General features: G+C 61.7%; 62 protein-coding genes and 1 tRNA gene (2 of these 63 only partly in view). 35 read left to right on the top strand and 28 right to left on the bottom strand.

Going from position 1 to position 54,328, the window contains the following annotated elements:
* Window positions 1-389, bottom strand: the 5' portion of a protein-coding gene (locus HZR20_RS08605) for a hypothetical protein (protein WP_181686180.1). The gene continues 109 nt to the left of window position 1, outside the view; 389 of the gene's 498 nt are visible here — the first part of the coding sequence; the start codon lies at window positions 387-389; its stop codon lies beyond the left edge, outside the window.
* Window positions 390-515: 126 nt separating this feature from the next.
* Here HZR20_RS08605 and HZR20_RS08600 point away from each other — a divergent pair, with 126 nt between their 5' ends.
* The 4 genes from HZR20_RS08600 to HZR20_RS08585 are packed head-to-tail and all read left to right on the top strand — an operon-like array spanning window position 516 to window position 5,744.
* Window positions 516-1,772: a Glu/Leu/Phe/Val family dehydrogenase gene (locus HZR20_RS08600; RefSeq protein WP_181686179.1), complete on the top strand. Its 1,257-nt coding sequence runs from the start codon at window positions 516-518 to the stop codon at window positions 1,770-1,772.
* Window positions 1,773-1,813: 41 nt separating this feature from the next.
* Complete coding sequence (locus tag HZR20_RS08595) at window positions 1,814-2,293, top strand: SRPBCC family protein (protein ID WP_181686178.1); 480 nt, start codon at window positions 1,814-1,816, stop codon at window positions 2,291-2,293.
* A 60-nt stretch (window positions 2,294-2,353) separates the two neighbouring features.
* Entirely contained in the window at window positions 2,354-4,786 is a 2,433-nt protein-coding gene (locus HZR20_RS08590) for a hypothetical protein (protein WP_181686177.1), read from the top strand.
* Between the two features lie 43 nt (window positions 4,787-4,829).
* Window positions 4,830-5,744, top strand: a complete 915-nt coding sequence (locus tag HZR20_RS08585; RefSeq protein WP_309484915.1) for a DMT family transporter — start codon at window positions 4,830-4,832, stop codon at window positions 5,742-5,744.
* Window positions 5,745-5,747: 3 nt separating this feature from the next.
* Here the strand turns inward: HZR20_RS08585 and HZR20_RS08580 are convergent, their stop codons facing one another.
* Window positions 5,748-6,545 carry an RIO1 family regulatory kinase/ATPase domain-containing protein gene (locus HZR20_RS08580; RefSeq protein WP_181686176.1) on the bottom strand — a complete coding sequence of 266 codons (798 nt, stop codon included), beginning with the start codon at window positions 6,543-6,545 and terminating at the stop codon, window positions 5,748-5,750.
* A gap of 97 nt (window positions 6,546-6,642) precedes the next feature.
* Window positions 6,643-7,176: a GNAT family N-acetyltransferase gene (locus HZR20_RS08575; RefSeq protein WP_181686175.1), complete on the bottom strand. Its 534-nt coding sequence runs from the start codon at window positions 7,174-7,176 to the stop codon at window positions 6,643-6,645.
* Between the two features lie 77 nt (window positions 7,177-7,253).
* Between HZR20_RS08575 and nth the strand changes: the two genes are divergently transcribed.
* Window positions 7,254-7,943, top strand: a complete 690-nt coding sequence (nth, locus tag HZR20_RS08570; protein ID WP_181686174.1) for an endonuclease III — start codon at window positions 7,254-7,256, stop codon at window positions 7,941-7,943.
* A 52-nt stretch (window positions 7,944-7,995) separates the two neighbouring features.
* Here nth and HZR20_RS08565 read toward each other — a convergent pair whose 3' ends face one another.
* Window positions 7,996-8,490, bottom strand: a complete 495-nt coding sequence (locus tag HZR20_RS08565; RefSeq protein ID WP_181686173.1) for a DUF7321 family protein — start codon at window positions 8,488-8,490, stop codon at window positions 7,996-7,998.
* A gap of 155 nt (window positions 8,491-8,645) precedes the next feature.
* Here HZR20_RS08565 and HZR20_RS08560 point away from each other — a divergent pair, with 155 nt between their 5' ends.
* From HZR20_RS08560 to HZR20_RS08525, 8 genes are all read left to right on the top strand, one after another.
* A complete protein-coding gene (locus HZR20_RS08560) occupies window positions 8,646-9,512 on the top strand; it encodes a DUF7319 domain-containing protein (protein ID WP_181686172.1) in 867 nt (288 codons plus the stop codon).
* Between the two features lie 119 nt (window positions 9,513-9,631).
* Window positions 9,632-10,273 (top strand): halocyanin domain-containing protein, encoded by a 642-nt coding sequence (locus HZR20_RS08555; RefSeq protein WP_181686171.1) that lies wholly within the window; start codon window positions 9,632-9,634, stop codon window positions 10,271-10,273.
* Window positions 10,273-10,671 (top strand): DUF7318 family protein, encoded by a 399-nt coding sequence (locus HZR20_RS08550; RefSeq protein ID WP_181686170.1) that lies wholly within the window; start codon window positions 10,273-10,275, stop codon window positions 10,669-10,671. Before HZR20_RS08555 ends, HZR20_RS08550 begins: the two co-directional genes overlap by 1 nt.
* Window positions 10,672-10,673: 2 nt before the next feature.
* On the top strand, window positions 10,674-11,543 hold the full coding sequence (locus HZR20_RS08545; protein WP_181686169.1) for a ubiquinol-cytochrome c reductase iron-sulfur subunit: 870 nt from the start codon (window positions 10,674-10,676) through the stop codon (window positions 11,541-11,543).
* 3 nt (window positions 11,544-11,546) lie between these two features.
* The gene (locus tag HZR20_RS08540) at window positions 11,547-12,350 is read left to right on the top strand and encodes a cytochrome b (RefSeq protein WP_181686168.1); all 804 of its coding nucleotides are present in this window, start codon (window positions 11,547-11,549) and stop codon (window positions 12,348-12,350) included.
* 3 nt (window positions 12,351-12,353) lie between these two features.
* Entirely contained in the window at window positions 12,354-13,121 is a 768-nt protein-coding gene (locus tag HZR20_RS08535; RefSeq protein WP_181686167.1) for a cytochrome bc complex cytochrome b subunit, read from the top strand.
* Window positions 13,122-13,123: 2 nt separating this feature from the next.
* Window positions 13,124-13,486 carry a DUF7315 family membrane protein gene (locus HZR20_RS08530; RefSeq protein ID WP_258560402.1) on the top strand — a complete coding sequence of 121 codons (363 nt, stop codon included), beginning with the start codon at window positions 13,124-13,126 and terminating at the stop codon, window positions 13,484-13,486.
* Complete coding sequence (locus tag HZR20_RS08525) at window positions 13,479-13,742, top strand: DUF7314 family protein (RefSeq protein WP_181686166.1); 264 nt, start codon at window positions 13,479-13,481, stop codon at window positions 13,740-13,742. The genes HZR20_RS08530 and HZR20_RS08525 overlap by 8 nt, the downstream gene beginning before the upstream one ends.
* A gap of 199 nt (window positions 13,743-13,941) precedes the next feature.
* Here the strand turns inward: HZR20_RS08525 and HZR20_RS08520 are convergent, their stop codons facing one another.
* Entirely contained in the window at window positions 13,942-14,379 is a 438-nt protein-coding gene (locus tag HZR20_RS08520) for a DUF7313 family protein (RefSeq protein ID WP_181686165.1), read from the bottom strand.
* Between the two features lie 65 nt (window positions 14,380-14,444).
* The gene (locus HZR20_RS08515; RefSeq protein ID WP_181686164.1) at window positions 14,445-15,329 is read right to left on the bottom strand and encodes an NAD(+)/NADH kinase; all 885 of its coding nucleotides are present in this window, start codon (window positions 15,327-15,329) and stop codon (window positions 14,445-14,447) included.
* Window positions 15,330-15,425: 96 nt separating this feature from the next.
* Between HZR20_RS08515 and HZR20_RS08510 the strand changes: the two genes are divergently transcribed.
* From HZR20_RS08510 to coaBC, 5 genes are all read left to right on the top strand, one after another.
* Window positions 15,426-16,490, top strand: coding sequence for a polyprenyl synthetase family protein (locus HZR20_RS08510; RefSeq protein WP_181686163.1), 1,065 nt, complete (start codon window positions 15,426-15,428; stop codon window positions 16,488-16,490).
* A 96-nt stretch (window positions 16,491-16,586) separates the two neighbouring features.
* Window positions 16,587-17,222 (top strand): halocyanin domain-containing protein, encoded by a 636-nt coding sequence (locus HZR20_RS08505; RefSeq protein WP_181686162.1) that lies wholly within the window; start codon window positions 16,587-16,589, stop codon window positions 17,220-17,222.
* Between the two features lie 227 nt (window positions 17,223-17,449).
* The gene (locus HZR20_RS08500; protein ID WP_181686161.1) at window positions 17,450-17,857 is read left to right on the top strand and encodes a type IV pilin; all 408 of its coding nucleotides are present in this window, start codon (window positions 17,450-17,452) and stop codon (window positions 17,855-17,857) included.
* 135 nt (window positions 17,858-17,992) lie between these two features.
* A complete protein-coding gene (gene trpB / locus HZR20_RS08495; protein ID WP_181686160.1) occupies window positions 17,993-19,147 on the top strand; it encodes a tryptophan synthase subunit beta in 1,155 nt (384 codons plus the stop codon).
* Between the two features lie 57 nt (window positions 19,148-19,204).
* Window positions 19,205-20,359, top strand: a complete 1,155-nt coding sequence (coaBC, locus tag HZR20_RS08490; RefSeq protein WP_181686159.1) for a bifunctional phosphopantothenoylcysteine decarboxylase/phosphopantothenate--cysteine ligase CoaBC — start codon at window positions 19,205-19,207, stop codon at window positions 20,357-20,359.
* Window positions 20,360-20,368: 9 nt separating this feature from the next.
* Here coaBC and mnhG read toward each other — a convergent pair whose 3' ends face one another.
* The 7 genes from mnhG to mbhE are packed head-to-tail and all read right to left on the bottom strand — an operon-like array spanning window position 20,369 to window position 26,562.
* Window positions 20,369-20,728, bottom strand: coding sequence for a monovalent cation/H(+) antiporter subunit G (gene mnhG, locus HZR20_RS08485; protein ID WP_181686158.1), 360 nt, complete (start codon window positions 20,726-20,728; stop codon window positions 20,369-20,371).
* Complete coding sequence (locus HZR20_RS08480; protein WP_181686157.1) at window positions 20,725-21,015, bottom strand: monovalent cation/H+ antiporter complex subunit F; 291 nt, start codon at window positions 21,013-21,015, stop codon at window positions 20,725-20,727. The genes mnhG and HZR20_RS08480 overlap by 4 nt, the downstream gene beginning before the upstream one ends.
* Window positions 21,005-21,631 (bottom strand): Na+/H+ antiporter subunit E, encoded by a 627-nt coding sequence (locus HZR20_RS08475; protein ID WP_181686156.1) that lies wholly within the window; start codon window positions 21,629-21,631, stop codon window positions 21,005-21,007. Before HZR20_RS08475 ends, HZR20_RS08480 begins: the two co-directional genes overlap by 11 nt.
* Window positions 21,628-23,244 carry a complex I subunit 5 family protein gene (locus HZR20_RS08470; protein WP_181686155.1) on the bottom strand — a complete coding sequence of 539 codons (1,617 nt, stop codon included), beginning with the start codon at window positions 23,242-23,244 and terminating at the stop codon, window positions 21,628-21,630. The genes HZR20_RS08475 and HZR20_RS08470 overlap by 4 nt, the downstream gene beginning before the upstream one ends.
* Entirely contained in the window at window positions 23,241-23,648 is a 408-nt protein-coding gene (locus HZR20_RS08465) for a sodium:proton antiporter (RefSeq protein WP_181686154.1), read from the bottom strand. The genes HZR20_RS08470 and HZR20_RS08465 overlap by 4 nt, the downstream gene beginning before the upstream one ends.
* Entirely contained in the window at window positions 23,645-24,160 is a 516-nt protein-coding gene (locus tag HZR20_RS08460; RefSeq protein WP_181686153.1) for an MnhB domain-containing protein, read from the bottom strand. Before HZR20_RS08460 ends, HZR20_RS08465 begins: the two co-directional genes overlap by 4 nt.
* Window positions 24,157-26,562, bottom strand: coding sequence for a hydrogen gas-evolving membrane-bound hydrogenase subunit E (mbhE, locus tag HZR20_RS08455; RefSeq protein WP_181686152.1), 2,406 nt, complete (start codon window positions 26,560-26,562; stop codon window positions 24,157-24,159). Before mbhE ends, HZR20_RS08460 begins: the two co-directional genes overlap by 4 nt.
* A gap of 145 nt (window positions 26,563-26,707) precedes the next feature.
* Here mbhE and hpt point away from each other — a divergent pair, with 145 nt between their 5' ends.
* Complete coding sequence (hpt, locus tag HZR20_RS08450) at window positions 26,708-27,277, top strand: hypoxanthine/guanine phosphoribosyltransferase (RefSeq protein ID WP_181686151.1); 570 nt, start codon at window positions 26,708-26,710, stop codon at window positions 27,275-27,277.
* A 499-nt stretch (window positions 27,278-27,776) separates the two neighbouring features.
* Here hpt and HZR20_RS08445 read toward each other — a convergent pair.
* From HZR20_RS08445 to HZR20_RS08435, 3 genes are all read right to left on the bottom strand, one after another.
* A tRNA-Met gene (locus HZR20_RS08445) sits at window positions 27,777-27,851 on the bottom strand.
* A gap of 53 nt (window positions 27,852-27,904) precedes the next feature.
* On the bottom strand, window positions 27,905-28,402 hold the full coding sequence (locus HZR20_RS08440) for a GtrA family protein (protein ID WP_181686150.1): 498 nt from the start codon (window positions 28,400-28,402) through the stop codon (window positions 27,905-27,907).
* Complete coding sequence (locus HZR20_RS08435) at window positions 28,399-29,169, bottom strand: glycosyltransferase (protein WP_181686149.1); 771 nt, start codon at window positions 29,167-29,169, stop codon at window positions 28,399-28,401. Before HZR20_RS08435 ends, HZR20_RS08440 begins: the two co-directional genes overlap by 4 nt.
* 103 nt (window positions 29,170-29,272) lie before the next feature.
* On the opposite strand from HZR20_RS08435, the gene HZR20_RS08430 reads away from it, so the two are divergent.
* Window positions 29,273-31,531, top strand: coding sequence for a DUF2298 domain-containing protein (locus HZR20_RS08430; protein ID WP_181686148.1), 2,259 nt, complete (start codon window positions 29,273-29,275; stop codon window positions 31,529-31,531).
* A gap of 8 nt (window positions 31,532-31,539) precedes the next feature.
* On the opposite strand, the gene HZR20_RS08425 is transcribed toward HZR20_RS08430, so the two are convergent.
* Window positions 31,540-31,791, bottom strand: a complete 252-nt coding sequence (locus HZR20_RS08425) for an HAH_0734 family protein (protein WP_181686147.1) — start codon at window positions 31,789-31,791, stop codon at window positions 31,540-31,542.
* A gap of 171 nt (window positions 31,792-31,962) precedes the next feature.
* Between HZR20_RS08425 and HZR20_RS08420 the strand changes: the two genes are divergently transcribed.
* Genes HZR20_RS08420 through HZR20_RS08400 form a run of 5 tightly spaced genes read left to right on the top strand, consistent with a single transcriptional unit; the run spans window position 31,963 to window position 34,157 of the window.
* Window positions 31,963-32,244: a 50S ribosomal protein L44e gene (locus HZR20_RS08420; protein ID WP_158854290.1), complete on the top strand. Its 282-nt coding sequence runs from the start codon at window positions 31,963-31,965 to the stop codon at window positions 32,242-32,244.
* 2 nt (window positions 32,245-32,246) lie between these two features.
* Window positions 32,247-32,420, top strand: a complete 174-nt coding sequence (locus HZR20_RS08415) for a 30S ribosomal protein S27e (RefSeq protein ID WP_181686146.1) — start codon at window positions 32,247-32,249, stop codon at window positions 32,418-32,420.
* Window positions 32,417-33,217, top strand: a complete 801-nt coding sequence (locus HZR20_RS08410) for a translation initiation factor IF-2 subunit alpha (protein ID WP_181686145.1) — start codon at window positions 32,417-32,419, stop codon at window positions 33,215-33,217. Before HZR20_RS08415 ends, HZR20_RS08410 begins: the two co-directional genes overlap by 4 nt.
* A complete protein-coding gene (locus HZR20_RS08405; protein WP_181686144.1) occupies window positions 33,214-33,396 on the top strand; it encodes an RNA-protein complex protein Nop10 in 183 nt (60 codons plus the stop codon). The genes HZR20_RS08410 and HZR20_RS08405 overlap by 4 nt, the downstream gene beginning before the upstream one ends.
* A gap of 5 nt (window positions 33,397-33,401) precedes the next feature.
* Entirely contained in the window at window positions 33,402-34,157 is a 756-nt protein-coding gene (locus tag HZR20_RS08400) for a proteasome assembly chaperone family protein (protein ID WP_181686143.1), read from the top strand.
* Between the two features lie 39 nt (window positions 34,158-34,196).
* Here the strand turns inward: HZR20_RS08400 and HZR20_RS08395 are convergent, their stop codons facing one another.
* The gene (locus HZR20_RS08395) at window positions 34,197-35,372 is read right to left on the bottom strand and encodes a pyridoxal-phosphate dependent enzyme (protein ID WP_181686142.1); all 1,176 of its coding nucleotides are present in this window, start codon (window positions 35,370-35,372) and stop codon (window positions 34,197-34,199) included.
* Window positions 35,373-35,477: 105 nt separating this feature from the next.
* Here HZR20_RS08395 and HZR20_RS08390 point away from each other — a divergent pair, with 105 nt between their 5' ends.
* Window positions 35,478-36,746, top strand: coding sequence for an NAD(P)/FAD-dependent oxidoreductase (locus HZR20_RS08390; RefSeq protein WP_181686141.1), 1,269 nt, complete (start codon window positions 35,478-35,480; stop codon window positions 36,744-36,746).
* Here HZR20_RS08390 and HZR20_RS14545 read toward each other — a convergent pair.
* Both HZR20_RS14545 and HZR20_RS08385 read right to left on the bottom strand, forming a co-directional pair.
* Window positions 36,740-36,862 (bottom strand): hypothetical protein, encoded by a 123-nt coding sequence (locus HZR20_RS14545; RefSeq protein ID WP_258560401.1) that lies wholly within the window; start codon window positions 36,860-36,862, stop codon window positions 36,740-36,742. The genes HZR20_RS08390 and HZR20_RS14545 overlap by 7 nt on opposite strands.
* Before the next feature lie 40 nt (window positions 36,863-36,902).
* Window positions 36,903-37,589: a metallophosphoesterase gene (locus HZR20_RS08385; RefSeq protein ID WP_181686140.1), complete on the bottom strand. Its 687-nt coding sequence runs from the start codon at window positions 37,587-37,589 to the stop codon at window positions 36,903-36,905.
* A 101-nt stretch (window positions 37,590-37,690) separates the two neighbouring features.
* Between HZR20_RS08385 and HZR20_RS08380 the strand changes: the two genes are divergently transcribed.
* The 5 genes from HZR20_RS08380 to HZR20_RS08360 all read left to right on the top strand — a co-directional run bounded on the left by HZR20_RS08380 (window position 37,691) and on the right by HZR20_RS08360 (window position 40,860).
* On the top strand, window positions 37,691-38,455 hold the full coding sequence (locus HZR20_RS08380) for a DUF7839 domain-containing protein (protein ID WP_181686139.1): 765 nt from the start codon (window positions 37,691-37,693) through the stop codon (window positions 38,453-38,455).
* A 79-nt stretch (window positions 38,456-38,534) separates the two neighbouring features.
* On the top strand, window positions 38,535-38,681 hold the full coding sequence (locus tag HZR20_RS08375) for a hypothetical protein (RefSeq protein ID WP_181686138.1): 147 nt from the start codon (window positions 38,535-38,537) through the stop codon (window positions 38,679-38,681).
* Window positions 38,682-38,780: 99 nt separating this feature from the next.
* On the top strand, window positions 38,781-39,830 hold the full coding sequence (dph2, locus tag HZR20_RS08370) for a diphthamide biosynthesis enzyme Dph2 (RefSeq protein ID WP_181686137.1): 1,050 nt from the start codon (window positions 38,781-38,783) through the stop codon (window positions 39,828-39,830).
* A gap of 138 nt (window positions 39,831-39,968) precedes the next feature.
* A complete protein-coding gene (locus HZR20_RS08365; RefSeq protein WP_154551609.1) occupies window positions 39,969-40,106 on the top strand; it encodes a hypothetical protein in 138 nt (45 codons plus the stop codon).
* Between the two features lie 130 nt (window positions 40,107-40,236).
* Window positions 40,237-40,860 carry an METTL5 family protein gene (locus HZR20_RS08360; protein ID WP_181686136.1) on the top strand — a complete coding sequence of 208 codons (624 nt, stop codon included), beginning with the start codon at window positions 40,237-40,239 and terminating at the stop codon, window positions 40,858-40,860.
* A gap of 23 nt (window positions 40,861-40,883) precedes the next feature.
* On the opposite strand, the gene HZR20_RS08355 is transcribed toward HZR20_RS08360, so the two are convergent.
* Window positions 40,884-42,608, bottom strand: a complete 1,725-nt coding sequence (locus HZR20_RS08355; protein WP_181686135.1) for a rhomboid family intramembrane serine protease — start codon at window positions 42,606-42,608, stop codon at window positions 40,884-40,886.
* A gap of 80 nt (window positions 42,609-42,688) precedes the next feature.
* The gene (locus tag HZR20_RS08350) at window positions 42,689-44,032 is read right to left on the bottom strand and encodes an FAD-dependent oxidoreductase (protein WP_181686134.1); all 1,344 of its coding nucleotides are present in this window, start codon (window positions 44,030-44,032) and stop codon (window positions 42,689-42,691) included.
* Between the two features lie 123 nt (window positions 44,033-44,155).
* Between HZR20_RS08350 and HZR20_RS08345 the strand changes: the two genes are divergently transcribed.
* Entirely contained in the window at window positions 44,156-44,368 is a 213-nt protein-coding gene (locus HZR20_RS08345; RefSeq protein WP_181686133.1) for a hypothetical protein, read from the top strand.
* Window positions 44,369-44,442: 74 nt separating this feature from the next.
* Window positions 44,443-45,423: an oxidoreductase gene (locus HZR20_RS08340; RefSeq protein ID WP_181686132.1), complete on the top strand. Its 981-nt coding sequence runs from the start codon at window positions 44,443-44,445 to the stop codon at window positions 45,421-45,423.
* 29 nt (window positions 45,424-45,452) lie between these two features.
* Here HZR20_RS08340 and HZR20_RS08335 read toward each other — a convergent pair whose 3' ends face one another.
* The 4 genes from HZR20_RS08335 to HZR20_RS08320 all read right to left on the bottom strand — a co-directional run bounded on the left by HZR20_RS08335 (window position 45,453) and on the right by HZR20_RS08320 (window position 50,682).
* Complete coding sequence (locus HZR20_RS08335) at window positions 45,453-46,670, bottom strand: radical SAM protein (RefSeq protein WP_220132718.1); 1,218 nt, start codon at window positions 46,668-46,670, stop codon at window positions 45,453-45,455.
* A gap of 82 nt (window positions 46,671-46,752) precedes the next feature.
* Window positions 46,753-47,793, bottom strand: a complete 1,041-nt coding sequence (locus HZR20_RS08330; RefSeq protein ID WP_309484919.1) for an ABC transporter permease — start codon at window positions 47,791-47,793, stop codon at window positions 46,753-46,755.
* A gap of 106 nt (window positions 47,794-47,899) precedes the next feature.
* Window positions 47,900-49,759: an ABC transporter permease subunit gene (locus HZR20_RS08325; RefSeq protein ID WP_181686131.1), complete on the bottom strand. Its 1,860-nt coding sequence runs from the start codon at window positions 49,757-49,759 to the stop codon at window positions 47,900-47,902.
* Window positions 49,760-49,761: 2 nt separating this feature from the next.
* The gene (locus HZR20_RS08320; RefSeq protein WP_181686130.1) at window positions 49,762-50,682 is read right to left on the bottom strand and encodes an ABC transporter ATP-binding protein; all 921 of its coding nucleotides are present in this window, start codon (window positions 50,680-50,682) and stop codon (window positions 49,762-49,764) included.
* A 99-nt stretch (window positions 50,683-50,781) separates the two neighbouring features.
* Here HZR20_RS08320 and HZR20_RS08315 point away from each other — a divergent pair, with 99 nt between their 5' ends.
* Window positions 50,782-51,495: an SDR family oxidoreductase gene (locus HZR20_RS08315; RefSeq protein WP_181686129.1), complete on the top strand. Its 714-nt coding sequence runs from the start codon at window positions 50,782-50,784 to the stop codon at window positions 51,493-51,495.
* A gap of 170 nt (window positions 51,496-51,665) precedes the next feature.
* Complete coding sequence (locus tag HZR20_RS08310; RefSeq protein ID WP_181686128.1) at window positions 51,666-53,048, top strand: sodium-dependent transporter; 1,383 nt, start codon at window positions 51,666-51,668, stop codon at window positions 53,046-53,048.
* 61 nt (window positions 53,049-53,109) lie between these two features.
* Here the strand turns inward: HZR20_RS08310 and HZR20_RS08305 are convergent, their stop codons facing one another.
* Together HZR20_RS08305 and HZR20_RS08300 are read right to left on the bottom strand one after the other, a co-directional pair.
* Window positions 53,110-53,736: a uracil-DNA glycosylase family protein gene (locus tag HZR20_RS08305; protein WP_181686127.1), complete on the bottom strand. Its 627-nt coding sequence runs from the start codon at window positions 53,734-53,736 to the stop codon at window positions 53,110-53,112.
* Between the two features lie 49 nt (window positions 53,737-53,785).
* Window positions 53,786-54,328 carry the 3' portion of a DUF5784 family protein gene (locus tag HZR20_RS08300; RefSeq protein WP_181686126.1) on the bottom strand. The gene runs 459 nt beyond the window's last position, so the window shows 543 of its 1,002 coding nt (coding positions 460-1,002); its start codon lies off the right edge, out of view; the stop codon is at window positions 53,786-53,788.

Here is a 54,328-nt window from a genome sequence, read left to right as displayed (position 1 = left end):
TCGATTGAGATCGCGAATGCTGGCAGCGACACGATAGCCATCCCGAGATACCCGATAGCGATCGCGGCACCACGGGCAAAGCCGTCACGCCCAGAGTGGGTCTCAGCCCGAATCGCTGCACGGAAGCCAGCCCAGAACAGCACCAGCATCGCGACGGGGGCGAAGACGGCGGCACTCGCACTCAAATCGGCAGGAACCAGAATGAGTGGCCACAGGTGAAACGTGTAGTAGAACACGACGCTGGTGGCAAACAGGTCCAGAAAGCCCCCATCGATCGTCGAGAACAGAGCCAGGAAGACGAGCGCGATGACCACGCCGAGAATCCAGGCGAGCGCGCCAGTAGCGGTTCCGTCCCGCACAGTTCGTGAGTCGTCGATCGCATCCGCCATAGCGTGGGTCTGGTTCCCGTGCGCAAAATTATTTGGATCCGGTTCGATCAACCGTGACCGATTGCGTGCGTGATATGTGGTATCTATCCCGATGGGCTTAATAAAGGGCAGGGTGAGACTGGACGCATGTCAGATTCGGTCAATCCCTTCGAGAGTCTGCAAGACCAGATCGACGACGCATCAGCGTCGATTTCGGCCAGCGATGACGTAATTGAAGCGCTGAAACGGCCACAGCGAGTGCTTGAAACGAACATCACCGTCGAGATGGACGACGGCTCCTACGAGACGTTCAAGGCGTTCCGCTCGCAGTTCGACGATGCGCGCGGGCCATACAAGGGAGGGATTCGGTATCACCCGGGTGTCTCTCGCGACGAAGTCAAGGCACTCTCGGGCTGGATGGTCTACAAATGTGCGACCGTCGGCATCCCGCTGGGTGGCGGCAAGGGCGGCATCGTGATCGACCCAGCCGAGTACTCAGAGTCGGAACTCGAACGGATCACCCGTGCGTTCGCGACCGAACTCCGGCCGCTGATCGGCGAGGACCGTGACGTCCCGGCTCCCGACGTAAACACCGGCCAGCGGGAGATGAACTGGATCAAAGACACCTACGAGACCTTAGAGAACACGACCGAACCCGGCGTCGTGACGGGTAAATCACTCGCCAGCGGTGGCAGCGAGGGCCGCGTCGAGGCTACGGGTCGGTCCTCAATGCTCGTCGCCCGCGAAGCCTTCGAGTATCTCGGCCGGGACATTTCCGAGGCGACCGTCGCAGTCCAGGGCTATGGCAACGCCGGCTGGATCACGGCCGACCTGCTCGATGACTTGGGCGCGTCAGTGGTTGCCGTCTCGGACTCCTCGGGTGCAATCGAGGCTGGGGACGGATTCGATCCGCGCGACGTCAAAGAGCACAAACGTGAGACGGGCAGCGTCGTCGGTTACAGCGGGGCCGACAGCGAGCTCACGAACGACGAGTTGCTGACCCTCGACGTCGACATTCTGGTCCCGGCAGCCCTCGAGAACGCGATCGACGGCGACCTTGCCAAAGACGTCAGTGCCGACGTGATTGTCGAAGCGGCCAACGGCCCACTGACGCCCGAGGCTGACGATGTCCTCGCGAAGACCGACACGCTGGTTATTCCGGACATCCTCGCCAATGCCGGCGGCGTCACCGTCTCGTACTTCGAGTGGGTCCAGAACCGCACCCGGAACTACTGGGGCGAACAGCGCGTCAACGAGGAACTCGAGACAGTCATCACCGACGCGTTCGACGATCTCGTCACCGCCTACGAGGACGAGGGCCTCGCGACGCTCCGCATTGCCGCCTACGTCGTCGCCCTCCGCCGGGTCATCGAGACGCGCCAGCAGGCCGATAGCTGGCACTGAGAGCCCGCGTCGTTTTGTCGGACGAGTCCCTAGACTGGCGTATGGCTACCTACAAGCGATCGGTCCAGATCGACGCTCCGTTCGAGGACGTCTGGGCGTTTCACTCCTCGATCGACGGGCTTGAGGCACTGACGCCGGACTGGCTCAAGCTCCGTGTTGAGACAGTTCGGGGGCCGGACGGCGAGACCGACCCCGACGTGATGGATGCGGGCGCGACAGCCAACGCCTCGATCCGGCCGTTCGGCGTTGGACCGCGCCAGCAAATGACGACGACGATTCTCGAGCGGGAACGCGACGGAGACACTGGCTACTTCGTCGACGAAATGTCGGGCGGCCCCTTTGCCCACTGGCGACATACTCACAAGTTCGATGCCGTTGCGGGCGGGACGCAAATAACGGATTACGTCGAGTATCGACTCGCCGGCGGTTCCCTCGGCCGTCTCGCCGGGCCGTTGGCCGTCGTCGGCTTCGCGCCGATGTTTCGCTACCGCCACCGACGAACGAAGGCCGAGCTCGAGTGATCGCCTGGCGGATCCCGGAACCGGGGCAGAATTTTTGGCACTTTCCCGATAAAGCTAACCATGGCCAGCGAGCGACTCCGCGAGTGTGTCGGCGACATGGACGACGCGACGCTCGCTGAGGTCGTTCGCGCCGTACGCCGGGCAGACGGTGACGATGCAGCTGTCCAGACGCGTGGGTCGCACGTTTTCGTGCTATTCAAAGGGGACGACGAATCGAAAGGCATCGCCTGGATTTGTGCGGAGGAGGCCCCGACGACCGACCGCCTCGAGAAGTTCCCCGCGCTCGTCGAGGACCTTGGTGCTGACCAGGGGATCGTCACAAACGCGACCGGTGAACCGATCGATAATATTCCAGACGAGGTCGAGTATCTCGATTTCGACGGCATCGTCAACGCCATCGAGGCAGCGGGATTGACCGAGACAGTGCTCGCGACTCACGGCGAGTCCGTGCCCGACGACGGTGCTACAGCGGCTGCCGACGACGAACAGACCGACACACCACCAAGCGATACGCCGCGGACAGACAACCATGTCAACGAGCAGCCCGCGACACACCAGCCACCGACTGAGGGACGATTGTCCGACAGCCAGGAGCACAGACAGCCCCCGCAGGAACAGCAAGCGGAGACGCCACAGCCAGACAGTCCACAGACGGACCAACGAACACGAACTGAGCAACCGAGCGCGAGTAGACAGGCCAAACACGGAGGCCGGCCACCACAGCAGAATCAGCCCCAACGCGAGGACTATCAGCCCCAGGGAAGACAACCACAGCAAGGTGGGCAGCCACCGCGACAAGGACAACCACAACAAGGCGGCCAACCATCACGACAGGGGCAACCACAGCAGGGTGGGCAGCCACCGCAAAAAGAGCCAGCACCCGAACAGCCACCGCCGGGCCAGGTCGCACAGGGACAGCCACAGCAGGGCGGACAGGCCGGCGGTGGGCCGCCAGATCCAGGGCCGAGTGGGCGGCGAGGCCCACCCGGCTCTGACGATCAAACCGGACCAGGCAGGACGTTCGACAGGCTCCGCCACTCGGCGCTCCCACTCGTCGTCTTGGTACTCGTCGTCGGCGGGGCGGCAGCCGCCGGTGCCTGGCAACTCGGGTTGATCGGTGGCGATGATGACAGTGGACCTGCGAGCACCCTCGACGTCGACGCGGTGGGATCGGTTCCGTCAGACGTCGACTTCGTGCTTGCAGTGGACGGCAGACTCGCAGACGACGAGACGACACGGACACTCGTCGACGCCGCGCTCGACTCCCCGGATACCCGGTTCGACACGGTATCCGGCAGCCTCGACCGACTGGAGTCGACCTGGGGGATCGAACCATCACGGATCGAACAGATCCTCATGTTCGGACGGCAAGCCGAAACTGTCCAGGGAGTGGCCTACCAGTTGCAAGTGTCAGGATCCGTCTCGGCGGAATCGATCGCCGACACGATGGCGACCGATACTGTCGAACAAACAGTGTACGCGGAGACGACAGCGTACCGTGTCGGAGTCGAAAGAACAGCCCAGGAGGAACAGTGGGTTGCAGCCCCCGAAAATGGGACGGTCTTGGTGGGTTCGCCAGCGGTCGTGAAGGACGCTCTCGCCGTCCGGAACGGTGATACCTCTGCGTGGAATGATCGCCTGCGCGAGCGGTTCAAAGCGATCGACGGTGGCTCGATCCGCCTGGCGACCCGCATCCCCGGCGAAGGAAGTAGCGTTCCAGGGATCGACCGTGCTCGGATGCTGACCGGTGTCTACGAGACTGCGGGGTCTGAGATAACCGTCCGTGCGACACTGTATGCCGGAAGTACGGACACGGCCGAGGCGGTCGCGACATCCCTCGACGGAACGATCGGGTCACTACTGCAGGAACTGCGTGGGTCGGAGCGGTATAGCGACGCAACTGACGTGCTCACAGGTGTGAGTGTTCGAACCGACGGTTCGGCGGTCGTGATTCGGACGACGGCCGAGCCGTCGGCGACGGGCACGCTTGCGAGCATCTTCCTCCGGGACGGCGGGTTCATCGGGACCGACCCACCAGTTGTGACTGAGCCGACGCCGACCCAATCACCGACCGACCGGGTGGTCGAGGTTGCCACCGTCGGATCCGATATCCGGAACGGAACGATCGGGTCCGTCAACATGACGGTCAGACTGGCACCCGATTCTGAGTCAGTCGACCTGCGTGACGCTGTCGTCGAATGGGTCGAATCCGACGGCAGGTACCAGCTCACTTCCCAAGACGCGGCCGGTGCTGACGGACGCTTCACTGTCCACGCGCTTCGGGATGACGACGATTCGATTCGGGAGGCGACGACACTCAACGGCCCCGAGGATCGGGCGGTGTTGCATTTCGAACCTGGGACGACGTTCGGCCGACGACTGGCGGCAGGCGAGGCCGTCGAACTACAGCTCAACACTCAGTCCGGTGGTGAAACGACCGTAACCCTGGTCGTCCCGGATTCACTTTCGGGCAAAGAGTCGGTCTCGCTGTGAGGAGAGGGGAACGCTCAAGCCGTCCGGCCGCCAGTCGGGAGACGTGGCCGCCCGGATCGATCGGCTCCCGAAGACGGTTTCCCCACTGGTGGGATTGACAGTAGCGATCGTTGCCGTCAGCACCAGTGCGATCCTCGTCCGCTGGAGCCAGGCCCCCTCTATCGTCGCGGCGTTCTATCGAGTCCTCTTCACGACGCTGCTGCTCGCTCCGTTCGCCTTTGTTCGCCATCGCAACCCGTTCGCCGGCCTCCAGCGGCGTCACCTGCTCGGGGCGACGCTCGCCGGCCTGGCACTGTCGATCCACTTTGCCGCCTGGTTCGAGAGTCTCGCTTGGACGAGCGTGGCCGCCTCCGTGACGATCGTCCAGTCACAGCCGCTATTTGTCGCTGTCGGCGCGGCGCTGTTCCTCGAGGAACGCGTTACCGGCGGCATCATCGTCGGCATTCTCGTGGCGATGCTTGGCATCGCTGTGATGTCGGTCCCGGACTTGCTCGGCGGGCCTGCTGTCGGAGCGGACCCAACCTATGGAAACGGACTGGCGCTCCTGGGGGCAGTCGCCGCCGCAGTGTACGTCCTCGCCGGCCGGTCGATCCGCCAGCGGGTGGCCCTGCTGCCGTACGTCCTCGTCGTCTATGTCGTCTGTTCGATCGGATTACTTGCTGTGGTCGGGTTTCAGGGCGCACCGCTAGGGGGGTACCCGCCCCGGGAGTGGGTCCTGTTCCTGGCGATGGCCATCGGTCCGGGCGTGTTCGGGCACACCGTCCTCAATTGGGCACTGGCCCACGTCGAGTCAAGCGTCGTCAGCGTCTCGTTGCTGGGCGAACCGATCGGTGCTACCGTCCTTGCACTGGTGTTGCTGGCCGAAGTTCCAGATACCGTGACGGTCGTCGGCGGTGTCGTCGTCCTGGCCGGGATTTACCTCACGGCAAGGGCGCGCCCCTCCGGAGATGGACGCTAACGCTCAGCGGGTCGCCCGGTTCTCGATCTCGGCTTTCACCGCGCCGGCGTCGAAATCGTGATCCGGACGGATCGTGACGAAATCCAGAAAGTCCCTGGCTTGAAGCAGTGTTTCCATCTCGAAGTGCTCTGTCGCCAGGGAAACGGCGTCCCGAGAGCCGATCAACGGTGCGAGAACACCGAGCGCGCAGGCGAGATCGTAGGCTCTGGCTTCACCGATGCCGTCCCTGACGCTGGTTGCGTCGATAAAGTACAACTCGCCACGGGAGATCAAGACGTTCTCGCTGCGGAGGTCTCCGTGTGCGAGTTCGGCCTCGTGCATACGATCGAGTGCGGAAAAAAGGCTCGGAGCCAGCGGTCTGACGGCAGATTCGTCGAGTTTGTCGAGTGTTCGAAACTCTGGTAGATACTCGAGAACGAGCACACCCAACCCATCGACTTCGAACGCCTCCAGCGGTTCGGGGACGTTGAGGCCGACAGCCTGCATCTCTCTCGTGGCGTCACGTTCGTGTTCAGCCATCTGCAGCGGTGTCCCAAAGTGCTCGAAAAACCCCTCCGTCCCGCTGGTAAAGGCCCCAATGTTGCGACCCGTGGTGAGCAGCGCGTGGACCAGCGAATGCTGCTCGGAGATGACCTTCACGAAGTACCGATCGTTGATGACCATCGGCGTCGACAGCCAGTTGTTCGCGTCCAGAAACTCGACGCGACCCGCCGGCTCGTCGTAGCGCTCCAGGACGGCTCTGGCGACGGCTTCCAGCCGCGGCCAGGCGATCTGTCCGCCCAATAACTGGCGAAGCGCCATATACAGGAGGGGGCGACGGGGCCGGTAAAGGTTTTCTGTCAGCCGACGAGACGCGCCAGCCACCCCAGCGCCGTGTCGGTCGACGCGTCTCCTCGAATTACTCGCCGGGTTCGAACTCGCTTTCCAGCAGCCCGTACCGGACCACGTCGACGCGTTCACCTTGTGCGTAGGCGTGCTCGCGGAACGTCCCCTCTTGCTCGAAGCCGACAGATTCGAGCACCCGCCGGGAAGCCTCGTTACCGGCCAGGACGTTGGCGTACACCTTCTCCAGGCGACGGGCATCGAAACTGTACCGGACGATCCGCGCAGTGGCGTCAGTCGCGTAGCCGTTACCCTGCTCGTCGGGGTGGATATAGTAGCCCAGTTCGGCGATGCCCCAGACGTCGTTGAGTTGATTGAGCCCGATCGTTCCGACGGGATCGCCGTCAGCGCAGATCAGCAGATGGACGTCCTCACTGTCGCCGATGGTTTCGATCCACGCCTGTTCCTCGTCCGTGTTTTTCGGAGCGTAGGCCGACAGCATCGGCCAGACGTCAGGATGGTTGATCGTCTCGGCGAGGAACGATGCGTCCTCGGCTTCGATCGGTCGCAGCGTCACGCGGTCGCCCCGAAGGAACGTCGGCCCTGGCATGCGAAGTCATCCAATACGGAGCGACACAAATCTACCGGACCCGACACGCCAAAGGGCAGGCCCCACTGAAGATAGCTATGGGCACGCGACTCGATTCCCGTGAAGACCAAGCCGAAACTGTGACCGATCAGCTCCAAGAGGCCTATCCCGACGCGACGATCTCACTGAACTTCTCGAATCGCCTCGAATTGCTCGTCGCAGTCGTCCTCTCAGCCCAATGTACCGACGAGCGCGTCAACGAGACGACGCCGGACCTCTTTGAGACATACCAGACGCCAGCGGACTATGCTGGTGCTGACGAAGAACAATTGGCCGAAGATATCTACGGGATCACGTTCCACAACAACAAAGCCGGATACCTGAAAGGGATCGGGGAAATCCTCGTCGACGACCACGACGGCCAGGTCCCAGATACGATGGACGCGCTGACGGACCTGCCAGGCGTGGGCCGGAAAACAGCAAACGTCGTCCTCCAGCACGGCCACGACGTCGTCGAGGGTGTCGTCGTGGACACGCACGTCCAGCGACTTTCCCGGCGACTCGGGTTGACTGACAACGAACGCCCGGAAGCCATCGAAGAAGACCTCCAAGAGCTTGTCCCTCAGGAAGCATGGCAAGAAATTACACACCTGTTTATCAGCCACGGCCGGGCGGTGTGTACAGCCAGATCGCCCGACTGTACGGACTGCTGCCTCGAAGATCGCTGTCCGTCCTCCCAATTAGATAGCGACATTGATCTCGCCAGTGGCGAGCAGTGGGACGCCTGAGTTGGTTCGGCAAGCAGTGTGACGCGAACTTCTCTGCAACGAACTGGGATCGTTAGCCCAAGAAATCAGTGTATTTGAACACGTATCGAGCGACGCCGGTGACGTAGGCCAGCAGCCACAACACCGTGTAGCCGACCACACCGATCCGCAGCCGCGCACGCCAGTGCCCGAGGTCCTGCTCTGCATCATCCAGGGCTGCGAGGTCGAAATCGTCCGCCTGGCGAAATTCCGTCGAGGTCCACTTCGCTCGCAAGATCCGGACGATCCCGGTCGCTGCCAGGAGGAAGAACGCGTAGGCCTGGACGCCGAGGAACGCGTGGACGACAGCCAGACCAGTGAACTGACTCCAGAATTTCGGAATCATCCAGCCCACGAGCGGGACCGTCGTCAGCAGGAGACCCATCCCGACGACGATGAGGTGTCGTTTGAGGATACGCCAGGTGATCGGCTCACTGACGATCATCAACCAGGCACCGTATAGAAAGCAGGGGAGACTGAGCGACACGGAAATGACAACCAGTCCCGCGATCGTGCTGGATCCGACCATCGGCGGCCTTTCGGCGGGCAGTCGCTAAAACGTGCCGAAGCCGGGGACCGTCGATGCGGCCGGACAGTCGATCGGCGGCTCGACCCACAAGCTGGCCCCAAACTGGCCGACGACGACCAGAACCGGTAAGCCGACGGGGGCCTAATTCCCGCCCAATGACCCCCGCCGAGTCCGCTGATGACGAGCGCGGCGGCGACGAGCGGCTAGCAAGCGAGGGGGCCGCCGGGAACGGGACCGGCAGCGATGACACCGAGGGGAACGAGACAGCGACGGGAGCCGGCAACGACGCAGATCCGTCGCTCGCAGCCCTTCGCGAACAGGTCGAAGCCGAGTACGATTTCGACTCCTTTGGCCCGGCGGAGATGGCTGACATGGAGGCCCAGGAGTGGGAAGCCGCGTTCGATCCGGATACCTGGATCACGGGCGAGGCACTCCTCGATCGGCTCGAAGCCGATCTCCGTCAGCGGGTCGCCGATCGGGACGTTTTCGCCCGGATCGAACGCGAGGAATCCAGGCTGGTGGCCTACTCGGACGAGAGCTACGCGGTCGTCCATCCCGATGGGACCGTCGAGGGGGACGGGACGGTGCTCCGGGACGTCAAGCCGTCCGTGGCGCTGTGTTCGATGGTGTCCTACGATGTACCAGAACCACCGGAAGGTGACCTGCTACCGGCCCCGGAAGACGTCCGGGAAGGCGACGGCGAACTCGGGAATATCGTGGTGCAACTGCTGGCGATCGCCCAGTTACTCGCCGGACTCGCGCTGTTGGGATTTGGCGTGACAGGTGGCAACGCCATCGCGTTCGTCGCCGGTCTCGGCTTCCTCGTAATCGGCCTCCTTCTGCTTGCTGTCGTCGCCAACGCACGGCTGTCGGACGCATTCCGGGCCGAACAGTACCGTGAACGCCTTCGTGCTATGAGGGCAGACGACGGCGAACGGCCAGCGTTCGTCCCCGATAGGGGCGAGACACTACCGGACCGTTCATCGGGTGAAGGCGGCGACACGGCCGCTGATGACGCCTGAGAATACCGTTCGAACCAGCCCGCTAAATCGAAGAGAAATCCGGCGATATAACCGGCAAAAGGCACCGAGATTGGGGCTTCCGGTGGGTTTATACAAATACGCCTCTCAGCATAGCCCATATGCACAGGCGGGACTTTCTGCGATCGGCGGGGACGGTCGCCGGCGGGACGGCGGCCGCCGGCGCAGCTGGCTCCGCCGCCGCCCAGGAGGGTGAAAGCGGCGGTGGCGGCCAGCCGGATTACGGCGGCTGGCTGTCCGATACGAGCAACTTCTCGACGACGGAGGACTTCCGCGGCCAGGAGGAAGTGACGGTGGAAGTCGGCGTCGAGGGCAACGGGAATGACTGGGCGTTTGGCCCGCCAGCCATCCACGTCGATTCAGGCACCACCGTCGTCTGGGAGTGGACGGGCCGCGGTGGCGGCCACAACGTCGTCGGTGAAAACGACGATTATTCCTCAGGTCCGTCGACGGGCGAGGCCGGAACCACCTTCAAGCAGACCTTCGAGGCGGCCGGGATTCACAAGTACTACTGTGATCCGCATCTCTCGGTCGGCATGAAAGGCGCCGTCGTCGTCGGTGACGACTATCCGACGAAATCGGCGGGAGCCTCGACGCCGGTCAATCCCGAGCACATGGGGGTCCCAATCCAGGCCCACTACGTCGGTATCGCAACGGTGCTGGGTATTTCAGCGTCACTTGCGTTCACGTTTTACCTGGTGAAATACGGCGAATCACCCCATTCCAACGGAGGGTCGAACTGATGTCCTCGTCCGGAAGTACGTACGGCGACATCCACCGCTATGAACCGCCCCGCGAAAGTACAGCGGCGGCCGTCGCGATTGTGTTGCTCACGGTCGTCGAAATCATCTTCGTGGGCGTATTCACCTACGGCCTGATCAAGGGTTGGGGCATTGCCTCCCTCGACGGTGGCTTCGGGAACATGTTCCTCGGCACAGTCATGGCGGCGATGTTCGTCAACCTCGCGTTCATCCTGCTGTTGTACCGCAAGGAGTTCCTCCCAGACGTCATGATCGTCAAGAAGCGCCGCCGGAAGTGGGAAGACCTCTACATCCGTGAGGAGGACGTCGACGGCGAATCGATGACTGATGGTGCAAGCGAGAGTCTCAAACGTGCGCTCTATCCGTACATGAAACGATAACCATGGCTACCGAAGACAAATATCCGACTGCATCAGGTCGACGCCGATTCGTGAAAGGCGTTGTCGGGTCCGCTGCCCTCGGGAGCGTTGCCACGGGTGGGGCAACCGCTGTCGGACTGGTAACCTCCCAGACTGGGGTCGGTGGCGGCATCACCGAGTATGTCGGCATCGCGAACACCGACGGTCCAGCCCCACGAGCGATGCCCCTCGTCCCGATCGAGATTCAGGACGATGGCACGATCGCGGGCGTCTGGCCCGACACCAAAACTGAAACCGTTCAGGGAAAAGACGTAACGATCGCCGAGATGAATCTCGGCGGGATGACCTTCAGTTCCTCGTGGTTCCAGTACTGCGGCGTCCAGACGTACGCCGGGATCGATCCCGGGGCCGACGCGGACAACGTGTTTCGGGCCGTCCCGGGTACGTACGACTGGCAGGAGGATATGGAGGCGGGCGACGCGCTGACGATAGCCGATTTCGAGGATTACGAGACCTGGAGTAACGACATCGGAGAGGGCGGCTTCGGCAAGCCAGCGAAGGCCAGTTGGCGCTCACAAAAGGAAAACGTCCAGACAATTCCCGTCCAGGTACTCCGGAGCCCTGAAGTGCCGAAGATGGTCAACGGAGAAGGCGAGTACAGCAACCTCTCAGGGACCGTCCGACAGTTTCTCGACGCGGCCACAGAGGACGGCGTGATGGCCTGGCTCAACAAGTGTACCCACTTCTGTTGCGTGCCTGGATTCAAAGCCTACCCCGGGAGTGAGCGGTTCAACGCCGAAAACGAGGTCTACTGCCAATGCCACCAGTCGGTGTACGATCCGTTCCAGCCTGTCAAAAAACAGTTCACGGCGCTGCCACGCCCAGGTGACTGACCGATGGGTCTCGAACGCAAAGACGATCACGATCACGAAGCCTGGATCGAGGAGCGGGAGTTTACGCGCCTGGAAACGGTCTATCTGACCGTGCTGGTGTGGCTCGATAAGCGCCTCCGGATCGTCGATTATCTGGAGATATTAGAGAACCTCTACTACAAGGTCAACATGCAGATGCCCAAGAGCCACACCGAGCAATACGGGCTAGACAACAAGTTTTGGTACTGGTACCCGCTGTACGCACTTGGCTCGTTCTCGACGATCGCCTACATCGTTGCGGCCATCTCGGGCGCATTGCTCGGGTTCTACTACGCGCCAGCAGCCACGGGCGCTTCAGGCGACCCCTCGATCGCCTACGAGTCGATCACGATGATCATGACGGATCTGAACTTCGGGTTCATGCTTCGGAGCATTCATCGCTGGTCTGCCCAGGTGATGGTCGCTGCGGTCTTCTTGCACATGCTCCGCGTATACTTCACAGGCGCATACAAGGAGCCGCGAGAACTCAACTGGCTCATCGGGATCGTCCTGATCAGCCTCACGCTCCTGTTCGGGTACACGGGCTACCTCCTGCCGTGGGATCAACTGGCCTTCTGGGCTGGCCAGATCGGCGTCGAGATGTCGCTGTCGATCCCACTGATCGGCGAGTGGGTCGCCCAGCTCATCTTCGGTGGCTTCACGCCGAACCCAGCCACGCTCCAGCGGATGTACATTTTACACGTCTTCTTCCTGCCGTTCGTCGTGACGGCGTTGATCGCTATCCACATCGCGATCGTCTGGATGCAAGGCATCGCCGAACCACACTAACCCATGACAGGAACCACAGACAACTCCGAGGTACGCACCGACGGGGGCGAGACAGGTATCGTCCCGCCGGACGACGAGACGCCGTCCTGGAGCGAGCGGAAGGAACGCAAACAAGGCTTGGCACGGACGACCTACGAGTACTTCGAGCGGTCCCGACGCGAGGACCAAGACCTCCGCCAGCAATCGGACTACATCGAACGTGACGTGCTGGGCTTTCCGACCTGGCCCCACGAGATGATCCGCAACCTGGCGTTGACGAGTTTCTTCGTCGGGATGATCATTTTCCTGGCAGCGACGCTTCCGCCACACATCGGCGCCCCGGCCAATTCCGGGGTGACGCCGCCGATCATCCTGCCGGACTGGTATCTGTACTGGTCGTTTGGCCTGCTCAAACTCGGACCGCTGAACCCCGATCTCGCGTTACTCGGCGGCCAGAAGCTGATGGCCGACCGGACGTTCGGGGTGCTGGCAAATCTTGTCGTCGTCGGCGCGATTGCGATCGTGCCATTCCTGAACAAGGGCAGCGCTCGTCGACCGGTCGAACAGCCCTTCTGGGCGTCGGTCGGGGTCTTCGGGGTTATCCTCTCGGTGACCCTGGCTGCACTGTCAGTCAAGAACCTCTTGCCCATCGATGCACATCTCACGTTCGACCTCACCTTCCTCCTCCCGTTCGTGGGGGCGTTCATTACCTACGCCGTGCTGAAGTCGATGCGCGAGGGATACATGTTCGAACTCAATCGCCGGTACTACCGGCTTCGTCCACCGAAGTGACCATGAGCTACGCAACCCACTCCCAATCGGCGGCGGAATCGACGAGCGAAGAGACGGCCGTCGAAAACGAGACGGGCGAGGACACCCCGGAGGCAAGGCCAACCCGCCGTGACGTCGTCGTGCCGTTGCGCATCTATAAGGCCGTCTCGGTGTTCTCGACGCTGTTTGCCATCCTCGCGATCGTCATCGGATTCGTCACGCTCGACGCTGCGACGAACCGCGGCACTGCAGACCTCGCCGCTGTCGATCCCTTAGTCGCGCTTGCCGGACTCGGCGCGATGGTGCTTGGTGCGGCCGTCTACGCATTTTCGACGCGATTTCGCACAGCCGGCATGGGGCCCGATGGAGGTGAGACCGATGGCTGACGAGTTCATGAAAGGGTTCGCGATCTTCGTGACCGCGAGTCTGGGATGGTTGGTCGTCGCGGGATGGTACAAGACACCGGCTTTCGAGGGCCCACAGTTGCTCGGGACGTATCCCGAAAGTCCGGACGTCTTTAGCCAGATCGCCATCATTGCCGGTGAGGGGATGTTCTACTTCGCTATTTTCGGCACTCTTGCCTTCTGGGTGCTCGTGCCAGCGATCAACGAGGCCCGCGAAGCGTACGCCGAGCGAAAGTAACCAGATCGTCGACCGTTTTCGTGAGAACAACGGTCCGTCTGGTCACGTCGTTTTTTTTGGTCTCACAACGGTGGTGTGTCACGCCGACGCGCTGAAACGAAGCTCAGTCGATCTGACTTCTACAAGACAGTGGCCCTGTGATTGAGATGGTGCTGCATGTGTCCTGAACATGCAGACTCCAAAATCCAACCGACTCGGCTTAGACCAGCGCTTGCCACGCTGGTTCGATCACGAAGAAGATACTCTGGTAGGCAGCGTACGTGAGCGTCAGGAGAGAGGCGGCAATGGCGCCCTTTGGGCGTTCGATCGGGATGTCACGGCGTGCTTCGACCTTGCGAGCCTCGAACTCGAAGAAGTCGGTGATGAACAGACCCAACACGAGCACTGAGGTGACGATGCCGGCGTGATGGTGCAGCGTGAGATAATAGAACGACACCAGCACGAGCAGGATGTTCGAGATGGTGTGTGGCAGGAAGCGCATCATCGCGTCCGCGCCTCCCTCAGCGGCTTGCCGGACGTGTCGTCGATGGGCGAGTGCACGCGTCACAAAATTAGCGAGGACGACAGCGAGCAGGACGTACTCGATGTGGTCGCCCACCAGCGCATCGAGGGGGCCAAAGAGCGAAACCGGTGGCATGTTCGACCTCACGGACGGTATCCATTAGAGTGTTTCCAAACCGGCACTCCCACGGCGGTAGTCGATCACTCACGGGGGAACGACGCATCCGGGAGAGTCGAGGACTGGGTGCTGTCCTGGGTCTTCGGAGACAATGTAAACTCGTCGTTATCCTGACCGTCCACGGCGCGGGTGGCACCAGGCCGATCCCCAAGCGGTCGGTAGGCCGATTCACTCTCGGGGACTGTGAGGACCGATACTGTACCGCCGTCCGCGAGCGTGAGCGTTTCGCCGACTTCGATTCGACCGGTGTCCTGACCGTCGACGAGTAGCGACACGGGGGCATCGTCACGTTCGACGGATACCCTGAGTGCCCACGTCTCTGCCGGGAGGGAGACGACCCAGTGATCACGTTCAGTTTTGAACGCCCCGATTGGAACCACGGAGAGTGCTGCTACATCCGGGCTGAGGATCGGTCCCCCGACTTGCCGAGCGTACCCAGCGCTGCCAGCTGGCGTCGCAACCACGACGCCGTCCGCACGGAACGTCGAAATCGACTCGGCCGGCCGCGAAACAGTATACTCCGAAATGTGTGCCGGCTCAGCAGTCACCAACATTACGTCCGATACGGCAAGGCCGATCGACTCGCCATCGAGAGAGAGCGAAAGTATTGGTCGGTCCTGAATCGTGTACGTTCCGTCTGCGAGGTGCCCGAGGGCTGACTGGAGCGCCCCTGGAGGGACGGACTGGTGCCCTCGCGCCACGTCAACCGGCAAGACCGGTGTCGACGGGAACTCACGAGCAGCATCGAAAAGTGCTGTTTCGCCGATTGCGATAGTCACAGCGACTCCCTCGTGATCCGTTGGATTGCCCGACACGGTTCGCAGCCCCATCGATTCGACGAGTTCTACCACGGCGCCACCAGCATCACCGACAACTGCAACAGGCCCGTTTCTGGGCTCTGGACTCATCACACGAGACCACGCCGTTCCTGGGCAAAAACCCTCCGCACTCTACCGTCGGACTGGGAAGGGAGTTTTTTAGGCCAGCACGCCGAGTGGCGAGTCATGCGGGACCTACTTGCAGAGTGGCGACCGGTCGTCGACGATGCGATAGCAGCGTTGCTCCCGCGTACCGTTGACGACGACTATCTCCAGGATTTTTTCGGCGAACCGACCTACGAGTATGATCCGGAAGCGATTCAACGAGCGCTGGCCGATCCCGTCTGGGACTTACTCGACCGCGGCGGCAAGCGCTGGCGAGCAGTCGTCTTTCTCATTCTCGTCGAAGGCTTCGGTGAAGATCCCGACGACTATCTCCCGTATGCCTGTATTCCGGAGGTGCTACACAACGGCACGATCATCGTCGACGATGTCGAGGACGGGGCCTCGATGCGTCGCGGTGAGACGGCCTTACATCAGAGCCATGGCGTTGATGTGGCGTTGAACGCCGGCAACGCGATGTACTTCTTGCCGTTGAAAATCATTGCGCGCAATCCAGCCGGTCTCGACGCTGAGACCCGACTGGCCGCCTACGAGATGCTAATGGACGAACTTAACCGCACGCATCTGGGCCAAGGCATGGATATCCATTGGCACAACGAGTCGATAATCCGGATCGACGAACAGCAGTACTACGAGATGTGTGCCTGCAAGACTGGCTGTCTCGCTCGGATCGTTGCCCGCCTGGCGGCAATCGTCACTAACCAGCCCGAAGATATCGAACGTGCAGTCGCCACCTACGCCGAACGAATGTCGATCGCCTTCCAGATCGGCGACGACATCCTCGACGTCGAAAACACGCTTGACCAAGCCGGCGACTTCGGCAAGGAATTCGGCAACGATATTCGAGAAGGAAAGAAGACCTTGATGGTGATCCACGCCGCTGAAAACGCGCCGGCCGAGGATGTGGCTCGCCTCGAAGCGATCCTTCAGGCCGAGAATAACACTGACGAGGAGATCAGAGACGCCATTGAGATCCTCCAGTCGACGGGCAGCGCCGAATACGCCCGTCAACGGGCGCTCACTCTGGCTGAAGAAGCTCGCGAACAGTTGGATACAGTTGCGCTCAAACCGGAACCGGCCGAGCACCTCAAAGAATTCACGACGTACGTCGTCGAGCGCGAGCAATGAATCGCTGACCTGGATAGCGAAAAACAAGGACGATTCCAACCGGCCACCATTGTCCCGACCAACATATTCACTATCCGGGGTCACGAATCCAATCATATGACTGACGGCGCTCCAGAGCGATCCCGCCGAGCGTTTCTGCGATCAGCAGGCGTGGTCGCCGGTGGGACGGCGGCCGCTGGCGCAGCCAGTACCGCAGCCGCCCAAGAGGAAGACGGTGGCGGCGGCCAGCCGGATTACGGCGGCTGGCTGTCCGATACGAGCAATTTCTCGACGACGGAGGACTTCCGCGGCCAGGAGGAAGTGACGGTGGAAGTCGGCGTCGAGGGCAACGGGAATGACTGGGCGTTTGGCCCACCAGCCATCCACGTCGATTCAGGCACCACCGTCGTCTGGGAGTGGACGGGCCGCGGTGGCGGCCACAACGTTGTCGGTGAAAACGACGATTATTCCTCAGGTCCGTCGACGGGCGAGGCCGGAACCACCTTCAAGCAGACCTTCGAGGCGGCCGGGATTCACAAGTACTACTGTGATCCGCATCTCTCGGTCGGCATGAAAGGCGCCGTCATCGTCGGTGACGACTATCCAACTATTTCGACCGGCGGCAACACTGGACCGGTCGTCCCGGAGAATGCAAAGCTTCTGGGTGTCTCAAGTGGATTCGTCATGACGGCTGTGCTCGGGTTGTCATACTTCTTCATGAAGTACGGCGGCGATTATGGTGAGGAAGCCTGAATCGTAGTCCTGCCGCTCAGGCCCGGTCAAATACCGACCCATGCACTAGCGCTGAGCTGATGCCTGGACTGGACGGTGAGTGTCTTAGTCCATCCGAAATTATTATTCCCAATACCCCACCACGAACATTTATACGCTAACGAATCCAAAATGCGCATAGAAGCTGCCATTCAGATGGAGAAAGCAACTACTCATCAGGTGGCGGCGATATAGACGGAACACTAACCATGAAATTCAACGAACTCTTCGGAGACGATAATGCAGTGAGCCCGGTCATCGGGGTCATCCTGATGGTTGCGATCACGGTGATCCTCGCAGCCGTCATTGCGACGTTCGTGCTCGGCCTCGGTGAACAAATCAGCAGCACGGCACCACAGGCGAGTTTCTCGTTTGATTACAACGATACAGCCAATTCACTAACGGCAACGCATACCGGAGGGGAGACACTTGACAATGGGACTATCTCTGTTACTGGTGACTATGATAATGCCACATTCGATCTTGGTGATCAAGAGATGTCAGCTGGAGACTCAATAAATATCACGGGAGTCGATCAGGGAGGCGGTGATGAGATCCAGATCATCTGGAAAGAACCGGGCGGCGACAAGAGTGCGACGCTGGCCACCTGGCCCTAGGTCGACTCACTAGATCAGTTTTTCTAGCAGTTCGTTTCATTCAACATTTCGGAGAGTCGCTATAATATGCTAGTCGACAGAAGTCGCCCTTGACCCGATACAACTTTAGTGGTCACAGCAAACCACTACGTAGCAATGTCCGACGAAACAGGCACGTTCGGCGGGTACGGTGGTCGTCACGTTCCGGACGCGCTCAAAGCACCGCTCGAACAACTCACCGAAGCGTTCGAAGAAATCGCACTCAGTGACGAGTTTCAGACGGAGTTTCGCGATCGACTGGCAGAGTATGCTGGACGGCCGACGCCGCTGTACCACGCCAAACGCCTCTCTGTGGAATACGGGGCGGACATCTATCTCAAACGCGAGGACCTGCTACACGGTGGGGCTCACAAACTCAACAACACGCTCGGTCAGGGACTCCTCGCGAAAAAGGCCGGCAAGGACCGGCTCATCGCCGAAACCGGCGCAGGACAACACGGAACGGCGACGGCAATGGTCGGTGCCATGCTGGATCTGGACACGGAGATCTACATGGGAGAAAAGGACGTCAAGCGCCAGCGGATGAACGTCTTCCGTATGCGACTGATGGGCGCGGAGGTCAACGAAGTGACTCGCGGTGGGGAAGGCCTCGCCGACGCCGTCGATGCGGCACTGGAGGACTTCGCGAAGAACGTCGAGGATACCCACTATCTCGTGGGTTCAGTCGTCGGTCCCGATCCGTTCCCGCGGATGGTCCGGGCGTTCCAGTCGGTCATCGGCGATGAAGCCCGCGAGCAGATCCGCGATCGGATCGGCGAACTGCCAGACGCCGCTGTGGCCTGCGTCGGCGGCGGGTCGAACGCGATTGGGCTGTTCGACGCGTTCCGCGAGGACGACGTGGCCTTCTACGGTGCCGAGGGGGGCGGTGAGGGTGCCGACAGCGATCGGCACGCTGCCCCACTCGCGGACGGTGAAGACGGCGTACTCCACGGGATGAAGACCCGCGTCATCGACGACGACACCGATGTCCACTCGGTCTCGGCCGGGCTGGACTATCCGGGCGTCGGTCCCGAGCACGCGATGTTTCAGGCCGTCGGCCGGTGTGATTACCGGGGGATCACCGACGAGGAGGCCCTGGATGCGTTCAAGGAGCTGAGCATGCTCGAGGGGATCATCCCGGCCCTGGAGACGAGTCACGGGCTCGCCCTGGCGAAGCAGATCGCCGACGACCACGACACGATCCTCGTCAACCTCAGTGGGCGGGGCGACAAGGATATGGAGACCGCCGCCGAGCAGTTCGACCTGACGTAATCGGCACCGACAGCTGGCGGTAGAATGACTTTTGCGACCGGGTCACGAACTGCCGCCATGCTCGAAGAGACGAACGTCGTCCTCGGGATCACGGGGTCGATTGCGGCCGTCAAGACCGTCGAACTCGCTCACGAACTCCGGCGTCGGGGCGCGACGGTCCGGGCGATCATGACCGAGTCGGCGACGAACATCGTCCACCCCTGGGCGGTCGAGTTGGCGACTGATAACGACGTAATCACGGAAATCGGCGGGAGTGTCGAACACGTCACCTTCTTCGGTGAAGACCCGTGGGGTGACGTGCTCTTGATCGCCCCCTCGACGGCCAACACCGTCGGGAAGATCGCAAGCGCGATCGACGACACACCGGTGACGACCTGTGCGACGACGGCACTCGGAGCGGGCATTCCTGTCGTCATCGCGCCCGCGATGCACGAACCCATGTACGACCACCCCGGTGTCCTCGATGCGATCGAACGACTCGAATCGTGGGGCGTCGCCTTCGCCGACCCGCGAATCGAGGAGTCGAAAGCCAAGATCGCCAGCGAGGAGGCGATCGTCCTTGAGACAGCCAAGGCAGCCGGGGACCAACCACTTACTGGCGAGACGATCGTCCTCACCAGCGGCGCGACGACCGAATCCGTCGATCCGATCCGGACGCTTTCAAACCGGGCGTCGGGCAAAACCGGCCGGGCGGTCGCGAAGGCCTGCTACGTCCGTGGCGCGGACGTTCGTCTGGTGCACGATGGCCCGGACGTTCCGTACGCGACCGTCGAAGACGTCGAGAGCGCGGGGGAGATGCTCGATGCGGTCCAGGCGAACGTCGACGACGCTGACGCGCTCGTCTCCGCAGCGGCCATCAGTGACTATACTGTCGACGCCGAGCCGGAGAAAATCAAATCCGGCCAGGAGACACTCACGCTCGATCTGGATCCGACGCCGAAACTACTCGATCGCGTCCGAGATGCACAGCCGGATATGCCGATGATCGGGTTCAAGCTCGAAACCGGCGTTTCCGAGGCAGAACTCGTCGCGTCCGCGCGTGACCTCTTAGCGCGGGTCGATCTCTCCTTAGTCGTCGCGAACGAGGCTGGCGTCGTCGGTGCCGACGAGACTGAGACTCGCCTCGTTAGCTCTGAGGGAGTTGTTAGCTTCCGTGGCTCGAAAGCTGAACTCGGAGGACGGGTGGCCGAGGAACTCGTCACAGTGCTTTGAGCCAGCAGATTAGCTGTCTTCGTCTTCCTCGACAAACTCGGCGGTTCCTGGCCAGGTTGCGTCGCCGAAGAAGGGGACGCCCATCTTTTGAGCCGACCGGGAAATCATGTGTGCGCCCGTCGGGACGGTCAAGAAGAGAAACAAGATCCCGACGAGTGACGTGAGGCCTGCCCCTTGTGGTCCGAAATAGGCAAAGCCAGCGAGGAACAGCGACGCCGCACCGAGTGTCGTTGCCTTGCTCGTAGCGTGCATTCGGTTGTAGACATCGGGTAGCCGAATGAGTCCGAAGGTCCCGATAAGGAGAAAGAACGCTCCCAGGACAATCAAGAACGCGACAACACCAGCGTGTACCGTTTCGAGCAGAGTCATTCGATGATGTCACCCTCCGTGATGAACCGCGCAGCGGCAATCGTACTGATGAAGCCGATAATCGCGAGCACAAGGCTCACTGTGACGAACAGGCCCTCGCCAGTCCGTAGTGCAAACAGGATTGCAATCGCGACCACGTTCGTCGCAATGGTATCGAGCGCGACGACACGATCCGGGACAGTCGGTCCCAAAATTACGCGATAGGCGGCAAGCAACGTGACGGCGCTGGCAATGACCAGCGCGGCATCGATCACTGTCATGAGTACTGCCGGGAATTCACTCGCCATCTGTCTCACCTCCGGACCGCTGGTCAGTCGAAGCTGTCTCAGGTTCACTGTCGTTCTCGCCGTCGATATCCGACACGGCGTCAGGGTCCGGGACCGGATCGGACGGCGTCCGGTCCTCGTCGAAAATCCGGAGTGCGTAGTCCTCCCACGTCCGGATTGGCTTGACAATCGCGTCCGGATCGAATGCGGCGATCGCGTGGATGTACAGCGAATTTCGCTCCCCGTCGTAGTCCATAGTGAGCGTGCCCGGGGTAAGCGTGATGCTGTTTGCTATTGTCGTAATCGCGGCGTCGGATTCGACACGGAGCGGGACTTCGATCACATCCGGTTCGATCGGCATCGACGGGGCGAGGACACGATAGGCCACGTCGACGTTGGCCGTAATCACTTCCTTCAGGAAGACCACGAGATAGATCACGGCAAACGGAAGCGATCGCACCAGCCCACCGGGACTCCCCTCAGCGACGTAGAAGCGCCGGAAGAAGTACGCGATCGGCAGCCCCAGCGCGAGTCCCGAGACAAGTGCCCCCGCGACCGGTGCCGGTGCTGGTTCGACACCTCGAATGAACAACCACAGGACGGCCAGGGCCGCCCCGACGAGTGGCCAGCGTCTCATTCAATCACCTCCGGGCCAACGGCCTCGACGTAGGTCTCCCACTCGGTTGCTGCATGGGCGGCAGCGTCAGCAGCTCGATAGACCGGATCGAACCCGATTCCGAGGACGACGACGAGCAGCGCGAACGCACCGACGAGCACGACCATCGTCGTCGGTTGGTAGGATCGCGTGACCGGCTCACTCGGCGTGCCCCAGAACGCGCGGTTCCAGGCCCGCGAGAAGTACGCGATAGTCAGGATCGCCCCAGCCAGCGCGACGGCCAGTGCCACCTCGGCGAACGGTTCGCCGGCGACGATAGCTTTTCCGGCGGTGTCGAAGACCAGTAATTTGCCGAAAAACCCGGTAAGCGGCGGGATCCCGACGAGAGCGATACCGCCGAGGAAGAACGACCCGGCGATGACCGGTCGCTTCGTGGAGAGTCCACCCAGCGCGTCGAACCGGATTGACCCGACAGCCTCGTAGACAGTTCCGCTAACCAAGAACAGTAGGGACTTCGCGATCGCGTGATTCAACGAGTAGATCAGCGCGGCGATCAAGCCGACCGTCCGGACTGTGCCTTCCCCCGTGGCAGCCAACGCGAGTGCAAGAACGATGAACCCGACTTGGCCGATAGACGAGTAGGCGAGCACGTTGTCGAGGTCGTTTCGCGAGACTGCCCCGAGTCCACCGAGGAAGATGCTCCCGATCGCCATCAGGAACAGGACTGGCCCAAATAGCCCGAGGAACGACGTTCCGGCCATGCCGAATCCGAGTTCCGATTCGAGGGTTGCGGCCCCGAAGACCGTAAAGAGCAGCCGGATGATCGCGTAGATACCGACTTTCTTGGTGACGCCAGCCATCACGGCAGCGATCGGTGCCGGGGCAGCCCGATAGGCGGCCGGGACCCAGAACTGGAACGGGACGATCCCGGCTTTTAGCGCGAAGACGGCAAACAGGATCGCGCCCAGTCCGAGGACGGGTGCTGGATTGATCCCATACTCGCCAGCGTGGGCCAGGCGACGGGCGAGATCGGCCATGTTGAGCGTCCCCATTGTCGCATAAATGCCACCGATGGCGACCAACATTACGGCACTGCCGAGCAGGTTGAGCACCGTGTACTGGAGTGCAGCGCGGGTATGCTTAGCGCGCCCGTAGAAGACGACCAGCACGTAACTCGGCATAAGCATCACTTCGAACCACACGAAGAGATTGAAGATGTCCCCGGTCAGGAACGATCCCGAGACGCCAGCGAGCATGAAGTGGAACAGTGCGTGATAGGAGATGCGCTGTCCGAACTCCTCGATGTACAACACCGAGAACACGAGTGCCGGAACGACCACGAGCACTGCGAGCACGAGCATGAACACGGAGAGGGCATCAGCTACCAGCGAAATCCCGAACGGTGCCGGCCAGTTCGACAGCTGGTAGGTGAGTGTCTCGGTCGTGCCACCGCCACCAGTGAGGACGCCGAGCGGAACGACCCGGCTTGCCAGCGTTATCACCGCGACGGCATACGCTCCGATCCCGAGCAAGCTAATGGTCCGTTGCGTACGTGGATATCGCCGAACCCCGAGCGTCAGAATGGCCGTCACCAGCGCTACCACGAGCGGCGCGACGACGACGTGTTCACTCATCGTTCGTTCACCTCCGAAAGGTCGATCGTTCCATGTTCTTCATAGACTCGATAGGTAAGCACGAGGGCAAAGGCAGTTGTCCCGAAGCCGATGACAATGGCCGTTAGGACCAGTGCCTGAACCAGCGGATCGGTGACCGCTCCATGAGCACCGCCATGAGAGAGGATCGGGACGGATCCGCGCAGGCCACCCATGGTCACCAGGTAAACGTTGGCCGCCTGGCTGATGATCGTCACGCCCCAGACGACCCGGACAACGTCTTTCCGCAGAACGAGGAAGGTTCCGAGGGCGAACAACAGTCCGAGCACGACCGCAAGGATGACCTGTGGCTGGCCACTGGCTTCTCCGCCAGCCGACGTGCTGGCAATCGTGCTTGGGACTGTTCTGAGAACAGTCCCGCTCATTCTGCCCCCACCACCGCGAGGATCGTCAGCAAGCCACCGACGACGACGAGGTACACGCCGAGATCAAACGCCAGCGCACTGGCGAACTCGACGTGGCCATACAGCGGCAGCCCCTCGACGAACAGTACCCCCTGAGACAGAAACGGCAGATCAAATGCCATTGCCACGAGACCGCTGCCAGCAGCGAGCGCGAGTCCGGTCGTGAATATCTCGCCGAACTCCTTGCTGATCGGTGGGCCTGCCTGAGATTCGTCATCGCCAGCCGGGAGCGACCGCGGGACGACAGTCCTGTGTAATAGTCCCTGTTCGACGTACCGCAACCCGTAAATAATGTAGATCAGTGCAAAGCCAGTCACGGTGAGGACACCGGCGATGAAGCCGCCGCCAGGCAGGTTGTGCCCTTGCAACAACAGGGCAATCGCTACCAGCAAGATGATCGGAACGACCACGCGCGTACTCGTCTGCGCGATTATCGTCGTATCGCTGTCTGTCGGTCGTGGATCGGCACTCATTGAGTTTCACCTCGTTCCCGCATCGCGATCAACGTAATAACCGAAAGCGCAGCCATCGCAATGACCGAAATCTCGCCCATCGTGTCGAACGCTCGGAAGTCGACGAGAATCACATTCACGATGTTTCCGCCGCCCCCGAAGTCCAGCAATGTGGATCCGTGCTCCGCCGGGACACCCGCTCGTTCGATGAAATACTGGGCGATTGGCTTTCCCGGTGTTGCGGCCGTCGAAACCAGTACCGTCAGGAAGACAGTGATCCCGACGACGGCCGAGACGGCACCATCCCGAAGGGCGCGAATTCGATCGACTTCCCCGTAGAACTCGGGGAGGTGATCAAGGATAAGCAAAAAGAGCACGAGGACCAGCGTCTCGATGACCAGCTGGGTCAACGCCAGATCAGGCGCACTCGCCAGAATGTAGAAAATCGCCACCATGAAGCCCAGAATCGAGAGTGTCAGCACACCTGCGATGTGGGACGGTGCGCGCGTGACCGCAAGGGCGGCGACGACTGCAACGGCCAGCACGATTACCATCGCCGGCTCGGCGGCCAGCGACGAGATTGCTGGAAAGACCACTCCAGCCCCAGAATAGCCCGCGATCGCGAGGCCAGCAACTGCGAGGAAGAACCACGTCGCGTACGTTCGCAATCGACCAGTGTGTACCGTTCCGGAGACGATCGTCGTCCGGTCGAGCCAGCTAACTAGCCCGTCGTAGTAGAAGTTCGGCCTGATCGGATCGATCGCGATCAATCGCTGGACACCGGCCGCGATCCGACCATAGAAGGGATACGTCACCGCCCCGACAACGATGGTGATCGCACTCATCCCCGCTGCGGGAGTGAGTGACGTCGGTAGATGATAGCCAAAGTGGGGCTCAGACGCGCCGACAGCCTCGACGACACGCTCGATGAAGTGTTCCAGGGGTCCGAGATGAATCCCGGCAGTCGCCGAAACGCCCCCGAGACCGACGATCCCCGCGAGCGTCGCGAGAAGCACTGGTGGTGCGAGCATCGCCATCGGCGGTGAGTGAACGTGTTCGATGGCCTCGGGCTTCTCACCCGCAAACAGCGAGAGGAAGCGGATCGAGTACAGGAACGTGAAAATCGATCCAAAGACGGCGACGGCAGGTAGGAGCCACCAGAGCCCGCCGGCGTGTTCGGCGGCGTGATACGTCGCCTCGAAGAGCAACTCCTTCGAGTAAAAGCCGTTGAACGGCGGCAAACCGGCCATGCCGAGGGCTGCGATCGCCGCGACGGCAGCGGTGATCGGAAGGGCCCGCCAGAGGCCACCGAGTTCGGAAAGCAGTCGCGTCCCGGCCTCGTGGGCGACGATGCCCGCGACGAGGAACAGCGCGGCCTTGAACAGTGCGTGATTCAAAATGTGGAACGCACCGGTCTCAGCCCCATAGACGGACTGGAGACCAAAACCAGCGATGATGAGTCCCAAGTGAGAGGCCGTCGAGTACGCCAGCAGTTCCTTGATGTCGTCGGCCGCGACCGCCAGGATCGCCGCCACAGTCATTGTCAGGAGGCCAAGTGTGGCAAAGAACAGCTCCCACTCGGGAGTGCCAAGCAGTGGGCGAAACCGACCGACGAGGTAGACCCCGGCCTTGACCATTGTCGCCGAGTGAAGGAACGCCGAGACGGGCGTCGGGGCCTCCATGGCGTTAGGCAGCCAGATGTGCAGCGGGACCTGGGCTGACTTTGCCGCAGCGCCGATCCCGATCAGCACGACCACTGGCACGAACAGGCCGGCCGAACGGAGCCCCTCCTGCATTGCCCCAGCGTTCTCGATCAGGGCACCCTCGGTTCCGACGAGACGGAAGGTTGCCTCTCCCAACACGTCACCCGAAACCGTATACAGCAGGAGGAACCCGACGAGCATGAACAGGCCGCCGGCGACGGTGATGAACATCGCCTTCCGGGCGGCGTACTGGGAGTCGTCTTGGTCCTGGTAATGGCCGATGAGAATGAACGACGAGACACTGGTGAGCTCCCAGAAGACGAACAGCGCGAGCAGATCGGCCGCAAAGGCGACCCCAAGCATCGCGCCCATGAACACCAGCAACGTGGTGTAATACTTCGCTTTCCCCGGCTCGTCGTGCATATACGCGCCGGAGTACGTGAAGATCAGAACACCGACCCCGCTGACGATCAATCCCAACAGGAGCGAAAGACCGTCGACGTACAGTGCGAGCGAGACGTCAAGCGCCGGAATCCACTGGAGTGAGACGGTTCCATGTGTGCCGAACTGACTGGCGATGAGAGCGAACGCTCCAGCCGCAACTGCGGCCGCGAAATACGCGACGCGCTCCCCGACGACGCGGTACAGCAGCGGTGTGACCGCGGCGGCTAGAAACGGCAACGCCAGCACGGCCAACAGGACGCCCTGACTTGGTTGCACACCAGTCAGGTCGGGTCAGGCCGGACTTAATGCTTCTCAAATTGGGCGGTTCAGTTGGAAATCATGCAGATTCAACTCCGCACATTGGATGACGGGGCCGACTCGATTACGAGGTGTTTTTAATCGCGGGTACAGTACCGCCAGCATGGATCGCCTCAAACAGTCGTTGCTCGACGCGCCAGTTATCGAGAAGGGCGAGTACCAGTACTTCATTCACCCAATTAGTGACGGGGTCCCGATGCTTCGGCCCGAGCTCCTTCGGGAGATCGTCATCCGGATCATCCGGAAGGCCGAACTCGAAGATGTCGATAAGATCGTCACGCCCGCGGCGATGGGCATCCACATCTCGACGGCCGTCTCGCTGATGACCGATATTCCCCTCGTGGTCATCCGCAAACGGCAGTACGGTCTGGATGGCGAAGTCTCCCTCCAGCAGGTCACCGGCTACTCCGAAGGGGAAATGTACGTCAACGATGTCTACGAGGGCGACAAAGTGCTTGTCCTGGACGACGTCCTCTCGACCGGCGGCACGCTCGTTGGCATCACCGGCGCCCTCGAAGAGATCGGTGCCGACATCGTCGACATCGTTGCCGTCATCAAAAAGGTCGGGGGCAAAAACAAGGTTGCAGATTCCGACCTCGACGTCAAGACGCTTATCAATGTCGATGTCGAGGATATGGAAGTCGTTGTTATCGACGAGAACGGCGACGACTAACCACCGATTTACTGCGTCGGATACCTATCGGTACCCTCTCTGCCCACGGACCCAGAGCGTCAGTTCGCATTGTCAGCTGGGCCGTCGGCCCCAATCGACCGGCAAAAAGCTGTCTTGACGAGCGAAGTGAGGTGGTTCGAGAGTCGGGCACTCTCTCGTCATCCCGAAAAGCCCCAATTTTCGGTACCAAAGCTCGGTAGAGCGTACTCTACCGGTAGATCAAAAGCACGTCGTCGCTCACGAATTTGTGAGCGACAGAACATAGCGGGAGGTAGATTTGAACCACGGTCGTTCCGCTCCGCTACACTCCCTGCTTCAAATCTACGACAGCGACAGCACAGCGAGAATGGCGCAGAGATAAACCTCTGTGCCGTTGTTTCGCTGAGAAGTAGCGGGAGGTAGATTTGAACTACGCAAAACGCTTGCTTCGCTCGCGTTTCTCTCGTTCAAATCTACTCATTTCGATTTCGTCGCTCACGAATTTGTGAGCGACAGAACATAGCGGGAGGTAGATTTGAACTACCGATCTGCGGGTTATGAGCCCGCCGGAATCTCCTGGCTATCCCATCCCGCTACTTTCTGGTAATCCGGGTTTGCCATTAAGGGTTGTGATTCGGATGCCGTCCGTTAGTTATTCCCGTGCTCTACGGACCCACTCTCTCGATGGACGCGCCAGGTGAACAGACTCTCGAACACGTAGTTAACGACCATCCCAACGGCGATCCCTGATCCCTTTGCGACCAGAATCCACAGATCGATCCCCACCAGCGAGAACTCCATGAAGAACTGTCGATAGATAATCACGAAAATTGTGAATTGCGTGAGGCTCCCGCCGGCTCTGACGGCGTGTGAGCGAGCGAGACGACGAACCAACGACCGATTCCCGTCTGCCCCGGCTCTGGCGAACGTCCAGTTGTCGTTGATCACGAACATCACCAGAATCGCTGTTTCGATCCCCAGCAATGTCGCAATCTCCGGCATGAGTCCCAGCCCTTCCGAAAGGACCATCAGGACCGTCGTATCACAGATCGCCCCGATCACGCCGACCGAGACGAACTTCCCGAATCGAACCCCTGAAAGGAGGGATTTGACGTGCCGACCGAATCGCGAATCAGCGTCGCTCATTGACTCTCCCGGTCGACGAGCGCGGTCGATTCACTCCGGCGGGATGCGATCATCCGGTGAAGGCGACTATCCCTGATTCGCTTCGCGCGGTGTCGGGCCGCAAAGACAGCCCCAGCCAGATCGAGTGACGTCCGAACAGGCGAGACCGTCGACCCTGGCTTGTCTTCCCAGGTAATCGGCACTTCAGCGATGCGGAGGTCAAGCGCACCAGCGATTGCCACCAGTTCGACGTCCCAGGCAAACCCTGGTTCGAAGAGATGGCCACGCACTTCTGACCACGCGGGGGCCGAAATCGCCTTGGCACCACACTGGTAATCGTACAGTTCGGCATCGAGCATCCGGCGAGCGAACCACGCGAACCCATCACCCATGAATCGTCTGGCAAACGTCTGATGTGACTGGATCGTGGCTTCGGGATGGCGACGCGACCCCGCTGTAAGATCGGCCCGATCAGCTGTTATCGGCTCGATGACGGCCGCAAGTGACTCGGCAGGCGTCGAACCGTCGGCGTCGGCGAATGCGAGGACATCCGTCTCGAGGGCTTCGAACCCCGCCGTGATCGCTGCACCCTTCCCGCGTCGGTACGGGACGGCGTTGACACTGACATCAAGCGTTTCGAGTTGTTCAATCGTCTCGTCCCGTGGATCGTCGAGTTCGATACGCACCGTTTCGGGGTCGACCGCTGATTGAATGGCGGCCACGTACGATTCGAGGGCAGGGACGTCAGGGCGATAGGCCGGCACGACGAGTCCGACGGACCGACTCATTAGATGTGCCTTCGCGGGAACGACTAAAAACAGTTCGAATTCCCGACCACACCCAGAGGGAACTTCACAAGACGTTTAGGGAACTTACTCGTTGTCGCGTGTGATGGAATTTGGGTCCGTCGCCGTCTGGTTGGTCGCCTATCTGGGACTGCTCGTTATCGGCATGTCGATCACGAGTGCGGTGTTCTCGCGTCTCGACGATCGCGGAGCAGGCGTCGCAATCCCGGCAGCACTGGCGATCATCTGGATCGTGACGTACTTTCTCGGTCGGGTGTCGATCACCATCGGACTCTGGGCTGGGATCGGGGTCCTTGGGGGAATCGCACTCCTGGCTCGGCAGCGCGGATCCGAAATCGACCGCTCGATATACCTCGAAACAGCGGCTGTATTCACTGTCGCATTTCTGTTCATGGTGGCGGTCAGAGCAGTCGATCCGGCCGTCCACCCCGGCGGCGGTGAGAAGTTCCTCGATTTCGGCTTGCTCCAGTCGTTGCTGCGGGCGAACACGCTCCCACCAGAGGACATGTGGTTCGCGGGTGAATCGGTCCAGTACTACTATGGCGGCCATCTGGTGGCGTCGCTACTGGCGCGGTTGACAAACACGTCAGCACGGTTCGCCTACAATCTCGCACACGCGGGCTTCTACGCGATGGTAGTTACGGCAGCCTACGGTCTGTCAAAGTCCATCGCTGCAGAGCGAGGCTACCCTGCACGTCTCGCCGGCGGTGCGTCGGCCTTTTTCGTCGGGTTCGCGAGTAACCTGCTTGTTCCGGCGAAGATGATCTTCCTGGTATTGCCAGGGGCAATCTCCGAGGCGATCGCTGGGATACTCGAACTCGAACTGCGGGGAGTGGCAATCAGCATCAGCGAGTTCAACTACTGGTGGTCGAGTCGCATCATCCCAGGAACGATCAACGAGTTCCCGTTGTTCGCCTGGCTCAACGGCGACATGCACGCCCACATGATGAGTACGCCCTTCCTGTTGCTGGGGGCGACGATCCTGTACGGCTACTACCGGACGCCAGCCCAGCAATGGGGTCGACGGCTCGCATTGCTTGCGTCACTGGGGCCGTTAGCGGCGATGATTGCTGTCGTCAACACGTGGTCGTTCCCCTCGATCGGCGGCTTGACCGTCCTGACAGTCGCGCTCGCTCCGGCCAGTCCTGCGTCGCTGCTCCCCGCTGGGGCACGTAGACTGACCGACGCCGGCGGATGGGCACGACGTGAACTTACTCGCCACGTACTTGCCGGCATCTCCGGCATCGGCGTGCTGGCGATCGGGGGCGCGCTGTCCATTCCCTTCTGGCTGCAAGCAGCAAGCGGACAGCGCGGGATCGGCTGGCTCCCGGAGCGCAGTGGACTGGGCGTCCTCTTGATCGTCTACGGGGCGTTCCTGGCAGTTTTTGCGCTGTATTACGCTCGCTACGCGAGACCGCAATTCCAGCGACCGCTCCGGGCAGTCGCCCTGGTCGGCACGATCGTCTTCCTTTCGCTGGTCGTCGATGCTGCAGCCGTCGCGCTGTTCGTCCCCCTGTTGATCGTCGGCTGGCTACTCGGTCGACTCGGCGAGTATGAAGACCTCCCAACACCCGGATTCGAGACCGTCTTGGTCCTCGGCGGGGCCGGACTCGCGTTGCTTGTCGAGTTCGTCTACGTCAAAGAGCAGGCGGGTCCGGGTCGGATGAACACCGTCTTCAAGACCTACATGCAGGTCTGGGTGCTCCTGGCAACGGCGATGGGGGTTACACTGGTCGGGTTGTTTGCCGATCGACGCCCATCACTTGGCCTCGATGGACCGAGATGGCGGCGTGCATTCGGCGTGCTCGCGGCTATCTTACTGATGTCGACGGCGATGTACGGTGGCCTGGCCATGTCTGACCACTTCAGAGCCGAGGGTGGATACGCCCAGACCGACGATCCGACACTCGATGCACTCGCATTCGCTGAGGCGTACCATCCCGACGAATACGACGCGATCCAATGGATGGGGGAAACCGTCGAAGGGCAGCCAAACATGGTCTCGAAGCCCGGAACGAGCATCTACCAGTGGGTCAACGCGCCGTCGAGTCTGACTGGCATACCGACGCTCGCTGGGTGGGTCCACGAGGTCGGGTATCGCGGAACTGACGCCTACTGGAATCGCGTCACCGACGTCGAAACGATATTCACCGGGCCGCCCGAGCGCCAGCGATCGCTTCTGGCGGCCTACGACGTCGAGTTGATCTACGTCGGGCCGCTGGAACGCGAAGCGTATCCCGAAATGACAATCCAAGACCTGGACGCAGTCACCGTCGAAGAAACGTTCGGGGACGTGACGATCTATCGAGTCGATCAGTCAGCGCTGGACGGATCTCCGCAGTAGAACGAGACTCAGGCCGCTTCGACGACCGTGATCGCCTCGGCGTCGGCACTTTCTGTCTCTAAGTGCATCGGGATGAAATTCCGCAGTTCGAAGTCCTCTTGTTCGTCTTCCGTGCCGATCGTACACCATAGCTGTGGGCGCTCTGGCCCGTGCCAGTCGCCCTGCCGGGTGATCCCGAAGCAGACGTACTGTTCGCCGTCGTATTCGATAGTTGCGCCCTTTCGCATCCCGGGTTCACCACGGACGATGAGTCGCTTCATGCAGTTGGCTGGGCTTCGCCCATGACGGCATTAAGCGCTTCGGAGGCCACAACGTGGCCAGGGAGATGGGGCTGTTTCGGTATGTGAACGGCTCTCGTCACGGGGCTGTGCCGCTTCGGAACCAAACGGGTTTTAAGCAGCGCTGTCCAATCCACCCGCAAGGTCGATATCATGGAGATGCCACGCCGGTTTAACACCTATTGCCCCAACTGTAACGAACATCACGAACACGAGGTCGAGAAGGTCCGACAGGGCCGAGCCACGGGAATGACGAAGGTCAACGGTCGGCAGCGCGAGCGCCAATCGGGTATCGGGAACAGCGGCAAGTTCTCGAAGGTTCCCGGTGGCGACAAGCCGACGAAGAAGACCAACCTGACCTACCGCTGCTCGGAGTGTGGCAACGCCCACCTCCGTGAGGGATGGCGCGCCGGTCGACTGGAGTTCCAGGAATAACCATGGCTGGGAGCTTCTACAACGTGCGCTGTCCGGACTGTGAGAACGAACAGGTCGTCTTCGGCAAGGCCGCAAGCGAGATCGCGTGTGCCGTTTGCGGGCACACGCTGGTCCGCCCGACTGGCGGGAAAGCCGAGATCGAAGGCGACGTGATCGAAGCCGTCGAGCAACGATGAAGTTCAGCGGCTGGCCCGATCCAGGCGAACTCGTCGTGGGTCGCGTCGACGAAATTGAAGACTTCGGCGTCTTCGTCGACCTCCAGGAGTATGACGACAAGCGCGGGCTGGCCCACATCAGCGAGGTCGCCTCCGGGTGGATCAAGAACGTTCGCGACCACGTCAACGAAGGCCAGACCGTCGTTGCGAAGGTCTTAGACATCGATCAAGACGCCCAACAGATCGACCTCTCGATCAAGGACGTCAACGATCATCAACGCAAAGAGAAGATCCAGGAGTGGAAAAACGAGCAGAAGGCCGACAACTGGATGACGATCGCCTTCGGCGAGGACATCGACGACGACACCTACGGTACCATCGCCGAGGAACTCCTCTCTGGGTTCGGCTCAATGTACGACGGCTTCGAGCAAGCCGCCATCCACGGTACGGAAGCGCTCGAAGACAGCGACCTTGACGATGAGGACATCGACGCGATCGTCCAGACGGCCCGGGAGAACGTCTCGGTGCCGTACGTGAAAGTCACCGGCTACGTCGACTTGACTTGCCCCGATAGTGACGGCGTCGACGCCGTCAAAGAGGCCCTGCAGGCCGCGGAAGGGAACGGCGAGGTGTCCGAGGAGATTGATCTGGACGTGACCTACGTCGGTGCGCCCGAGTACCGCCTCGAGGTCCAGGCCCCCGACTACAAGACCGCCGAGACGGCCCTCGAAGACAGTGCAGATCGAGCGAGCGAAGCGATCGCCGACCTCGGTGGCACCGGCCACTTCCATCGCGAGCGCAACACCGACGAGGAATGAAAGCCGACATCCGGGTGTGTGCGGCCTGGCGCGACCGCCACGAACGCCCGGTATACACGCTTGCTGATTCTTGCCCCGCGTGTGGAGAACCGACCGAAAACACCGCGCCTGCACCCTTCTCTCCGGAAGATCCAAACGGTGAGTATCGACGCGCACTTAAGCGCCGCAATCGGGAATAAACCGTATGGACGAGTACGAGATCGAGACGCTCGAAGCGGTAGAGCTGGAGTCGCCGGTGCTGATCGAAGGGCTCCCCGGCGTCGGCCACGTCGGGAAGCTCGCTGTCGAACACTTACTCGAAGAGCTCGATAGCACCCCGGTCCGGCGGGTTTACTCCCAGCATTTTCCCCCGCAGGTGACCGTCGACGACGACGGTATCGAACTCGCGAGTGCCGAGTTTCACGCCATCTCGCCGGAGGACGGCCAAGATATGCTTGTCCTCTCAGGTGATCACCAGGCCCAGGACAACGTTGGCCACTACGGCCTCGTCGACGCGTTCCTGGACGTCGGAGACGAATTCGATGTCGAGCGAATCTTCGCGCTGGGTGGCGTCCCGACCGGCGAACTCATCGAGGAGTATGACGTGATCGGCGCGTCGACGACCGACGGACTGACTGACGAACTCGAAGACGTCGGCGTCGAGTTCCGCGAGAACGAACCAGCGGGAGGAATCGTCGGCGTTTCCGGGCTGTTGCTCGGCCTGGGCCAGCGCCGTGACCTGCCGGCGGCGTGCCTCATGGGCGAGACATCGGGGTATCTCGTCGATCCGAAAAGCGCCCAGGCAGTGCTTGAAGTGCTCCAGGGGGTCCTGGGCTTCGAGGTCGACTACGGGTCACTCGAAGACCGTGCCGACGAGATGGAAGATGTCGTCCGAAAGATCCAGGAGATGGAGGGCAATGCGTCTGCCCCAACTGACGAAGACCTGCGATACATCGGCTGATCCGGCGCCGAGTACGCCCTGAACGGTCGCACCGACCGATCAAACACCGCGACTCATCAAATGGCTTCGCAGAATATCACTCTCTCCAGCGGCAGCCAGCGGATCGATGAGGAGGACTGACTCGCCTTGTGCAATCGAACCGCGTTCGACCAGTTTGTCGAGACCAGCCAGTGCGACGCCACCCGTGGCACTGCACTCGATGCCGGCCGAAGCGTTCGCGTCGACAGCCGCCGCGAGAGCAGCATCGTCCGAGACCGTTGCCACGCCGCCCCCGGATTCCCTGATAGCGCTCAGTGCAACTGATCCGAGGGCCGGTTCGGGGATCTCCAGCGGCCCGAGAACGGTGTCAGGCACGGCAACCGAGTCAATCGATGTCTCTGAGTGCCACGCTTCGACAATGGGTGCACATCCCTCGGGTTGGACGGCGTACAGTCGCGGGACTGATTCGACGTATCCAGCGTCGCTGGCCGCTGTCAGGCCAGCTTGAACGCCAGCCAATCGCTGCCCGTGACCAACGGGCACGACGATCACGTCGGGAGTCGTCCAGTCGAGACCAGCCAGCACGTCCCAGGCGAGTGTCGCGGCACCGAGCTGGCGGAACGGTGACCCCGGATCGACAGGGAACCCGGCTTCGTCGCTACTTTCGTAGGCATTTTGCGCATCGCTATAGCGCCCTTCGACAACCGAGAGCTCGCCGCCGTGGACATTGGCCATCGCCTTATTGAGAAACGGCGTCCGGGAAGGGACGTAGGCCAGCGATTCGATGCCCGCCCGAGAAGCGTAGGCTGCCACAGACTGTGCCGCGTGGCCCGTCGAGGGAAGCACGACGCGATTAGCTCCCCGCACCGTGGCCGTCCCAACAGCAGTTGCCATCTCCCGGTCGACGGTGCTGCCCGTCGGATTGCGCCCCTCGTCGACGATCCAGAGCGATTCGAGGTCGTGGGTCGCCTCTATATCGGGACAGTCGATCGGGTTCGTTCCACCGGCACCCATGGCAACCGCAGCAATAGCAACGTCGAGGCTATTCGAGTACCGGGCGATTCCTGGCTCGGACGAACTGGCGAAATCGCCGGGTTCGTCGGGCAACGCCTCCGAATCGAACGTAACACGGACCGTCCCGCCACAGTCCGGGCACGAATGTGTCACGTCGTCCGGTGGCGCGATCGAATCGCACTCGACACAGCAGAACTGAACAGGTGTCGCCGCGGCGTCCATACTCACAGCAAAGAGCGTCCCCGCCAAGTGTGGTCCGGTCGAAACTGAGTGGTGAGTCGTCATCGCGCCCGTGGAATTTTCCCGGCGGGAGTCGAACGATGGCCCATGACCGACGTGACCGTCGCTGGTGGTGGCCTCGCGGGGCTGGTTGCAGCGAGTCGACTGGCCGAGGCAGGGCGGGACGTGACCGTCTTCGAAGCCGAGGAGACCGTCGGCGGCCGCGTCCGCTCCGAGCACGCAGACGGGTACACGTTCGACCGGGGCTTCCAGGTCGTCTTCGACAGGTACCCCGCCGTAAAGCGCGAACTCGATATCGACGCACTCGATCTACGGCGGTTCTCGCCAGGGGCGACGATCGCGAAACCCGGCGAGCGATCGGTGCTCGCCGATCCCCTCCGGGATCCGAGAACCCTGACCCAAACGCTGTTCAATCGCGACGTGCGCTTCGGGGACAAGCTACGGATTCTCCGCCTTCGACGGGAACTGGCACACAGAGATGTCCAGACCATTCTCGATCCGGACCGACCCGATCAGACGATCAAGACGTTCCTTGCGGAGCGGGGCTTTTCGCGGGCGTTCATCGACCGATTCGCCGCGCCGTTCTACGGCGGGATCACCCTTGATCGGTCGCTGTCGACGGATGCCCGCGTCTTCGAGTACACGTTCAAGATGCTCACGGCCGGCGCGGCGGCGATTCCAGCCGACGGCATGGGCGCGATCCCCGAGCAACTCGCCGACCGGGCGCGGAATGCCGGCGCGCGAATCGAAACCGGGGCGACGGTCGAGGCTGTCGGCGCGGACGGAACGGTCACGGTCGATGGGGAAACGATCGATAGCGACAGCGTCGTCGTCGCAACGGATCCACAGACTGCCACGGAACTGACCGGTGTCGAGACGCCACCCGGCACCCGCGGCTGTGCGACGGTGTATGCGAGTCTTCCCTCCGAAACACCGCTGGATACGGGGTCTCGACTACTGTTGAACGCTACCGACGACCGACCCAATCAGGTCGCCCAGCTATCGTCCGTCGCCCCGGAGTACGCGCCCGACGGAGAACAGTTGCTTGCGGCAACATTCCTTGGGACGCCCGACGAAACCGACGAGCAACTGTTTGGGGAAGTCCGTGAGACGCTGGACTCGTGGTATCCCGAGCGATCCCTGTCGGGGCTGGCCCACTGTCGAACCGAACGCGTCCCCTTCGCGCAGTTCGACCAACCGCCGGGCTTTCTTGCATCGACACCGGAGCCGACTGCACCCGACGGATCGGTCGTGCTCGCGGGCGACTACACCCGCTGGTGTTCGATCCAGGGCGCACTCGAGAGCGGTCGGGTTGCGGCCGATCTGGTCAGTCAGAGCGCACGTGAGAACTACTGACCAGCAGCGCTTTCAGGTTCTTCAGCGAGTGTTTTCGGGACGAGCCACCGCGTCAGCACCACCAAAATCCCGAGGACGACCAGTGAACCCAGCAAGATGAGGACGGCAGCTTCCATACAATCCAATACCGCGTCACGGCTCAAAACCGTTGCCCCCTCAGAGCAGTTCGCGAAGCGAGCCGAGTGGCGGAAACGTGAGGGTCTCTTCGGCCGTGTCGTCCCGGACGATCGGTCGAAACGCGTCGGCGTTCTCGAGCAACGGCGAGTGAAAGTCACCGGCTCTCATGTCGTTGATCGTGACACCGGCGACAAGTTCGTTGAACGACGGCAACACGATGACGTCGGTCCCGCGGTACGCGCCGGGGCCACGGAGATAACACGGGCGCTTCTGACCCTCGATTTCGATCGCCGGATGGTCGTGGCCGATCACGTACCGGTCGGCGTCGGTGTCTGGCGGTTCGTGGCCGTGACAGACGACCGTCTCACCGTCCGAAAGCTCGTATTCGGCAGGCGACGGACCGTCCCGGACAGCATCGAGGAGGACGTCGTGGTTCCCCGGCGTCACGAGCAACTGGCAGCCGTGATCGGTGACGACATCCCGGAATTGGGTGTAGGAGTCAGCGACGCCGGGCGGGAGTGAGTCAAACGAGTGCAAGAGATCACCGGCGACGACGACCTCCGAGACATTCTGGGCTTCGATGAGCGCCGAGAGACGATCGCGGAGTGACCGCTCCGAGCCGACCGACAGCTCGACGTGTGAGGATTGCTCTCGACCCAGGTGGATGTCGGCGATGACGAGCGTCTCCTCAATAACCACCCCACGGTCCCGGAAGGTCACGTCCATTGTCGCACCCCTCGGGAGTGACGTGCATCAACGTGTCGCCGCCGATTGGGTAGCCGTCGCGGGTCCCGGGGTTTATCACCCAGCGTGCCGAGCAATCGGGCATGATCGACGTTCTCGACAACAAGCGGGCGGCGACCCGCTTTCGGATTCTGGTGGAGATCGCCGAGCGCCAACCTGCAGTGAGCCAGGGGGAGATTGCCGAGGCGGTCGGCGTCACGAGCCAGGCCGTCAGCGAGTACATTCGCGAACTCGTCGAGGATGAGTTCGTCGAGAAAGAAGGTCGCTCGCGATATAGAGTCACGAACGAGGGCGTCGACTGGCTGTTCTCCGCCGCGACGGACGTGCGTCGATTTACCGATCACGTGACTGATGACGTCCTGGGCAGTGTCCAGGAAGACGCGGCCCTGGCGGTTGAGCCCATCGTGCAGGGTCAGTCCGTGGCCCTGTTCATGAAAAACGGATTACTCCGGGCCCGCCCGGGCGAGGACGGTGCGACTGGGGTCGCGACAACAGACGCCGACGCGGAGGAAGTCGTCGGCGTCACCGGGTTCGAGGGCGTCATCGATCTGCAACCTGGGGCGGTCGACATCATCCAGGTACCGCCCGTCAGATCCGACGACACGCCGGATATCGACCGACTGCGTACAGCAACCGACGATGCGGACCTCGTTACAGCGGCTGGCGTCGAGGCCGTCGGTGCAGTTAACGAGGCCGAAATCCGCCCGACAACGCACTTTGCGGCGGGAGAAGTCGCCGCCGATGCCGCCAGCAGGGGATTGAACGTGGTCGTTGTCGCAACGACTGACGTTGTCGGACGTGTCACTGATGCACTCCGGGACAGCGACATCTCTTACACGGTTCGCTGACACCGGGGTGTGGTTGCTGTGGTATCACTGTTGTTGCCGTTCCGGAACGCTCAGGAGTGAGCCGTTCGAACATCGAACCATGAGCGACATAGACACTGCGGTCGACGCGTTCCTCGATCAATCCGAATCGGCCCTTGATCAGTACGAACAGGGCTATACCGACGCGGATGCGACGATCCGCGTCCTCGAATCCCATATCGAAGACTTGCGCGATCACGTCGAGTGACTGTCAGGAAGGGGGCCACGAGAGACGCTACCGTGTCGAAAACCGGCACCTATGCCGGTAGCGCCGCCGTTTTACGCACGGGTCGGTTAATTGCGTCCAATGAGTCACGAAAGCGAGCGGTCTCCGGGCGATCTGACTGAAACAGGGATGGCGCTCAAACACGACCGCGAGTGGGATTACGAACTTGACCGGATCAGCGAAGCAGTCGCCGAACGGAATGCGAACACAGTCGGATTGCAGTTCCCGGAGGGACTCAAACGCCGGGGACCGGCCGTCGCCGACGACCTCCGGCGGACGCTACCCGACGACGTGTCAGTACTGCTCTCGGGCGAACCGTGTTACGGGGCTTGCGACCTCGACACAGAGTTGATGCGTCACAGCGATGTTTTCGTTCACTTCGGACACAGCCCGATGAACGAGTCCGAACAGATCATCTACGTTCCGCTGTTCTCGAACGTCGACGTATTCCCGATCATGGAGGAGTCGCTTGCGGAGTTCGAGGATCCCACTGACGATTCGGACATCGGTCTCGTCACGACTGCCCAGCACATGAATAAGTTCGACAAGATGCGGACATTCCTCGAAGACGAGGGATACACCGTGCATACTCGCCGCGGCGACGAACGCCTGACTCACGAGGGGCAAGTCCTGGGGTGTAACTACGCCTCTGCGGACGTCGAAGCCGACCAGATCCTCTATGTCGGCGGTGGGAAGTTCCACCCGATGGGGTTGGCGATGGACCAACCCGAGAAGCACGTCGTCATCGCTGATCCCGTCAACAACGTCGTGGACATTGCCGACGCCGACGCGTTCATCAAACAGCGATACGGAGCCGTCCACCGCGCGATGGACGCAGAGACCTGGGGCGTCATTTACTGTACAAAGATCGGTCAAGGTCGCTTCGAACGCGCCCGCGAGATCGTCGAAGAAAACGACGACGCCTACCTGCTCACGATGAACAACGTCACGCCCGACAAACTCACCAACTTCGGGCTGGACGCCTACGTCAACACCGGCTGTCCGCGGATTACGACCGACGACGGCCCGCAGTTCGATCAACCGATGCTCACACCGGGCGAGTACGAGATGGCGATCGGGGAAAAGCCGCTCGAAGACCTGGAGTTCGATACGTTCCACGGCACCTGGTGAAACCTCGGCGGTACCGACTGTCGACGGGTTGACGAAATTTCGGCCGATTCTACCGGAAATATTATCCTGTATCACGTTTTATCATCAGAATGTAGTCGGCGTCGTTGCGACCGGCGCCGCTCTCCCGGAGGAAAGACAATGGCAACTTGGTACTGCATGGACTGCTCGGAGTACATCGACGAGCGCATGGCGTCGTGGCACGAATCGCAGGATCACAAGGTGATCGGCTATCGATCCCCGAAGTCGATGGAAGACCGGCACCTCTGGAGTAGTTGAGCGAGGACGGGACGGTTCGACGGTGAGGCGATGATAGCTGACCAGTCGGTCCGTATCGTCGTCCCGTCGAAGCTTTTTCCGTGTCCCGACTCCAGATTCCAGAAAGACGCATCCCTGCGTCGGCACACCGATGAGTACGAAACGCGAACTCGCGGCCCAGCTCGGCGTCGTCGTCGGGTTCGACGATCCGAAGGCCGACCTCGAACAGTATCGCACGCCACCGGCAGTGGCATCGCACCTGATCCATCTCGCAGACCTGAACGGCGATCTCGACGGCCACACGGTCGTCGACCTCGGCTGTGGGACGGGAATGCTCGCGTTGGGTGGTGCCCTCCGAGGCGCCACACACGTCGTCGGCATCGACCTCGATCTTGATGCGCTCGCGACAGCCACGGCGAATCGCCGACGCGTCGGGACGAGGACAGCCATCTCCTGGATCCAGGGCGACGCGACGAGAGTCCCGCTCTGTCCGAACGAGCCAGTGACCGTCGTCATGAACCCGCCGTTTGGCGCTCAGAACGGCAACGAACACGCCGACCGGGCGTTCCTGGAAACGGCCGCCGACGTCGCCGCGGTGTCGTATTCGATCCACAACAGCGGAAGTGCCGACTTCGTCGAGTCGTTCGCGGCAGATCACGGCGGCGACGTTACTGCTGCCTATCGATCGGCGTTCACACTCCCCCAGCAGTTCGAGTTCCACACTGCGGACAGCCGCGAGATTGATGTCGAACTGTTCCGCATCGAGTGGGCGTAGTCAGACGTTCGACACGGGACGCGTTATCGTCGTCGCGTTGGCGGGATTCGTCGCTGCGCAATCCGCAGTGCGGTGCCGTCGACCGACGCATACAGGTTCTGATTTGCCCGCTCGAACGTAATGCCGCCGACGGTCACGTTGTTGCCGTTCGAAGGAAACCGGCCGATATCGAGCGTCTGATTGTCACGCCTGACGACCACCTCGAAGGTGTCCGTTCCGGATCGGATAGCGACGGTTCGGTTGGCGAGGATGACGTCGGCAATCGCCGGATCAGCCGTGTGGACCAGTTTCGGCTCCCGACTCTCGGGACGGAGGAACACCTGATAGGTGACGTCCCCGCCGACGACTTCCCACCCGGATCGGTACGCGTAAACTGGCTCTCGCCACCCGACGCCGCCGACTAACACGCGGCCGCTGCCCCGAGATTCCAGATTACTCTCGCTGATGACCTGATGCCAGAGTCGGCGTTGCTCGCTATAGACCACGACGCCGCTGGTCCGAACGTTCGTCACCTGATCGAGCAGGGGCAGGTCGACGACGGCGATCTGCTGGTTGGTCACATTCTGGACGTAGGCAATCTCGTAGTCCCGGACCTCGATGCTATCGTCAGAGAAATCCGCTCCCGAGGGCGCCGAGAGGTTGATCGCGACGCCGACCACCGACATCAATACGAGGGAAAATAGGATCACCCCGGCCGCGACCTGCCGTCCGGACGGGATCGGCATTGAACGGTCGTCGCTTCCGGGAACGCGATCCGAAAGCGATCGGTCCGACCCGGCCACGACGAGTACAATCAATCCCGCAAGCGCGAACAGAAGCATCGTGCCGAGCGTCCGAAAGCGGATATACTGGCTATTACCGAGGTACCAGAAGATGCTCCAGAGCTCGTTTGCCACGGTGTAGATCATTGCCGCAAACCAGATGCGGCCCGGACTCGCCGCTCGGCGACGCCGATGGAGGATCGCGGCCCCGATCAACACACCGATGAGAAAGCCAAAGGCGTGGCCCTGAACGGCGGTGCCCGCGAACCCGACGCCCGAATAGCCCACGCTCGGTTCGGCGATCTGCAGCGGGTCGTTGAACGCGCTGAAGAGGTGCCACAGGCGAGGCCAGGCGACGATGCCGACGATCGTGGTGATGGGATAGAAGACGAGTGCGACGCCAGCCAGCAGGTAGACGACACCGGAAAAGCCGATGAGTGGTCCCCAGGACAGGGCCGCCGTCGCGAGACCGGCGACGATGATCCCGACGAAGAAGAGACCGATCCTGACGAAGGGATTGGTCAGCCACGAACCGAACGAGTGGCCCCCTCGATCTGTCGGGTAGTGACTCCAGCCGTACTCGGCGATCGAGCCAAAGACGAGTCCCGAAAGGAGGTTCCCGAGCAAGTGCCCCCACCCGAAGTGGGAAAACCCAGCCAGCACCACGCCCAGCGGGTAGGCGTAGGAGGTAGCACGGAAGGGGAGATTGACGGGATCGAACCGATGGGCGAGTCCACCCTGGACGAAAAAGTAGACGCCCAGGACGACGCTCAAACCCAACACGGTTCCCCACGGGACGCCGAGGACGAACCGCGAGCGGAGTCGCTGTCCCCAGCGGCCACCGGGCTGGACGACCCGATAGAGCACGCCGACTGAAAACAGCACGCTGGCGATCAGGAACGCTTGCCACATCTGCAACGGGATACTCTCTGCCAGCCCTCGTACGTCGAGTGCGGCGGGAACGACGACGGCCAGCGACGCGGACATGGGCGAGCCAACGGGCCAGGCCGATAAATCAGTGACGCCGGTCGGGGAATGATGTGTTTCCAGGCGCGCTCTGGGGAGGACTACGTATCCGATCCGCGCGGGAAGTGGTCGATCGTCGCCGCCCGGAACGCCGCGTCGTCGAACTCGACATCGAGCCACTCGGTCAGTTGCTCGGCGTCCCGCATCGCATTCTGCAGACACGTCGAGGCACCAGGGGAGGGGGTGATATTGAACACAATCCCGTCGCCGGTGATTTTGGCCTCGCCCATGTCCAGTGACTTGGCGTCGGTGTCGACGATCTGTGGGCGGACGCCACCGTAGCCTTTCGCGCGCTCGATGTCGTCGGCCTGGACTGTCGGGACGACCTTCCGGACGTGGGGCAGGAAGGCGCGCTTCCCGACTACTGGCAGGTCGTAGACGAGATTTTCGAGGACGTAGGGCAACAGCACACGGTCGGCGAGGATATTCGCGTAGCTCAGGACCGAATCCGGCGAGAGTTTGAACACGTCGAAAAAGTCCCGAACTGTCGAGAGTCGCCCGCGCTCTAAGGCCGGGACGACCTTCGCCGTCGGGCCGAACCTGGTAAGTCCCTGATCGTGGACCTCGGCGTCACCGTGGACTGCCGCGAAGGGGAGTTTGGCCATCTGGAGCGTGTACACTTTGCCGTTGAGCATCCCGTCCTCGGCGACGAAGAAACTCCCCGCAACCGGGAGCAGCGACATATCCTCGCCGTAGCCCATCGCTTTGGCGATCTGGAGGCTGTGAGAGCCAGCGGCGACGACCGTCGCCTCGCTTTCGTACCATCCGCGCTCGGTCTCGATCAGGAATTCATCGCCAGTCTCGTGGATTTTTTCGACTTTCGTCCCCGTGAAAACGTCGACGCCATCTTCATCTTCGACACGACGGACGAAGTCCGTCGCGAGTTCGCCGTAGTCGACCGTGTAGCCATCGGGCGTCTGCAGGGCGAGCATTTCGGTGTCCGGCTCGCGGCCGTCGACGACCTTCGGTTCGATCGCCGCGATCTCCTCGCGGTCGATGGCATCGAGTTTCGGAAAGAGGTCGCCAAAACCCTGCTCGTGGTAACGATCTTCGAGTCGGTCGACTTCTTCCTTGCCAACGGCCAGCGCCATCTTCGAGCGCTTGGCGTGCATCTCGCGGTCAGGATCATTGGTCTCCAGATAGCCGGCGACCATCTCGGCGCCTGCCTTGACCTCCTCGGCCTTTTCGAGGGAGTAGTTGGTCTCGATGTCCCCGAAGTGCAGCGTCTGGGAGTTGTTCGTGTGGTGGGAGTTGATCGCCGCGATCTCCGGCTCCTTCTCGAAGAGAGCGACTGACTCGATGTCCGTGAATTTCGCGACTGTGTACAGGAGTGCAGCCCCGCTGATACCGCCGCCGACGATCACGAGATCGTATTCGCCGTCCATGCCCCGGTGGAGGTGAGTGCCACACTTGAGTCGCCGGTCACCGGAACGGAATGCCTCAAGACGCCAGTGGGGTCGCCAGCATCACGACAGACCCTTGAATAGCACTCTCGTAGGCCCAGATAGATGCCTGAATATCCGATCGTCGTCCGCGAGATCGGTGGAAAGAACCGGCTGGGAGTCGAGGAGGCCGACGACCTCGCGGCCGACGTCCGTGAAATCGTCACCGAGGGGTACAACCGGATCCGCGTCGACGACTACGCTGACGGCGACCAGGTTGGAACCGTCGTCGCGAGTGACGACCGGACAGAAATCGAGACCGTCCGCTGGAATACGTAACTGAATCACTTCAGCAGCCAGTGTGAACGCGGCGAGAGCAGAGATTTATGCCCGACACGCTCCATTTTCTGGTGATGAGTTCGGATTCCTGGGACCCTGGCGCGATGGGCGATCAATCCGGTCGGACAGTCCTCGTCACGGGGGCCAACAGCGGGATCGGCTTCGAGGTGACGAAGGCCTTTGGGGCCCACGGTGCCCACGTTATCATGGCCTGTCGCGATCTCGATCGCGCTCGTTCGGCCCGTGAAGAGATACGCAACACGGTCGAAGAGCCCACACTTTCGATCGAGAAACTGGACCTTGCCGACCTCAACAGCGTCCGCGCGTTCGCTGAGACGGTGCAAGCAGACTATTCGGAACTCCACGTTCTCTGCAACAACGCCGGCGTGATGGCAATCCCGCGGAGCGAAACCGTCGACGGATTCGAGATGCAGTTCGGTGTCAATCACCTCGGCCACTTCGTCCTCACTGGCCTGCTGCTCGACAAACTCGAGGAAACGCCCGGACAGAGTCGGGTCGTCACCCAGAGTAGCGGCCTGCACGAACGCGGGGAGATCGACTTCGACGACCTCCAGGGCGAGCAGTCCTACGATCGGTTCGACGCCTACGCCCAGTCGAAACTCGCGAACGTGCTGTTCGCCTACGAACTCGACCGTCGTTTGCAGGCGGCCGACGCCGAGATCACGAGCGTTGCCTGTCATCCGGGATACGCTGCGACCAACCTCCAGCGACGCGGGCCTGAACAATCCGGCTCACGAGTCCGCCTCTGGCTCATGAAAGTAGCGAACGTGGTCTTTGCACAATCTGCGGCCAAAGGCGCATTGCCGATGGTGCGGGCTGCAACCGATTCGGAGGTGACTGGGGGAGACTACGTCGGTCCTGGCGGCTTGTTGAACATGCGCGGAGCCCCCGAGATCCAGCGCTCCAGTGATCGATCGTACGACGAAACTCTCGCTAGGGAGCTGTGGGACGTTTCAGTCACTCTCACTGGCATCTCCTATGACTTGCCTGATCCCCGTGCTGAATCTGGATCAGGGTCTGAAACCGACGAGTAACCCTCGGCCTACTGACTATTTCGCGTCACTCACGTCGCGTCCTCGACCTGGTCGACCCACGGGCAGAGCGGATCACTCGCCAGCGGATTGTCCGTCACAGCATAGGCGCGCGATCGTGAACCGCCACAGATATCCAGGTACTCACAGGAGCCACACGAACCGACGAACTGCTCGGTATCCCGGAGTCGCTGGAACAGATCGGCGTTCCGGTAGATGTCGACCAGGCCCCGATCGGTGACGTTCCCGCCACTCTTGGGCAAAAAGCCCGATGGATAGACCTCTCCCTCGTAGCTGACGAACACGAAGCCCTTCCCGGCCCGAGTCGAGCCAACGCGAACTCCCTCGTCGGACTCCCGGCGTTCAAGCTCGTCGGCGACCCGGCGGTAATGGGGTGCCTCGACGGTGATGACGCGATACGGTGATTCCCGCTGGCGGCGGTAGAGCCACTCCATGACATCGACGGTCCGATCGGCGTCGAGTTGCTGGAGGTCCTCACCGCGGCCGATCGGTACGAGGAAGAACACCTCCCACATGGCCGCGCCGAAGTCCTCGACCATGTCGGCGATTTCGGGGAGATCGTCGACCGTGTTGGCGGTGACAGTCGTGTTGATCTGGATTTCCATGCCGGCCTCACGGGCCTGCCGGGCAGCCTGCTCGACGCGGGCAAAGGATCCGTCTTCCCCGCGAAAGTCGTCGTGAGCTTCGGGCGTCGCACCGTCCAGCGAGAGCGCAATCCGCTTGACGCCCGCGTCTGCCAGTCGGTGGATTACGTCTTCAGTCAGGTTGGCCGTCGGCGCCGGCGTCACGGCCGTCGTGATGCCCTGTTGTCGGGCGTGATCGAGCAGTTCCAACAAGTCCGGCCGTTCCAGTGGGTCCCCACCGGAGAACACGAGAATCGGCCGGGGACGGCCAAAGTCCGCGATAGAATCGATGAAGGCTCGTCCGTCCACTGTCGACAGTTCGGCTGGATCACGCTCGGGTTGGGCCTCGGCCCGACAGTGGTCACACTCCAGTTCGCAGGCCTGCGTGACTTCCCAGGTGACGATCAGCGGCTGCTTGTCGTAGTCCCTGCTACCTGGGTGACCGCCTGGATGGGAACTATCTTGCCCACCGGGGTGGCCGTCAGCGCCAGGCTGGTCGTGGGGTCCCGGATAGCCGTCCCCGATCGGGTCGGCCCCATGGTGTCCAGTCGAGCCGGGGTCGCGTGGCGATGAATGACCCTCGTCGTGTGGCTGGTCCTCGGGCATCTATCTCGGCGAATCTGGGGCCGTCAGGGGCTTAAATTACAGGACGATTCCCGCACGACGGCACTGCCAGCGCTTCCGGACGTCAGTACCGTTCCGGATCGAGCGTCCTGACGTAGCGCCGCATCCCCGCGTACAGCAGGACAGCGCTGAGAGCCAGTGCGACGACTGTCGCCGTCGTCGTCGCCGTCGCACTCCCGACGGCGAGTTTCGCCACGACCGTCGTCGGATGTTCGGGTAAGAGTGCCAGTCCAGCAAATCCGGTCAGGACGAGAATCGAGTACAGCAATTGGGCCTGGCGGCGACGAGCTGTGACGAGGCCGAGGACGACTCCGACCACGACCACGAGGACAGACGCGGCTCCGACGAGGGCGACGAGCCACGGGACGTTCCGGACGGTAATGCCGTTAGCCCCAAGCAGGACGATCCAGAGAATTGCTTGCAACGGAGCTAGCACGGCCATCCCGAGGGCCTTGCCGTCGACGATGTCCGTCAGCGAGACGGGCGCGACGCGCAAAAGCTCCAGGGTCCCGCGTTCGATCTCCTCCGTGATGGCGTCGACGGCGATCGACCCACTGATGAACGGCGGCAAGAACAACAGCAGCGGCACCAGCACGGTGTAGGTAAACCCGAAGTACGGACTGGCCGAGGTCTCCTGGGGAAGCGGGAGTGGCGGCCGGTCCAGCCACTGGGCGCGTTCGACTCGCTCAGTTCGTTCAAGCGTTTCGAGGATCGTCCGGATCTGGACGACAGCCAGTGTCGACTGGATACTTCCATCGGGGACCGTTGCCGTCACGGCTATTGTTCCATTTTCGAGTCGGCCGTCGAGTACGGCGTCGACGCGGCGTTCCTGGAATTGGGCCATTGCCGTGGCCGGGCTTCCGAACCGGACGGTCTCTATCCCGTCGACCTCTCGTGCGGCTTCCTGGAGCTCCGTCGCTGCGTCACCGGAGACACCAACTTCGAGACCAGCCGCCTCGACGGAGCCGGGATCGTACAACGAGGTAAGCCCGACGACCAGGAACGACGAGAACGCCGCGATAAACAACTGAATGAGCAACGCTAGCACGATCGTCTTTTCGCGGGATAGCGAGGCAATATCGCGCTTTGCGATCGCCAGACGGATACTCCCGGTGTCCGACTGGCCTGCCGACGGATCGCTGCCTGACGAGCGCCGGGGCGGTGGCCCGGCAGAGGCATTCGTGTCTCCGGGCTCTCCGGAGCGTGGCGGCTCACCCGACAACGAAACTCACCACCGTTAGATTGTACGCAAGGTGAATGCCGATTGCGACCGTCAGCCCGACGACGTAGCCGCGTCGACTCCGGGCTGCCCCGATCGCTGAGGCCGTCGCCGTCACCGCGTGCAGCGCAAGCGGTGCCAGCAAGAGCGCAATCGCTACGAGAGCCGAGACAGCCGGTCCCGCGCCGCCGGTGAGGAAGGCCGCCTGCTCGACGTCCGGGATGTCGCCACCGAGCAATTGGACGACGAGGGAGACCTTCTCTGCCAGGAAGAACCCGAGCCCGGACAGCGACCCGACGATCACGGCGTTGCGGGTCGTCCGGACGTACTTCCGGTGGACGAACCCGGCGTAGAGGTGAATGCTCTTGGCGAGTTCTTCGACGACCGCCACCACGATCAAGATCGCTGGCAATGCAAAGGACTGCGGAACGGCAAACAACATCGCGACGGCGATCAACTCGGTGACGAACACGAACGGGAGGAGGAGGATACTCAACTTCGCCGCGCTCGATCGGCGTTTGATCCGGCCCGAGAGGGCATCGAGTGCTTTCAGCGGGATCGGCCGCTGAGTGAACATGTCTTCCTCGCGGTACAGCCCGGCACCGAGACCGAACGTGACGATCGCTGTCAACATCGCCGGCAGCGTCGAGAAGCCAAACTCGACGAGGCTGATCGCCTGCCCTTGTAGGTCCCGGACGACAATCGTCAGCGGCGAGATGAGGGCGATCGGCGTCACGTCCGTGAAGATCGCCGGCACGAACGCGAAACTGGTCAACGCGACGGTGATCGTCACGGTCACGAAGGTGAGTTCTTTGAACGAACGGGCGAACATCGCCCCGAGGAAGGTCGCGCCGAGGAACAACAGGACCAGCGGCGTCACGGCCAGTAGCGAGATCCAGCCAGTGGCCCCCTCAGCGCCAAGCGTCAGCAAGCCAACCGTGATCAACCCCTCGAAGAACATCGCCCCCAGGAAGTACGGCAACGTCTTGCCGACGATGATGTCACCACGGGAGACCGGCGAGACGAGCATGAGTTCACCCCGGCGGTTGATCCGTTCACTGAGGATCGTGCTCCCGTAGGCCTGGATGACGAAGTTCAACGGGAGGACGAACACGAACGCCAACACGAGCGAACCAAACGGGAACGGCGGCGCAATGTCCGACGGTGCTCCCGAAGTGCCGCCATCTCCGAGTCCACCCGCCAAGCCGCCGAGTCCACCGAGCGGACCACCGCCACTGTCGTCTCCCCCACCGTCGGTGTCGCCCGTTGTGCCGTCGGTCGTATCCGACCCGTCGCTGCTCCCGGAACTACCGTCAGTACCGCCAGTTCCGTCACCGCCAGTCCCACCGTCATCGCTCCCGCCACTGTCGGCCCCACCGTCGCCAGCGCTCTGGGTGGTCGCCAGCGAGCGTTCGACGTACCGCAACGTCACCGAGACTGGCGATGCCGCAGTCTGATTGGGATCCTGGCCCATCAGTTGGTCGTTAAACCGCTGAACAGCGCTGCGAAGTTCCGCTAAGGCGGCCCGGCCCTTCGCGGAGTCAGCCCAGTCGACGACTTCCGTCCCCTCGATGAGAATGTCGACGCGTCCCTCCTCGACGGCGTCGGAACTCGCCGGATGGACGGCAAACGTCGCGTCGTCGGTCAGGACCTCGTGATACGGACTCGACTCGTCGACACCGGCCCGGTAGATACCGGAATCGAGCGCAACACCCTGGCTTGCAATCAACGGAGCAAGCACACCCAGCACGACCAGGGCACCGACGGTGATCGCCGCCGTTCGGCGGTCGATCCCGCCGGCGTTTTTGGTGACTTCCCAGCGAGCGATCCGGAGGAACTTTCTCAGTTCCACGGTCAGGCCTCCGAGTCGGCGCTCCGCTCGTCTGCTGTCGAGGATGCTGTCCCGGCACGATCCGGATTGGCGACGTTCAGGAAGACCTCTTCGAGGCTGGACTCCTCGGTCCTGATGTCGATGACAGTCCCGTCTCGGTCGGCCGCGGCTTCACGGGTTTGCTCGACGGCCTGCATCGAGGTCACGCTACGTTTGTAACTGCCGTTTTCGCGGACGCTGCCGGGCACTTCGACGGACGTGTAGACGTGATAGGTCGTCTCACCGTGCTCCTCGCGGAGCTTCGAGAGCGGCCCCCGGGCGACGATTGCACCCTCGTTCATGATGGCGACGCGATCACAGATACTCTGGACGTGAAAGAGGTTGTGTGCGCTGAAGACGATCGTCTTGCCTTCTTCGGCGAGTTCGGTCGTGAAGTCGATGATGAAGTTCGTCGTCAGCGGATCCAGACCACTGGCCGGTTCGTCGTAGACGAGCACGTCGGGATCATTGATCAACGATCTGGCAATCGCGACTTTGCGTTTCATCCCCTTGGACATGTCGCCGAGCTGTCGATCGCGGTGGTCCAGATCAAGCCGGTCGAGTGTCTCGTGCATTCGCCGGGTTGCCACGTTCTTGGGGACGTCATAGAGATCGGCGAAAAACGAAAGGTACGAGACGGGTGTCATTTCCTCGTACAGTGGGGATTCCTCCGGGAGAAAGCCCAGTTGGCGTTTCATATCGGCATCGTCGGTGTCCAGGCCTGCGACCTGAACAGTGCCTTCGGTCGGTTCGATGAGTCCGGCGAGCATCTTTAGCGTCGTCGTCTTGCCCGCGCCGTTGGGCCCGATGATGCCAAAGACCTCACCGCGCTCGACCGAGAACGTGCTTCCTTGGACGGCCGCGAAATCACCGTATTCCTTGCGCAGGTCCCGGACCTCGATCATTCGCTCGGACCTAGCGGATGCACGCCCCTATACTTTGGCTCTCCGGCGGTCCCGACCGACCAGCGTAGCTTTATGCTGTATGCGTGTGATTGTCCCGCAATGACGATCGAATACGACTTTCACGAACAGGTTGTCCTGGTCACGGGTGCGGGCGGCGCGCTCGGGAGTGCCACCGTCGAGGCGTTCCTCGATGCCGGGGCGACGGTCGCGGCCGCAGACGTCATCGCCCCGGACGACGATGCCCACATGCTCGACACTGATTCGACGCGGCTCTCGACGCACGTGGTCGATTTCACCGACGAAGGGGCAGTCGAGTCGGTGATCGAGACGGTACTCGAAACACACGGTCGCCTGGACGCACTGATTGCCGTCGCTGGCACGTGGCGCGGTGGCGATCCAGTCGAAGCGACTGATATCGGGACCTTCGAGTTGCTGTTCGACGTCAACGTCCGGACGGCCTTTCTCGCGACCAAGCACGCCCTCCCACACCTTCAGGAGAGCGAGGGATCGATCGTCACCGTGGCCTCGCGATCCTCACTGGAGGGTGGGGACGGCGATGCTCTCTATCGAGCCTCGAAAGCCGCCGTGCGGTTGCTCACCGAGTCGATCGCCGCCGAGAACGAAGGCGTCGTCCGTGCGAACGCAATCATGCCGAGCGTGATCGACACGCCGGCAAACCGTGAGGCGATACCGGACGCTGACCACGAGTCGTGGGTCGACCCCGACGAGATCGCCGACGTGATTCAGTTCCTGGCCAGCGATGCCGCCGCCCCGACCAGCGGTGCAGCTGTCCCGGTGTACGGTGAATCCTAATATCGGATTGATATACTTGGCGAACAAATGTATCGGCCCCGACTGACGTCGATTCTGCACGATTGTGGATGCACCCTCTATATACGCTCGAAATCGTCACACTATCGCCCTGACAAGTCCCGGCAAATATCGACGTTTTAATTTAGGGAGCTGTGAAAGGCTGGCAATGTATGAGCACTACTGATGCAGATCGTGAAACGTGGTCGACACGAATTGGATTCATCCTGGCGGCGGTGGGGAGCGCCGTCGGACTTGGCAACATCTGGCGATTCCCCTTCCAGGTCGGACAGGAAGGCGGGGCCGCGTTCCTCGTCATGTACCTGGCATTCGTTGTCTTGATCGGGTTCCCGGCGATGATGGTTGAATTTGTCGTCGGTCGAAAGACGGGACTTAACACAGTCGGTGCAATCCGCGAATTTGCCGGGGGTGCGTGGAAGTACCTCGGCGGATTGTTCGTCTTTATCGGGTTCGTCATTATGTCGTATTACAGCGTCGTTGGTGGGTGGGTCATGCGATACATCCTCGGTAGCGCGAACGGAGGATACACTGGCGAAGTGGCGGAAGGTGCGCCACCAATGGCAGCCCAGTATTTCAGCGAAATCTCTGTTGGCTGGGACGCGTTGTTGTTCCACGGGCTGTTCATGCTGATCGTTATCGGGATCGTCGCGCTGGGCGTCCAGCGAGGGATCGAACTGGGTGTGAAGATCATGGTGCCGGCCATCATCGCTATCTTCGCAGCGCTTGCTGTCTACGCCTTCACGCTTTCGGGCGCGGCCGATGCTTATAGCTACTATCTGTCACCGGATCTCGGATACTTACTCGATAACTGGCAGAGTATCGTGCCTGCGGCTGCTGGCCAGGCATTCTTCACACTCTCGCTCGGGATGGGTGTAATGATCACGTATGCCTCATACCTGTCTGAAGACGAGAACCTTGGCGTCGACGGAGCGAGTATTGTGGTGTTCAATACGGGCATTTCGCTCCTGACCGGACTCATCGTCTTTCCGATCCTTTTCTCGGCAGACGTCAGCCCGGGCGACCCGGGGGCAGGGGCAATCTTCGTAAGCGTCGCAAAAGCCCTCGGGGGTATTCCACTGGGAACTGTCGTCGGTGTGCTGTTCTTCGGAACCGTCGCGATGGCTGCGCTGTCCTCAGCGATCAGCCTCATCGAAGTTGTCGTCTCCTATGCGATCGACGAATTCGGTTTCGACCGCTTTACCGCAACAGCAACCATTGGTGGACTGATATTCCTGCTTGGCGCACCAGTTACAATTGACACCGTCATGGTTGACCTCTACGACATCCTCGCGGCGAAGATCCTGCTCCTGACTGGCGGGATTTTACTTGTCACCCTCGTTGTCTGGGTGCATGCGGACGAAGCGATCGGCGAGCTGAGCAAAGGAATCGGTCGGTTCGGATCGCTCGGCTCAATCTGGCTGTGGACCGTTCGTGTGCCGGTCTTGATCGTCCTGATCGTCTCGCTGATCCTCGGCATCCAGGAGTACGCGACCTTCCTGACGGGCGACTTCGCCGAGTTCTTAGGGAATCTCTAGAGCGACGAGCGATCGGCTGCAGTCGTTTCAGCGATCCTTGCGGCGCGCATCCGGATGTCGACTACCGAACGAAATACGGATCGTCACCGCCAACCAGTCGTCCTAAATCGGCCTCACGTCTGTAATCCTGCTCTTGAAGCGCCAACAGCGCTTCTCCGAGTTTTCGTCCGTCACCGTCCGACCAGCCGTCCGGATCGGCGGTCGGATACACCAGCCACCCGCTCCCGAGTACTTCCGTCGCGTGCAGCGCGTCCATATCGATGTCGTCGGTTGGCTGTGTCGTCATATGCTCGAACACCCACCGCGTCGCCCGTTCACCGACCGGCAGGAGGACGTGGGCGGTGATGGCCCGCACTTCGGACTCGACGAACGTCGCGGCACGCCTGTAGTTCTCTTCGCTGAGCGTTCCCTCCGGAACGCAGGGATGGAGATACGAGAGGTACGTCGCGTTTACGTCCGGTGTCGATCCCGTCGTGTGGAGGAGATCGCCCCTGAGCAGCGCCCGCTGAAGACGTTCGGAACCTCCCGTCTCGGTGAAGGGAATTCCAGTGCTGACGCCGCCGTGGACGCCGGGGTGGTCGCCGATCACGTGAAAATCCGCCGCGACGTCGCCAAAGCCGGGAACGAACCGATCACAATCGGGTCGGAACCCGAACGGGTTGGATTCCTCGCGAGAGACGTAAGTCACACCTCAGTATCGGCGTCCGACCCGCATGAAACACTCGGTTCGGCTTCGGTCACCAGACGTCGACGGCGTCCGGCAAGTCAACTGGGGCCGAGCCGATGGTGTACGCCACAGTCGACTCACCCGGTCGTACGCGGAAGACGACCGCCGGCTTGTGTCCCACGGACGGTTTCTCGGCAAGCAATCGCTCCCACTCGCCGTCGTCGAAGGACGAACAGTCGACGAACAGCGTGACGCCACCGCCGTGTCGCTGCAACTGACCGGAGGTCTTGGTCTCGACGGTCTCGCGGATCGACCGAGCGGCAGACCCCGCGCTCCGATCGCTGGGCGCGAGCGGTCGGGTCACTTCCACGAGAAGCCCTGTCCCGTCGCTGTCAGCCCGGAAATCGATCGCGTGACCCGTCGTCACGTCAATCTCCGGCGTGATGTCGTACCCGGCGTCGATCAACAGTTTCGCGACGGTGAACTCGCTCATGGCCGCGCTCATCCGCGTTAAGTCCAGCTGTTTGGCCGTCCCGAGTTTCGCCGCCATCACGTACCGATCGTCGAACGGATCGGTCGCGAGGAACTCCTCGTAGTAGGAGAGCCCTGCCTC

The sequence above is a fragment of the Halorhabdus salina genome (assembly GCF_013839425.1).
Taxonomy (GTDB): domain Archaea; phylum Halobacteriota; class Halobacteria; order Halobacteriales; family Haloarculaceae; genus Halorhabdus; species Halorhabdus salina.
This window is presented reverse-complemented; position numbering and strand designations above follow the sequence as displayed.

Bases quoted from the DNA above. Each gene is read 5' to 3' on its own strand.
- HZR20_RS08600 (WP_181686179.1), top strand. From the start codon at position 516: ATGTCAGATTCGGTCAATCCCTTCGAGAGTCTGCAAGACCAGATCGAC.
- HZR20_RS08595 (WP_181686178.1), top strand. From the start codon at position 1,814: ATGGCTACCTACAAGCGATCGGTCCAGATCGACGCTCCGTTCGAGGAC.
- HZR20_RS08590 (WP_181686177.1), top strand. From the start codon at position 2,354: ATGGCCAGCGAGCGACTCCGCGAGTGTGTCGGCGACATGGACGACGCG.
- HZR20_RS08580 (WP_181686176.1), bottom strand. From the start codon at position 6,545: ATGGCGCTTCGCCAGTTATTGGGCGGACAGATCGCCTGGCCGCGGCTG.
- HZR20_RS08575 (WP_181686175.1), bottom strand. From the start codon at position 7,176: ATGCCAGGGCCGACGTTCCTTCGGGGCGACCGCGTGACGCTGCGACCG.
- nth (WP_181686174.1), top strand. From the start codon at position 7,254: ATGGGCACGCGACTCGATTCCCGTGAAGACCAAGCCGAAACTGTGACC.
- HZR20_RS08565 (WP_181686173.1), bottom strand. From the start codon at position 8,490: ATGGTCGGATCCAGCACGATCGCGGGACTGGTTGTCATTTCCGTGTCG.
- HZR20_RS08560 (WP_181686172.1), top strand. From the start codon at position 8,646: ATGACCCCCGCCGAGTCCGCTGATGACGAGCGCGGCGGCGACGAGCGG.
- HZR20_RS08555 (WP_181686171.1), top strand. From the start codon at position 9,632: ATGCACAGGCGGGACTTTCTGCGATCGGCGGGGACGGTCGCCGGCGGG.
- HZR20_RS08550 (WP_181686170.1), top strand. From the start codon at position 10,273: ATGTCCTCGTCCGGAAGTACGTACGGCGACATCCACCGCTATGAACCG.
- HZR20_RS08545 (WP_181686169.1), top strand. From the start codon at position 10,674: ATGGCTACCGAAGACAAATATCCGACTGCATCAGGTCGACGCCGATTC.
- HZR20_RS08540 (WP_181686168.1), top strand. From the start codon at position 11,547: ATGGGTCTCGAACGCAAAGACGATCACGATCACGAAGCCTGGATCGAG.
- HZR20_RS08535 (WP_181686167.1), top strand. From the start codon at position 12,354: ATGACAGGAACCACAGACAACTCCGAGGTACGCACCGACGGGGGCGAG.
- HZR20_RS08530 (WP_258560402.1), top strand. From the start codon at position 13,124: ATGAGCTACGCAACCCACTCCCAATCGGCGGCGGAATCGACGAGCGAA.
- HZR20_RS08525 (WP_181686166.1), top strand. From the start codon at position 13,479: ATGGCTGACGAGTTCATGAAAGGGTTCGCGATCTTCGTGACCGCGAGT.
- HZR20_RS08520 (WP_181686165.1), bottom strand. From the start codon at position 14,379: ATGCCACCGGTTTCGCTCTTTGGCCCCCTCGATGCGCTGGTGGGCGAC.
- HZR20_RS08515 (WP_181686164.1), bottom strand. From the start codon at position 15,329: ATGAGTCCAGAGCCCAGAAACGGGCCTGTTGCAGTTGTCGGTGATGCT.
- HZR20_RS08510 (WP_181686163.1), top strand. From the start codon at position 15,426: ATGCGGGACCTACTTGCAGAGTGGCGACCGGTCGTCGACGATGCGATA.
- HZR20_RS08505 (WP_181686162.1), top strand. From the start codon at position 16,587: ATGACTGACGGCGCTCCAGAGCGATCCCGCCGAGCGTTTCTGCGATCA.
- HZR20_RS08500 (WP_181686161.1), top strand. From the start codon at position 17,450: ATGAAATTCAACGAACTCTTCGGAGACGATAATGCAGTGAGCCCGGTC.
- trpB (WP_181686160.1), top strand. From the start codon at position 17,993: ATGTCCGACGAAACAGGCACGTTCGGCGGGTACGGTGGTCGTCACGTT.
- coaBC (WP_181686159.1), top strand. From the start codon at position 19,205: ATGCTCGAAGAGACGAACGTCGTCCTCGGGATCACGGGGTCGATTGCG.
- mnhG (WP_181686158.1), bottom strand. From the start codon at position 20,728: ATGACTCTGCTCGAAACGGTACACGCTGGTGTTGTCGCGTTCTTGATT.
- HZR20_RS08480 (WP_181686157.1), bottom strand. From the start codon at position 21,015: ATGGCGAGTGAATTCCCGGCAGTACTCATGACAGTGATCGATGCCGCG.
- HZR20_RS08475 (WP_181686156.1), bottom strand. From the start codon at position 21,631: ATGAGACGCTGGCCACTCGTCGGGGCGGCCCTGGCCGTCCTGTGGTTG.
- HZR20_RS08470 (WP_181686155.1), bottom strand. From the start codon at position 23,244: ATGAGTGAACACGTCGTCGTCGCGCCGCTCGTGGTAGCGCTGGTGACG.
- HZR20_RS08465 (WP_181686154.1), bottom strand. From the start codon at position 23,648: ATGAGCGGGACTGTTCTCAGAACAGTCCCAAGCACGATTGCCAGCACG.
- HZR20_RS08460 (WP_181686153.1), bottom strand. From the start codon at position 24,160: ATGAGTGCCGATCCACGACCGACAGACAGCGATACGACGATAATCGCG.
- hpt (WP_181686151.1), top strand. From the start codon at position 26,708: ATGGATCGCCTCAAACAGTCGTTGCTCGACGCGCCAGTTATCGAGAAG.
- HZR20_RS08440 (WP_181686150.1), bottom strand. From the start codon at position 28,402: ATGAGCGACGCTGATTCGCGATTCGGTCGGCACGTCAAATCCCTCCTT.
- HZR20_RS08435 (WP_181686149.1), bottom strand. From the start codon at position 29,169: ATGAGTCGGTCCGTCGGACTCGTCGTGCCGGCCTATCGCCCTGACGTC.
- HZR20_RS08430 (WP_181686148.1), top strand. From the start codon at position 29,273: ATGGAATTTGGGTCCGTCGCCGTCTGGTTGGTCGCCTATCTGGGACTG.
- HZR20_RS08425 (WP_181686147.1), bottom strand. From the start codon at position 31,791: ATGAAGCGACTCATCGTCCGTGGTGAACCCGGGATGCGAAAGGGCGCA.
- HZR20_RS08420 (WP_158854290.1), top strand. From the start codon at position 31,963: ATGGAGATGCCACGCCGGTTTAACACCTATTGCCCCAACTGTAACGAA.
- HZR20_RS08415 (WP_181686146.1), top strand. From the start codon at position 32,247: ATGGCTGGGAGCTTCTACAACGTGCGCTGTCCGGACTGTGAGAACGAA.
- HZR20_RS08410 (WP_181686145.1), top strand. From the start codon at position 32,417: ATGAAGTTCAGCGGCTGGCCCGATCCAGGCGAACTCGTCGTGGGTCGC.
- HZR20_RS08405 (WP_181686144.1), top strand. From the start codon at position 33,214: ATGAAAGCCGACATCCGGGTGTGTGCGGCCTGGCGCGACCGCCACGAA.
- HZR20_RS08400 (WP_181686143.1), top strand. From the start codon at position 33,402: ATGGACGAGTACGAGATCGAGACGCTCGAAGCGGTAGAGCTGGAGTCG.
- HZR20_RS08395 (WP_181686142.1), bottom strand. From the start codon at position 35,372: ATGGACGCCGCGGCGACACCTGTTCAGTTCTGCTGTGTCGAGTGCGAT.
- HZR20_RS08390 (WP_181686141.1), top strand. From the start codon at position 35,478: ATGACCGACGTGACCGTCGCTGGTGGTGGCCTCGCGGGGCTGGTTGCA.
- HZR20_RS14545 (WP_258560401.1), bottom strand. From the start codon at position 36,862: ATGGAAGCTGCCGTCCTCATCTTGCTGGGTTCACTGGTCGTCCTCGGG.
- HZR20_RS08385 (WP_181686140.1), bottom strand. From the start codon at position 37,589: ATGGACGTGACCTTCCGGGACCGTGGGGTGGTTATTGAGGAGACGCTC.
- HZR20_RS08380 (WP_181686139.1), top strand. From the start codon at position 37,691: ATGATCGACGTTCTCGACAACAAGCGGGCGGCGACCCGCTTTCGGATT.
- HZR20_RS08375 (WP_181686138.1), top strand. From the start codon at position 38,535: ATGAGCGACATAGACACTGCGGTCGACGCGTTCCTCGATCAATCCGAA.
- dph2 (WP_181686137.1), top strand. From the start codon at position 38,781: ATGAGTCACGAAAGCGAGCGGTCTCCGGGCGATCTGACTGAAACAGGG.
- HZR20_RS08365 (WP_154551609.1), top strand. From the start codon at position 39,969: ATGGCAACTTGGTACTGCATGGACTGCTCGGAGTACATCGACGAGCGC.
- HZR20_RS08360 (WP_181686136.1), top strand. From the start codon at position 40,237: ATGAGTACGAAACGCGAACTCGCGGCCCAGCTCGGCGTCGTCGTCGGG.
- HZR20_RS08355 (WP_181686135.1), bottom strand. From the start codon at position 42,608: ATGTCCGCGTCGCTGGCCGTCGTCGTTCCCGCCGCACTCGACGTACGA.
- HZR20_RS08350 (WP_181686134.1), bottom strand. From the start codon at position 44,032: ATGGACGGCGAATACGATCTCGTGATCGTCGGCGGCGGTATCAGCGGG.
- HZR20_RS08345 (WP_181686133.1), top strand. From the start codon at position 44,156: ATGCCTGAATATCCGATCGTCGTCCGCGAGATCGGTGGAAAGAACCGG.
- HZR20_RS08340 (WP_181686132.1), top strand. From the start codon at position 44,443: ATGAGTTCGGATTCCTGGGACCCTGGCGCGATGGGCGATCAATCCGGT.
- HZR20_RS08335 (WP_220132718.1), bottom strand. From the start codon at position 46,670: ATGCCCGAGGACCAGCCACACGACGAGGGTCATTCATCGCCACGCGAC.
- HZR20_RS08320 (WP_181686130.1), bottom strand. From the start codon at position 50,682: ATGATCGAGGTCCGGGACCTGCGCAAGGAATACGGTGATTTCGCGGCC.
- HZR20_RS08315 (WP_181686129.1), top strand. From the start codon at position 50,782: ATGACGATCGAATACGACTTTCACGAACAGGTTGTCCTGGTCACGGGT.
- HZR20_RS08310 (WP_181686128.1), top strand. From the start codon at position 51,666: ATGAGCACTACTGATGCAGATCGTGAAACGTGGTCGACACGAATTGGA.